The 57,671-nt window shown below is 43.3% G+C and carries 60 protein-coding genes and 1 pseudogene (1 of these 61 running past the window's edge); 42 read left to right on the top strand and 19 right to left on the bottom strand.

All coding sequences use genetic code 11. The features are described from left to right. The 3 genes in view from BW42_RS15020 to BW42_RS15010 are tightly spaced (at most 51 nt apart) and all read left to right on the top strand, a layout consistent with a single transcriptional unit that may run on beyond the window. Positions 1–1,395, top strand: the 3' portion of a protein-coding gene (locus BW42_RS15020) for a hypothetical protein (protein ID WP_035412937.1). The gene continues 129 nt to the left of window position 1, outside the view; 1,395 of the gene's 1,524 nt are visible here — the last part of the coding sequence; the start codon falls outside the window, past its left edge; it ends in the stop codon at positions 1,393–1,395. A gap of 12 nt (positions 1,396–1,407) precedes the next feature. After that, on the top strand, positions 1,408–1,674 hold the full coding sequence (locus BW42_RS15015) for a hypothetical protein (RefSeq protein WP_035412935.1): 267 nt from the start codon (positions 1,408–1,410) through the stop codon (positions 1,672–1,674). 51 nt (positions 1,675–1,725) lie between these two features. Continuing rightward, entirely contained in the window at positions 1,726–2,445 is a 720-nt protein-coding gene (locus BW42_RS15010) for a DUF4145 domain-containing protein (protein WP_052019208.1), read from the top strand. 159 nt (positions 2,446–2,604) lie between these two features. On the opposite strand, the gene BW42_RS15005 is transcribed toward BW42_RS15010, so the two are convergent. Together BW42_RS15005 and BW42_RS15000 are read right to left on the bottom strand one after the other, a co-directional pair. Beyond that, positions 2,605–3,279: a helix-turn-helix domain-containing protein gene (locus tag BW42_RS15005; protein ID WP_052019205.1), complete on the bottom strand. Its 675-nt coding sequence runs from the start codon at positions 3,277–3,279 to the stop codon at positions 2,605–2,607. A 77-nt stretch (positions 3,280–3,356) separates the two neighbouring features. Continuing rightward, positions 3,357–4,046 carry a hypothetical protein gene (locus BW42_RS15000; protein ID WP_035412933.1) on the bottom strand — a complete coding sequence of 230 codons (690 nt, stop codon included), beginning with the start codon at positions 4,044–4,046 and terminating at the stop codon, positions 3,357–3,359. 651 nt (positions 4,047–4,697) lie between these two features. On the opposite strand from BW42_RS15000, the gene BW42_RS16365 reads away from it, so the two are divergent. The 3 genes from BW42_RS16365 to BW42_RS14990 all read left to right on the top strand — a co-directional run bounded on the left by BW42_RS16365 (position 4,698) and on the right by BW42_RS14990 (position 5,748). Continuing rightward, on the top strand, positions 4,698–4,862 hold the full coding sequence (locus BW42_RS16365) for a hypothetical protein (protein WP_155960221.1): 165 nt from the start codon (positions 4,698–4,700) through the stop codon (positions 4,860–4,862). Between the two features lie 5 nt (positions 4,863–4,867). Beyond that, on the top strand, positions 4,868–5,140 hold the full coding sequence (locus tag BW42_RS14995; protein ID WP_035412924.1) for a hypothetical protein: 273 nt from the start codon (positions 4,868–4,870) through the stop codon (positions 5,138–5,140). 80 nt (positions 5,141–5,220) lie between these two features. Continuing rightward, complete coding sequence (locus tag BW42_RS14990) at positions 5,221–5,748, top strand: hypothetical protein (protein ID WP_035412921.1); 528 nt, start codon at positions 5,221–5,223, stop codon at positions 5,746–5,748. A 177-nt stretch (positions 5,749–5,925) separates the two neighbouring features. On the opposite strand, the gene BW42_RS14985 is transcribed toward BW42_RS14990, so the two are convergent. The 3 genes from BW42_RS14985 to BW42_RS14975 all read right to left on the bottom strand — a co-directional run bounded on the left by BW42_RS14985 (position 5,926) and on the right by BW42_RS14975 (position 9,815). Beyond that, positions 5,926–6,825: a DNA adenine methylase gene (locus BW42_RS14985; protein ID WP_035412919.1), complete on the bottom strand. Its 900-nt coding sequence runs from the start codon at positions 6,823–6,825 to the stop codon at positions 5,926–5,928. Between the two features lie 30 nt (positions 6,826–6,855). Continuing rightward, on the bottom strand, positions 6,856–8,628 hold the full coding sequence (locus BW42_RS14980; protein WP_035412917.1) for an ATP-binding protein: 1,773 nt from the start codon (positions 8,626–8,628) through the stop codon (positions 6,856–6,858). Between the two features lie 167 nt (positions 8,629–8,795). Continuing rightward, positions 8,796–9,815, bottom strand: coding sequence for a tyrosine-type recombinase/integrase (locus BW42_RS14975; protein WP_035412914.1), 1,020 nt, complete (start codon positions 9,813–9,815; stop codon positions 8,796–8,798). Positions 9,816–10,279: 464 nt separating this feature from the next. On the opposite strand from BW42_RS14975, the gene BW42_RS14970 reads away from it, so the two are divergent. Both BW42_RS14970 and BW42_RS14965 read left to right on the top strand, forming a co-directional pair. Next, positions 10,280–12,511: a hypothetical protein gene (locus tag BW42_RS14970; RefSeq protein WP_035412912.1), complete on the top strand. Its 2,232-nt coding sequence runs from the start codon at positions 10,280–10,282 to the stop codon at positions 12,509–12,511. 13 nt (positions 12,512–12,524) lie between these two features. Next, the gene (locus BW42_RS14965; RefSeq protein ID WP_035412909.1) at positions 12,525–12,836 is read left to right on the top strand and encodes a hypothetical protein; all 312 of its coding nucleotides are present in this window, start codon (positions 12,525–12,527) and stop codon (positions 12,834–12,836) included. A 152-nt stretch (positions 12,837–12,988) separates the two neighbouring features. Here BW42_RS14965 and BW42_RS14960 read toward each other — a convergent pair whose 3' ends face one another. Next, complete coding sequence (locus BW42_RS14960) at positions 12,989–14,440, bottom strand: MutH/Sau3AI family endonuclease (RefSeq protein ID WP_035412906.1); 1,452 nt, start codon at positions 14,438–14,440, stop codon at positions 12,989–12,991. Between the two features lie 425 nt (positions 14,441–14,865). Between BW42_RS14960 and BW42_RS14955 the strand changes: the two genes are divergently transcribed. Together BW42_RS14955 and BW42_RS14950 are read left to right on the top strand one after the other, a co-directional pair. Then, on the top strand, positions 14,866–15,705 hold the full coding sequence (locus BW42_RS14955) for a hypothetical protein (protein WP_035412902.1): 840 nt from the start codon (positions 14,866–14,868) through the stop codon (positions 15,703–15,705). Next, a complete protein-coding gene (locus BW42_RS14950) occupies positions 15,698–17,347 on the top strand; it encodes a hypothetical protein (RefSeq protein WP_035412899.1) in 1,650 nt (549 codons plus the stop codon). The genes BW42_RS14955 and BW42_RS14950 overlap by 8 nt, the downstream gene beginning before the upstream one ends. Positions 17,348–17,863: 516 nt before the next feature. On the opposite strand, the gene BW42_RS14945 is transcribed toward BW42_RS14950, so the two are convergent. The 5 genes from BW42_RS14945 to BW42_RS14925 all read right to left on the bottom strand — a co-directional run bounded on the left by BW42_RS14945 (position 17,864) and on the right by BW42_RS14925 (position 22,955). Then, on the bottom strand, positions 17,864–18,847 hold the full coding sequence (locus tag BW42_RS14945; RefSeq protein WP_035412895.1) for a hypothetical protein: 984 nt from the start codon (positions 18,845–18,847) through the stop codon (positions 17,864–17,866). A gap of 318 nt (positions 18,848–19,165) precedes the next feature. Further along, positions 19,166–20,782, bottom strand: coding sequence for a hypothetical protein (locus BW42_RS14940; protein ID WP_035412892.1), 1,617 nt, complete (start codon positions 20,780–20,782; stop codon positions 19,166–19,168). A 295-nt stretch (positions 20,783–21,077) separates the two neighbouring features. Next, a complete protein-coding gene (locus BW42_RS16360; RefSeq protein ID WP_155960217.1) occupies positions 21,078–21,590 on the bottom strand; it encodes a type II toxin-antitoxin system HicB family antitoxin in 513 nt (170 codons plus the stop codon). 255 nt (positions 21,591–21,845) lie between these two features. After that, complete coding sequence (locus BW42_RS14930; protein WP_052019199.1) at positions 21,846–22,466, bottom strand: GGDEF domain-containing protein; 621 nt, start codon at positions 22,464–22,466, stop codon at positions 21,846–21,848. A 216-nt stretch (positions 22,467–22,682) separates the two neighbouring features. Beyond that, complete coding sequence (locus tag BW42_RS14925; protein WP_035412890.1) at positions 22,683–22,955, bottom strand: hypothetical protein; 273 nt, start codon at positions 22,953–22,955, stop codon at positions 22,683–22,685. Positions 22,956–23,261: 306 nt separating this feature from the next. On the opposite strand from BW42_RS14925, the gene BW42_RS14920 reads away from it, so the two are divergent. The 9 genes from BW42_RS14920 (at position 23,262) to BW42_RS14880 (ending at position 30,794) form a co-directional block, all read left to right on the top strand. Then, positions 23,262–24,236 carry a YafY family protein gene (locus BW42_RS14920; protein ID WP_035412887.1) on the top strand — a complete coding sequence of 325 codons (975 nt, stop codon included), beginning with the start codon at positions 23,262–23,264 and terminating at the stop codon, positions 24,234–24,236. Positions 24,237–24,307: 71 nt separating this feature from the next. Continuing rightward, positions 24,308–24,955, top strand: a complete 648-nt coding sequence (locus BW42_RS14915; protein WP_035412885.1) for a DJ-1/PfpI family protein — start codon at positions 24,308–24,310, stop codon at positions 24,953–24,955. A gap of 113 nt (positions 24,956–25,068) precedes the next feature. After that, complete coding sequence (locus tag BW42_RS14910) at positions 25,069–25,491, top strand: MepB family protein (protein WP_369792040.1); 423 nt, start codon at positions 25,069–25,071, stop codon at positions 25,489–25,491. 722 nt (positions 25,492–26,213) lie between these two features. Then, complete coding sequence (locus BW42_RS14905; RefSeq protein WP_035412882.1) at positions 26,214–26,906, top strand: response regulator transcription factor; 693 nt, start codon at positions 26,214–26,216, stop codon at positions 26,904–26,906. A 1,169-nt stretch (positions 26,907–28,075) separates the two neighbouring features. After that, positions 28,076–28,432 carry a hypothetical protein gene (locus tag BW42_RS14900; protein WP_155960216.1) on the top strand — a complete coding sequence of 119 codons (357 nt, stop codon included), beginning with the start codon at positions 28,076–28,078 and terminating at the stop codon, positions 28,430–28,432. Between the two features lie 24 nt (positions 28,433–28,456). Further along, positions 28,457–29,083, top strand: coding sequence for a hypothetical protein (locus BW42_RS14895; RefSeq protein WP_035412878.1), 627 nt, complete (start codon positions 28,457–28,459; stop codon positions 29,081–29,083). A gap of 68 nt (positions 29,084–29,151) precedes the next feature. Beyond that, positions 29,152–29,931, top strand: a complete 780-nt coding sequence (locus BW42_RS14890; RefSeq protein ID WP_035412872.1) for a hypothetical protein — start codon at positions 29,152–29,154, stop codon at positions 29,929–29,931. 42 nt (positions 29,932–29,973) lie between these two features. Next, a complete protein-coding gene (locus BW42_RS14885; RefSeq protein WP_035412870.1) occupies positions 29,974–30,537 on the top strand; it encodes a hypothetical protein in 564 nt (187 codons plus the stop codon). Between the two features lie 71 nt (positions 30,538–30,608). Then, positions 30,609–30,794, top strand: a complete 186-nt coding sequence (locus tag BW42_RS14880; RefSeq protein ID WP_035412867.1) for a hypothetical protein — start codon at positions 30,609–30,611, stop codon at positions 30,792–30,794. On the opposite strand, the gene BW42_RS14875 is transcribed toward BW42_RS14880, so the two are convergent. Then, positions 30,784–31,074 (bottom strand): type II toxin-antitoxin system HicB family antitoxin, encoded by a 291-nt coding sequence (locus BW42_RS14875; RefSeq protein WP_035412865.1) that lies wholly within the window; start codon positions 31,072–31,074, stop codon positions 30,784–30,786. The two genes, BW42_RS14880 and BW42_RS14875, sit on opposite strands and share 11 nt — an antisense overlap. A 390-nt stretch (positions 31,075–31,464) precedes the next feature. On the opposite strand from BW42_RS14875, the gene BW42_RS16215 reads away from it, so the two are divergent. The 14 genes from BW42_RS16215 to BW42_RS14805 all read left to right on the top strand — a co-directional run bounded on the left by BW42_RS16215 (position 31,465) and on the right by BW42_RS14805 (position 44,409). Next, complete coding sequence (locus tag BW42_RS16215; protein ID WP_197026253.1) at positions 31,465–31,953, top strand: helix-turn-helix transcriptional regulator; 489 nt, start codon at positions 31,465–31,467, stop codon at positions 31,951–31,953. Between the two features lie 349 nt (positions 31,954–32,302). Next, positions 32,303–32,491 carry a hypothetical protein gene (locus BW42_RS14865; protein ID WP_035412863.1) on the top strand — a complete coding sequence of 63 codons (189 nt, stop codon included), beginning with the start codon at positions 32,303–32,305 and terminating at the stop codon, positions 32,489–32,491. A gap of 14 nt (positions 32,492–32,505) precedes the next feature. Then, positions 32,506–32,730 (top strand): hypothetical protein, encoded by a 225-nt coding sequence (locus BW42_RS14860; protein WP_050678812.1) that lies wholly within the window; start codon positions 32,506–32,508, stop codon positions 32,728–32,730. 92 nt (positions 32,731–32,822) lie between these two features. Beyond that, positions 32,823–33,920, top strand: a complete 1,098-nt coding sequence (locus BW42_RS14855) for a hypothetical protein (protein ID WP_035412860.1) — start codon at positions 32,823–32,825, stop codon at positions 33,918–33,920. A 22-nt stretch (positions 33,921–33,942) separates the two neighbouring features. Continuing rightward, positions 33,943–36,312 carry a VirD4-like conjugal transfer protein, CD1115 family gene (locus BW42_RS14850; RefSeq protein ID WP_197026252.1) on the top strand — a complete coding sequence of 790 codons (2,370 nt, stop codon included), beginning with the start codon at positions 33,943–33,945 and terminating at the stop codon, positions 36,310–36,312. A gap of 12 nt (positions 36,313–36,324) precedes the next feature. Beyond that, positions 36,325–36,576, top strand: a complete 252-nt coding sequence (locus BW42_RS14845) for a hypothetical protein (protein WP_035412857.1) — start codon at positions 36,325–36,327, stop codon at positions 36,574–36,576. Between the two features lie 19 nt (positions 36,577–36,595). Continuing rightward, entirely contained in the window at positions 36,596–37,012 is a 417-nt protein-coding gene (locus tag BW42_RS14840; protein WP_035412853.1) for a hypothetical protein, read from the top strand. 26 nt (positions 37,013–37,038) lie between these two features. Then, entirely contained in the window at positions 37,039–38,985 is a 1,947-nt protein-coding gene (locus BW42_RS16075) for a pLS20_p028 family conjugation system transmembrane protein (RefSeq protein ID WP_052019195.1), read from the top strand. 4 nt (positions 38,986–38,989) lie between these two features. After that, positions 38,990–39,301 (top strand): DUF5592 family protein, encoded by a 312-nt coding sequence (locus tag BW42_RS14830; RefSeq protein WP_035412850.1) that lies wholly within the window; start codon positions 38,990–38,992, stop codon positions 39,299–39,301. 4 nt (positions 39,302–39,305) lie between these two features. Beyond that, on the top strand, positions 39,306–39,941 hold the full coding sequence (locus tag BW42_RS14825; RefSeq protein ID WP_052019193.1) for a hypothetical protein: 636 nt from the start codon (positions 39,306–39,308) through the stop codon (positions 39,939–39,941). Positions 39,942–39,948: 7 nt separating this feature from the next. Next, positions 39,949–41,892, top strand: a complete 1,944-nt coding sequence (locus tag BW42_RS14820; RefSeq protein WP_035412847.1) for a VirB4 family type IV secretion system protein — start codon at positions 39,949–39,951, stop codon at positions 41,890–41,892. Further along, positions 41,892–42,998 (top strand): lysozyme family protein, encoded by a 1,107-nt coding sequence (locus BW42_RS14815; protein ID WP_052019191.1) that lies wholly within the window; start codon positions 41,892–41,894, stop codon positions 42,996–42,998. The genes BW42_RS14820 and BW42_RS14815 overlap by 1 nt, the downstream gene beginning before the upstream one ends. 13 nt (positions 42,999–43,011) lie before the next feature. Then, positions 43,012–43,569 carry a hypothetical protein gene (locus tag BW42_RS14810; RefSeq protein ID WP_035412844.1) on the top strand — a complete coding sequence of 186 codons (558 nt, stop codon included), beginning with the start codon at positions 43,012–43,014 and terminating at the stop codon, positions 43,567–43,569. Beyond that, positions 43,570–44,409: a hypothetical protein gene (locus BW42_RS14805; RefSeq protein WP_035412841.1), complete on the top strand. Its 840-nt coding sequence runs from the start codon at positions 43,570–43,572 to the stop codon at positions 44,407–44,409. A gap of 422 nt (positions 44,410–44,831) precedes the next feature. On the opposite strand, the gene BW42_RS16355 is transcribed toward BW42_RS14805, so the two are convergent. Further along, positions 44,832–44,999: a hypothetical protein gene (locus tag BW42_RS16355; RefSeq protein ID WP_155960212.1), complete on the bottom strand. Its 168-nt coding sequence runs from the start codon at positions 44,997–44,999 to the stop codon at positions 44,832–44,834. Positions 45,000–45,136: 137 nt separating this feature from the next. Here BW42_RS16355 and BW42_RS14800 point away from each other — a divergent pair, with 137 nt between their 5' ends. Both BW42_RS14800 and mobP2 read left to right on the top strand, forming a co-directional pair. Beyond that, entirely contained in the window at positions 45,137–45,388 is a 252-nt protein-coding gene (locus BW42_RS14800) for a hypothetical protein (protein ID WP_052019183.1), read from the top strand. Further along, positions 45,381–46,541 carry a MobP2 family relaxase gene (mobP2, locus tag BW42_RS14795; RefSeq protein WP_035412834.1) on the top strand — a complete coding sequence of 387 codons (1,161 nt, stop codon included), beginning with the start codon at positions 45,381–45,383 and terminating at the stop codon, positions 46,539–46,541. The genes BW42_RS14800 and mobP2 overlap by 8 nt, the downstream gene beginning before the upstream one ends. 49 nt (positions 46,542–46,590) lie before the next feature. Here the strand turns inward: mobP2 and BW42_RS14790 are convergent, their stop codons facing one another. Then, positions 46,591–47,055, bottom strand: coding sequence for an SRPBCC family protein (locus tag BW42_RS14790; protein ID WP_035412831.1), 465 nt, complete (start codon positions 47,053–47,055; stop codon positions 46,591–46,593). A 114-nt stretch (positions 47,056–47,169) separates the two neighbouring features. On the opposite strand from BW42_RS14790, the gene BW42_RS14785 reads away from it, so the two are divergent. The 3 genes from BW42_RS14785 to BW42_RS14775 are packed head-to-tail and all read left to right on the top strand — an operon-like array spanning position 47,170 to position 49,369. After that, on the top strand, positions 47,170–47,625 hold the full coding sequence (locus tag BW42_RS14785; RefSeq protein WP_035412828.1) for a hypothetical protein: 456 nt from the start codon (positions 47,170–47,172) through the stop codon (positions 47,623–47,625). Further along, positions 47,622–47,900 carry a hypothetical protein gene (locus BW42_RS14780; protein WP_035412825.1) on the top strand — a complete coding sequence of 93 codons (279 nt, stop codon included), beginning with the start codon at positions 47,622–47,624 and terminating at the stop codon, positions 47,898–47,900. The genes BW42_RS14785 and BW42_RS14780 overlap by 4 nt, the downstream gene beginning before the upstream one ends. A 5-nt stretch (positions 47,901–47,905) precedes the next feature. After that, positions 47,906–49,369 carry an ArdC-like ssDNA-binding domain-containing protein gene (locus BW42_RS14775; RefSeq protein ID WP_052019181.1) on the top strand — a complete coding sequence of 488 codons (1,464 nt, stop codon included), beginning with the start codon at positions 47,906–47,908 and terminating at the stop codon, positions 49,367–49,369. A gap of 461 nt (positions 49,370–49,830) precedes the next feature. Here the strand turns inward: BW42_RS14775 and BW42_RS14770 are convergent. The 4 genes and pseudogenes from BW42_RS14770 to BW42_RS14755 all read right to left on the bottom strand — a co-directional run. Next, positions 49,831–50,250 (bottom strand): annotated as a pseudogene (locus BW42_RS14770) (DUF5067 domain-containing protein); the annotation flags it as partial. Between the two features lie 161 nt (positions 50,251–50,411). Beyond that, positions 50,412–50,636 carry a DUF3006 domain-containing protein gene (locus BW42_RS14765; RefSeq protein WP_035412822.1) on the bottom strand — a complete coding sequence of 75 codons (225 nt, stop codon included), beginning with the start codon at positions 50,634–50,636 and terminating at the stop codon, positions 50,412–50,414. Further along, entirely contained in the window at positions 50,633–51,481 is an 849-nt protein-coding gene (locus BW42_RS14760) for a ComEC/Rec2 family competence protein (RefSeq protein ID WP_035412819.1), read from the bottom strand. Before BW42_RS14760 ends, BW42_RS14765 begins: the two co-directional genes overlap by 4 nt. A gap of 139 nt (positions 51,482–51,620) precedes the next feature. Further along, positions 51,621–51,821: a hypothetical protein gene (locus tag BW42_RS14755; protein WP_035412816.1), complete on the bottom strand. Its 201-nt coding sequence runs from the start codon at positions 51,819–51,821 to the stop codon at positions 51,621–51,623. Positions 51,822–52,853: 1,032 nt separating this feature from the next. Here BW42_RS14755 and BW42_RS14750 point away from each other — a divergent pair. The 4 genes from BW42_RS14750 to BW42_RS16475 all read left to right on the top strand — a co-directional run bounded on the left by BW42_RS14750 (position 52,854) and on the right by BW42_RS16475 (position 56,083). After that, positions 52,854–53,789 carry a S8 family serine peptidase gene (locus BW42_RS14750; RefSeq protein ID WP_052019179.1) on the top strand — a complete coding sequence of 312 codons (936 nt, stop codon included), beginning with the start codon at positions 52,854–52,856 and terminating at the stop codon, positions 53,787–53,789. Positions 53,790–53,803: 14 nt separating this feature from the next. Then, positions 53,804–54,976, top strand: coding sequence for a hypothetical protein (locus tag BW42_RS14745; protein WP_052019178.1), 1,173 nt, complete (start codon positions 53,804–53,806; stop codon positions 54,974–54,976). A gap of 80 nt (positions 54,977–55,056) precedes the next feature. Then, entirely contained in the window at positions 55,057–55,578 is a 522-nt protein-coding gene (locus BW42_RS14740; protein ID WP_052019176.1) for a hypothetical protein, read from the top strand. 205 nt (positions 55,579–55,783) lie between these two features. Further along, a complete protein-coding gene (locus tag BW42_RS16475; protein WP_197026251.1) occupies positions 55,784–56,083 on the top strand; it encodes a hypothetical protein in 300 nt (99 codons plus the stop codon). Positions 56,084–56,817: 734 nt separating this feature from the next. Here BW42_RS16475 and BW42_RS14735 read toward each other — a convergent pair. Then, positions 56,818–57,270: a RadC family protein gene (locus BW42_RS14735; protein WP_035412810.1), complete on the bottom strand. Its 453-nt coding sequence runs from the start codon at positions 57,268–57,270 to the stop codon at positions 56,818–56,820. Between the last annotated feature and the right edge of the window lie 401 nt (positions 57,271–57,671).

Genomic DNA, 57,671 nt, shown 5'->3' with positions numbered 1-57,671 from the left:
CGTATGGTGGAGTCGGTGAAGGACGAGGTGGAACGTCTCCGGATGGAATCCGGAAAACCAGAGCTCTCCATCCGTACGATCAACCTGACAGAGAAGGGACGACCGAAGGAGCTGATGTCCCTGGACACTATCGACTTCCTGGAATGGGTCGAGAAGCCTTGGGAGGAGAGTCAGGTATATCGTCGATTCAAGGAGACGGTGTTCGTCCTGTTGACGTTCCGGACGGACAAGCAAGGACGGACGATCTTCATCGGGGATAAGTTGTGGTCGATGTCGGAGAAGGAGTTGGAAGGTTCCGTCAAGCGATTCTGGAGACAGGTGAAGGAGACGACCGAGGAAGGCATCGTCATCACGCCGGTCCAGCAGAAGACCAAGGTGGTCGTGAAGAACAACCTTCCGAAGCAGGATGAGAACCGGATCCTCCATGCGAAGACGAAGGCATCGAACGCTGCGGACCTGTGCTCGCTACCGGACGGACGCGCCATCACGAAGCAAGGATACTGGTTCAACGCCAGCTATATCTCGGACTTGGTGAAGGACCTCCATGGACGGAAGACGATCATCCGGACGAAGAAGGAGGGGAGTCGGACGGAGCTAGAAGCGGGGCAGGTGGCAGCAATCCAGTCCGACCTGACCGAGGACGGCTATGCCATCGAAGATTTCGTGGACATCATCCGTCGGACGGTACCGTCGTATGACAAGCGACGGCTGACGGCAGCTGATGCGGAGCTGCTCGGTTATCGGGTCGATGATCAACTCGCGGTCCGCCTACGCTACCCGAACTCGACGGCGTACCTTGAGCAGCTCATCTTCGCGAACGACTATGTCCGCACCGAGCAGCATCGGGTCCTCCGCACGGACATTGCCGGACGACTGTTGAAGAACCTAGAGCGACATGCGCGGCTGATCCTCCTCGACAAAGGATTCTATATCACGGACCGCTGTCTCTCCCGCGCCGGTGTCTCGGAGAAGGACATCTCGGATTATCGAGAGACGATCGAATCGTATGTAGCCAAAGATGAGTTCTTCACGCTCGCATCGTTGCGTAAGGACGGCTTCACTCATCCACTCGAAGAGATTGGTTTCGAGGACCTGTTCTATGAGAGTATCCTTCTACGTGTAGGAGTACTCAAGAGTCTACGCATCGGGAAGTCGAATGTGTTCGTCAAGTCACTCAAGAAGCCAGATGCAGATTCGTTCATGGAATGGTTGATGGGGGAGGAAGGCATATTGTCGATAGAAGAACTTCAATCGAAAGCATCAGTGCTTCTAGCGAGCGAGATAGCAGAAGATGATTTGATTACCATCGTGAATCGCAGCAACCGTCATTATTCTAGAGAGTTCGAGAAGGTCTACAGTAGTCACGATGCATACCTGGATAGTATCTATGAGTAAGGGGGATTGGTCATGAAACAAATGATGACTTATGTTTTGTCGAGTGACGGGAATGAATTCGAGCGCGGAGAGATTGAAGCAATCGGAGAATCTGTTTATGAGATGACGGAATATGTAGTCGAAAAACTAGCTCCACGTTTTGAACAAGAGTTAGAGTTCGATTTCATTGATGTATCGAATGAGTGGACATTTGTTGCAGAAAACTTAAAGGGTAGTAAGTACGAAATCATATTTGCTCCTAAAGGAACACAAGCTGATAAATTTGGTGTTGATGAATAAGAAAACATATTTCATAAATATACTCGAACATTTAATTTAGGAGGTTTTTTTATGGATTTATATGGTGAAAGAGCATTTATTTGTCCTCACTGTTCAATTCATGCGCAACAAGTTTGGCATCAAGTTTTATTTAAAAGAGAAAATTTTGTTGATGATTTTGGTTACAATAAACTCCATGAATATTACCAAGTTGAAGAAGGTTCAGGTGTGTTTTTCCAAGATGGAGATTATTTAAGACAGAGAAATACTTTAGCGTTTTGTATGTGTCAGTCTTGTAAAAAACCTTCATTGTGGTATGATCACGAATTGGTTTATCCTTTTGAAAGTATAATTGATGACCCTAATCCTCTTATGCCTTTAGAAGTAATGGAGATATACAACGAAGCAAGATCTGTGTTGAATCTTTCTCCTCGTTCTTCTGCTGCGCTTTTACGTTTAGGTCTTGAAATTTTATTGCCTTACTTAGGTGCCGAAAAAGCTAAAATTAACACCATGATTCAACAACTTGTTGAGGAAAGAAAAGCAATAGGTAGAGTTCAAAAAGCGATGGATGCACTTCGTGTTATTGGAAACGATGCCGTACATCCAGGAGTGATTGATCTGGAAGGTCGAGACGATAAAGAAGTGAGTCTGGCATTATTTAAAATTACAAATTACATTGTGGCAGAGACTTTAGGTAGTGACGATATGATTGAAGACCTCTATTCTTTGTTACCTGGAAAAGTAAAAGAAGGGATAGAAAATCGAAAAAATCCTAATAATACAAAGTGATTTTTACCAAAGCGATTTTTACCAAAGCGATAAAATACATTTTTAAAAAAATAATGAAGATGACAAGGTGAAACTGCTATCATTCGGCGTTCTAGCTTAGTCGGAGCCTAATGTTTCCCTGATATCATCAAAATCGCGAAAAGGTCACACTTCGTGCCACTAAAAACGGCGTTTTGGCACAGTGTGTGCCATGTAAAAATCGTTCTCCATGCGTAGACGCTCATTTTCTTTCTCGAGTCGTTTCAGATCCAACGCCAAACGGTCTGTATCCGTCAATTCTTCTACTGGCTTCTGACGTCCGCGACGGTCCATCAGTGCGTCGATTCCGTCCTTCTCGAACTTTCTTACCCAGCTATAGATTTGTTGGTACGAGACCCGATGGGTCTTCATGATGCTTTGATAGTCTTTTCTGTTCTGTATACAGTCCATGACTGCCTGGACACGCTCTTCGAATGTAGTGGTTCTACCTTTAGTCATAGTGGATTGCTCCTTCAATGGTTTCCCTTGAGTACTATGACTAGTATACTTCTCTATCCACTTCGCAAGTAGGCTTTTATCCGAGATATCAAACCGTGCCGTAGCGCTAATAAGCGATTCCTTTTGGTCGAGTACTGCACGTATAGCCTTCATCTTCAGTTCTTCCGGATAACGCGTCCACTCCGTTCGATTACGAAGTGCCATGGAGCCGCCCGTACGATATTTTGTCCTCCATCTATTTAAGGTGCTGACTGAAAGCTCGAAGAGCGAGGCAATCGATTTGATTGAGTCGATTCCGTCCTCACACATCTTAATGATTCGTAGTTTTTCATCTGACGAAAACTTAGATTTAGTCATAGAAAAAGCTCCCTTCAAAAAAGTAGACAGTTTTTGTTATTTCAACTGTCTACTTTTTGGGGAGCATATCACAGCGTTTAGAATGGTTGATCTGCTACGTAATAGTTCTTTTTCTTATAGTCGTATTCAAGATAAATTGTATATCCTTTTTTGGCGTTATAATTTTTAATAACATAACTGATTGTAGATTTCTTAGTGGGAAACATATTCTTGCCTTTATCATTTAAAATTTTAAGGAAAGTTAAGTTCTCATAAGTGATGTCGCGAAACACACCTAATCCGCTTCCATACGTTATCTTATCAAGCTGGTTGATGCTCATTCCTACTTTTGGTTTTTTGTTTTTATGAAGCTTGCTTACGGTAGGTTTTTCGGCACTATAATTTTTGAATCCCACGTACAGAGTCTTTCCTTTGTGTTTCGAAAACAGACCAATACTGATTCGATAAATAAATTCTTTATCGCTTTCACGCTTATCTTCAAAAAAGCCAAATTCATAATTGATTCTGTTTTCATCTCCACCCAAATAGAGAGGATCATGTTTGAAAGTCGTAACACCGTATTCTTTCTTTAAATACTTTTTATACTTCTTGCCATATATCAGTTTGGATACTTGAGTAGCTGTCATACCAGTCTTAATCTGCTTATAAATCTCGTACTCTTTTGATGCTGCGCTTGCTGATTTTGGTAATGTTAATGTTACCGATAACAATAATATTAACGCTAATATCATTGTTAATACGTTCTTAGTAATAACATTAGTATACATAAATGTTTTTCTCCCTTACTAAAGTGTGATATAGATATGTTACCAAAAAACTATAAGTGAAATCCATATTTTGGTTGTATTTATTTAATAAGGATGTTGCTTTCAAAAGCGTTGATTATTGATTTTGTTAGATGCATTTATGCAAAATTAGTCTCCACAATATTGTGCATGTTCTCTAATACATATATAGCAGCAGGGAAACTTCGAGCAACTCATCTTCTCGAACGACTATGTACGCACCGAGCAATATTGAGTCTTCCGCGCGGACATGGCCGGACGATTCTTGAAGAACATGGAACGAAAAGCACGACTAATCCCTCTCGACAAAGGGTTCTACATCCAAAGAGTTTTACATCATCGATTACTGTCTTTCACGCGCTGGGGTCTCGAAGAGGGATTTCGGATTACCCGGAAGAGGTCGAATCATATGTATTTGATGGGGACTTCTTAAAGCTCGTTTATTTGCGTAAGGAGGGCCACACTTATCCACTCGAAGATATCGGTTTCGAGGACTTGTTCTATGAGAGCATCCTTCTACGTGTCGGCGTACTCAAGAGTCTACGCATCGGGAAGTCGAACGTATTCATCAAGGCACTCAAGAAGCCAGATGCGGACTCGTTCATGGAATAGTCGATGGGGGAGGACGGCATCTTGTCGATAGAAGGACTTCAATCGAAAGGATCAGCGCTGCTGGCCATCGAGACGACGGAGGATGATTTGATCACCATCGTGAATCGCAGTAATCATCATTATTCTAGAGAGTTCGGGAAGGTCTATTGCAGTCACGATGCATACCTGGATAGTATCTATGAGTAAGGGGGATGGTCATAAAACAAATGATGAATTATGTCTTGTCGAGTGACGGGAATAAATTCGAGCGCGGAGAGATTGAAGCAATCGTAGAGTCTGTCTATGAGATGACGGAATATGTATTCGAAAAACTAGCTCCACGTTTTGAACAAGAGTTAGAGTTCGATTTCATTGATGTATCGAATGAATGGACATTTGCTACTGAGGATTCTAGAGATAACAGATATGAAATTATTTTTACACCAGTAGATCAATACGCAGATAAATTTGGAATAGGTATTTAAATAGGAGAATAAATTTATATGTTAATTTATTCTTTTATCAATTTAAAGATGACATTAAGAGAAGGTAGGAGAAGAGTTGTATGAAAAGAAAACCTAATAAAAAGAAAGAAAAAGAATTTGATGAAATAATTAGTAATAGAATATTAATTTTTAACAAATTTAAGTACAATGTACAAAATATTAAATTAATGACTAAACAACTAGAGAATAAAGACTATAAAGAATATGTGGTTACAAAATTACCTTTAGAAATAAACTCACCGATGGAAGACGCTATCAGATATAAATTTTTTATCATCACAGAAATATTTAAAAAATTTTCAACAGCACTTTGCTATAAATATTTTAAGTTTAAGAATCCTCAGAATATGATTGTAAGATATCGAATGATGAATATGTTTATCTTTAATAATGAAAATAATAAAGTGGAGTTAATTAATTTAATATTAGATTATCGAAATATATTAGCACATACATCAGACGATGATTTTACAGACTTTTTTGATGAAGATGTTTATCATATTGATAAATATAGTGAATTTCTTCTAGATATTTTTGAGGAATATTTAAAATACATTAAAAAATCTAATAAAGTACAAGAGTTGTAAGACCTCCTCACATCATTAGTATTCTTAATCCACAATGCTACAATAATTAATTTTAGATGAAAGACAATAATTTAACTTAAGAAAATTGTCAAAACCTGCGTATACAAAAGGCCTTTAAATCAAAATAGAAATAAAGGCTTCTTGTATACTTAACTAATTAAAATAATGAATGTCCCATCAATCATAAACGGTAACGTCTAGATTCACATACTTTTTGCACGTTCTCAAGTTTTTACTGAAGTATATTAATTCTTTTGCTCTTTTTTTAGTGGCTAAACTGTAATTGAGCTTATATTCAAGACCGTATGAGTTAGAATATATTCGTTTAATCTCATCACAACAATCATAAGTAGTAATCCAACTGCATGTTAGTTTATTTGATTGAACCTTTTTCCCGAGAGATTGGTGATCTCTTGGGTTATAAAAATCAGAATACAGATTAGGACCTTTTTTATAATATGGCGGATCAAAAAAAACAAAAGTATTTTTTGGATTTTCTGACATGATTACTTTTTTTATAAAAATTTCTGCATCAAGATTATATAAGCGTATTGAATTAGAATAAGATGATATCTTTTTTATTTTAGATATTAATTTTTTTTTATTAAATCTACAATCAATTTTATCTTTAGAATTTTGTTCAATTCCTCCAATCATTCCACCTTTAATTATTCCGGATCTATTTGTTCTATTCAAGAAAAATGTTGCAAATGCTAAAGTTAACACTTGTATCTTTACTCTCTTATCAATTCTACCTTGTTTCATCTGGGTATAAATTTGTTTTTGTTTTTTCCATTCTTCTACTGTGATTTCAGTAGAGTCAATTAATCTTATGAAATCTTTAGGATAGAAAAGTATTGATTTCCATACGGACCAAATTGCTATGTCATAATCATTTATTATAATGTTGTTCACATTGCCGGAATATAATAACGAAAGCGCCAATCCCCCTCCACCAGCGAAAGGTTCAATATATGTCATCTCATTCAAATCATTATACTCAAATAATTCTACTATAAATTTTTTTAATTGCGATTTTCCTCCAGGATATCGAAATGGAGAATCAGTTGTGGGCAATTTAATTTTCACCTCTTTAAAAAATGTTTCTTAGAACTTATTTGCAATTATAGAGTGATGTAAAGCCATAAATTTTTTTTGAAACTCAGAATAGAAATCAGACAATATTTCTTTGTCTACACATGTTTCTAAGTAATATTCAATAAGATCAGTCTCATCTATAATTTTTAAGTTGTCATTATACCATTTTTTTAATCCATCACGTTTCAATTCATTATTCGATATCAATGTATCTATTTGATTAATCGCAATACTTGGATAGTAGTTAAAGTTATCAGAGTCTATACCATCCCAAAAAGTTGTATGCTTAATTTCATTCTTGGCAATCTCATTATAGATAGCCCAAATTATTGATTGTTCAGGTGAAAAATGACTAGGCAAAAACATTACGTTTTTATTTTTGGGTTCTCTTTTAGTATATTCTTTAATTATTTCTAAAGGTGTATTTATAAAATCTTCTTTTATTTGTCTTTTTTTAGAATATGAAGCATCGCCATCAAGTATAATGAGAACTTTTTTTGCAAAATAGGCGTCTTTTTCAGGTAATTTTTCTAAAGTATCGCAATTAATTTCTGATGCAATTAGTTCTGAGTTTGCATCATATTTTTTTTGAAATTCCATATCTAAAAAGTTATTGGCAAAGCCATATTTAATTACTTTCCCAAAGAAATGAGTAGCTTCATTGTCTTCAAAATATATTTTTACTTTCGGTAGAGAAAAATGAACATTTTGAAATAAATCCGACTTAATTTTTTCATAAGAATTATCTGTAGAAAATCTAGGATTAGTTTTATTTGTAAAATAGATTGTCCTGTAAAGCTCTTGGTCTTTGTTTTTCAATCTGATCATTTCTTTTACAATTGTTAGTGAATGAGAAGTAAATATGACTTGAATTTTATATTCTCTAGACTTTTTTCTGAGCAAATTTAATACCCTGAGTTGAGCATCTGGATGAAGTGATAGATCTAATTCATCGATGATTAGTATTCCTCCAGGATAGTTTTCTGAATTATGATTTATTGCAAAAGATAATAATGCATTAACAATTTTACTGATACTATCTTGTCCCACTGATAAATTTGTTATTTCGTAGTTTTTTGGTCTGACATAAAATTCTGGCTGAGATATTTCTGGTTTTTTTACTTCATAAAGTTCGTATTCATAATCTTCACTGGGATTTGGAAAAGTTCCTGGTAAAACTTCATTATATAAATTGACATAAAGATTAGCGATTTCTTGTGGATTTTTTAAGTTTTTTCTGAAATTGACTTTTTTGATATCTTCATTTGTGATTTTAGTCTCACCAAAAGGAAGAATTCTAGAAGGAGTTAGAAATATAGTTGGAATAGGGATCATTGCATCTGGGGTTACACCTGTACTTCTTTTTACTGCAGCTTGGACATCTTTTTTTTGTACACCATCTTCATCAGTTGTTCTTGGAACAATTTTTAATCTGGGAGCTTTAGGATGTGACGTTGAAAGTAATTTATAGATCTCAACATTTTTATTGCTTGAATCCTTTAACGAATGCCTAGAGATTACTTTATATTTCTTTGAATGTTCCGATGGGATAGTTATATGTTCATCCTTAGATAGAATAAAGTATTTATGAAATTCTGCATATAATCGGTTTCCATTCATTCCCACAAAGTTTTTTGTACCACTTGCTGAGGCTATCAAGCCTAATAAAGTAGTTTTTCCTAATCCATTCCCCCCAGAAATTAATGTTAATTCGCTCCCAAATGGAATGGGAGGTAAATCTTCAAAGTTTCTAAACTTGTCTATTTTCAAGCTTTTTATCATTTTTTAGTTCCCTTCATTAATTAAATAATATCTATTATATCAAAATATTTCCTAATATTTATCAAAAAATAATAATTAATGAACAAATATGCAGGTATTTGATAAACTTCATAGGAGATGTATAAGAAATTTTTTGAACGCGTCTGAAGTGATGGTTAAATACTAAGTTAATTATAAGGTAAATTAATTGTTCTTTCATTTTTTAAATCCTGTAGGTATTTATTAGTAGTGGTTATTGATTCATGTCCTGAAAGCTTCATTACCTCTATTAAAGGCGAATTGTTTGTAAGCATTTTTGTAATGAACGATCGACGGAACCAATGAGGTGTATTTCCTTCTGAACCCATTACTTTTGCAGCTTCGTGTGTTATTAATCTAAGAGTCTCATAAGTAATTGAAGAGAAAGTAGAATTAATATTGAAGCAGACATAAGGATTTAAGATGTTTTCAGAAATCAACTTTTCGTTTAAATACTTTAACAAATAATAAGTTTTTTCACTTAGAGGAATACGACGCCATTTTTCTCTTTTACCCTTTATCTCAATATAATTAAATTCTTTTGATTGATAAATCTGGTTGAATTGTAAAGACAATAGTTCAGAAGCACGCATTCCAGTCGTCAACAACAGATAGCCCATCGTCTCGTTCCGCAGCTGCAACAGCTCGCGGTTCTTTTTTTGCTTCACCGTGTGGCGGAAGGCGAGGGCGATCGCCTCCATCTCGTCGAAGTCGATCTCGCGACGGAGCGGCTCCGGCTTCATCTGGTCCTTCACCTGCAGCGACAGGTCGCGCGCATGATAATCGTTGACGTGGAGGAAGCGCAGGAAGCGCCGCAGCATGGCGTTGCGTCGCTTGACGGTCCGCGGGGCGTACTGGTCGTGGACGTCCTTCAGGTACTCGTGCAGGTTGAGGATCGTCAGCTGCTTGACGCCCTGGGTCTTCGTCACGAAGAAGCGCAGGATGTAGTCGAGGTCCTGCTTGTAGGCCCGCTTCGTGTGCGGGCTCTTCTGGCTGTAGATCGGGAACAGCTCCGTCGCCCAGAACAGCTCGAAGATCTCGAGGTCGCTCAGCGCCTCCATGTTCAGGTGGTCGTCCTCGAGCACCGCGAGCAGCCTCTCCCGGCTGTCGGCGAACGCGAGCGCCGCCGCCTCCCTGATCTCGACCTCGTTCCTCATTTCTTCCTCCATCGTCCCGTCCTCCTCCTTGTCTTGGCGTCCGACGCTTCCTCTTTCGGCCACCTTTTTTCATGATTTCCGCATAATCGGGTGTGTGTGAGTGTATTATGTCAGATTACGTCTGTTATATGTACGTAATCAACGATTATGAATCGGATATATAATGTATTACAGATAATCCATGAATACATTATAACATTCAACTACTTGTGATAACAGCTAATTATCACAAGTAGTTGGATGTATTTGATATTGGTTTACATATCACGATTATTGATTTTTTGTACTAAATGGTTACGTGGGCCAATCGTCAAGTCCTTTACGCAAAAGTCGACTCCTGAAACTCTGTGGACTGGTTTCGTTCACAAAAAAATGGTTTTCTGGAAAAACATTGACTAGATTTCCTAATTCCATATTATGTAATGGGTCGTTGTTAGGTAAGATATCACCATTACAAGGTTGGTAAGGAGACTAAAATGGAGAGAACTATAATAGGTAAGGGCATGATCACAAATGCCTCGAAGATTGGCGAGCACACCCTCATATTTAGAAAGGATAAGGTGATGATGACCGACATGGGCGGACTTTTCGTCGACGCATCTGCCACCGAACTGTCCTACAAGAAAGAATTACATCAAATCTCGATTTCACGACTGTTTACGGACAGGCTGTCCGCTACTGGCAGGACGGCTGAGGGAGAAAAACTGTTCTCATTCTCTAGTGGTATGGAATTCATGTTCAAACTTTTATCCGTGTGTGATTATTATCACGACTTCATGATGTTTTCGGACATCAGCGACGATGAAGGAGGACCGTACACCCTGATGAAGGTCGGGGAAGAGGTCTCTTTCGTGGAAGTAAGTCACGACAATGCGTCTATTCATCTTGTATCGGATCCTCATAATCGACTGGAGATTCGCCTGTCCGATGTCCAAGAGATACTAAATAACGGGAATTGTCTCAGTTATATACGAACGTCGACTAGGACTTACGAGCTCATGTGTTCTTCACAAATCAGGCAACTATTGGACCATGTACAGGAAATCATCGGACGGCTACACGAGCTCGGAAAAATGTCCGATCAAATCACCTTGAAAGGCAAAGTCGGTGAATTCTTTGCATACGTTAAAGACGAGAATCTCAGGATTTACGAGCTGAAGAGTCTTAATTTAAAGCACGCGTTCTCACTCAGGAAGCTGAAGATTTATTTGGGGTCGCATCATGTGGTCTTGAAGCATGGAGATGATATCGTGTGTGCGAGCAATCAGCATGCCAAATTACTCTGTATGCAGACTGGCGTCATTCCTACCAGGTTGTATGCACTATCTAACGCCAGGCTCATCACACATAAAAAACAGACGAAGTATAGGGAACTATTGTTATGGCGTGAAGATGATGAATGGACGATGTTCAACCCGACCAAGGAAAAATTGGTTAAAAGGGCTGGAAACCAAAAGATTCGTATGAGCAAAGAAAACCCCCGGGTCGTCATTTTGGAGGATGGGTTACTGTCTTCAGGTTCCGCTGCCGATTTTCTAGAAGCGGCAGAGACACTTAAGATTTTGATGACGACCACTGGTTATCCACTGTTTTTCGAGCGCTTGTACCCAAGTGCGATTCGTATATCGATTCCAGGAAAGATTCTGTGGGAAAGTCCTGTGAAAGCCTTCTATGATGCGAAGACTCATCAGGTTGGCGATGACGTCATAGTCCAGCTGGATGAGATGGAGGTGGAAATGCCTCTCCAGATGTACAAAGGTACCTACACGCAAAGCCTTCTTGATTTAAAGACCCCCTCACTCTCGGGTGCTTCTGTCACTGCATTGATGACATCGAGGGCACGGAACCTGAGCGATGTGCTGATGTATGAATTCTTCGGTCAATGGCAGATACTATTGGATTACATGTCGTCCTTTATGGATCAAGATGAATTTTCAGAAGAAGAAATCAAGAACTATGGTCTATTCATGTATCAAGCCATATATCAACAAAGAAAAAGAATGGAAGAAATATCGAGTAGGTTCCCTCAGTTCATGTTGATGTTATCGAATGAGATTGGAACCGGCGATAATAGTATTCATATTTACCAGAAGCAACAACGACAGTTGTTCCAATTATCTGCACAGTTGAAGTCACAGTTCATCGAACTGGAGAACTTACTCTCTCAGATAACGTACGTTCATTTTCATAACGGAGAATATCAAAAAAGAATTGAACAGGCCTATAGAGAAGGTAGTTTGAAGAAGGCGGGAGGAGCAATCGTTGCTGGAATCGGCGTCACAGTTTTGACTGGAGGAGTCGGATTGATACTCCCTGCGATGACTTTGTTCTCGGAATGGGCAAATACGAAACAAAGAAATGAACTCAATGAAATTCAAAAAGAAAAAGAGTTCCAAAAAAATGAATTCTTGTTCAAGAAAGCGTTAGATCTCATCAGACATATGGACTCCTTTACCATCAACTATCATGTCGATGTTCTTAATCAGTTCACATTCGAGAATCTACAGCTCGAAGCCCGTGAAATCATGAACCTAAATCCGGATCATGTGCAAAAACAAATCATGCTGCGACAGTCTGTCCATTTATACACTAAAACTAGCTTACCGGCCGATTTCAATCAGAAGTTGATGCCTCAGCAAATCATCACATCGATACTCGAAAAACCGTCAATGCAGAATGGAAGCATTGAATCCCTGTTCTTAAATTAAGGAGGAAAAGTAAATGTTTAAAGACCCACTCAGACCACTAGGCGCGACAATCAAAGATCCATTTCTAGATTTGGATCAAGATCATGTTCCTGATATGAATGATTCGATGTTAGACTCGAACCAAAATGGTATCGATGACAGAACGGATGCGTTCCTGGACTTAGACCACGACCATGTACCTGATGTGAACGATAACTTCATAGACATGAACCACAACGGAATCGTCGATGCGATGGACATGTCTCTCGATATCGACCATGATGGCATCTCGGATCAAATCGATTCCTTCATCGATACGAACCACAATGGCATATCAGACATCTGATGGGAGGCAACCATACGAAAACTTGCGATGAGAGCGACTGAATATAATCGGGACAGGGGAGCGGACATCGCGTCGCTCCCCTTTAGTCTTTCATCATGAGAAGTTAATCATGTAGCGATAATCTTTTTGCGTCATGCACAGAAAGATGCTAATCAGACATACTGTTCTTCGTTCAAAAGACGCGAGATTAACGTCCCCTTGATCCAGAGGTCCTGTCGATAGAGTGACAATCCATTGATGGACAAGACCTTGTCCTTGGCATCACGACCGCTCCCGCGTAGGAAGAACGGGTATTGGCGAGACTTGGGTAGGTTAGTTCGGGTACGTGGAACGTTCGTCTGCTTCGTATACCTCACCGCCCCGTTCTTGTCGAGATCAATCGTCACGAGGAGACGACCCTCTGCCATGAGATCATGTACCTCCTGCCATGTCCGGCGCATCTCGACTTCAAGCAGTTCTTCCGACAACATCAGGTGCTTGAACCCGATAAACACGTCGTCAGTCCGGCTGGCCCCAATCCGCGTCTCGAAGATGGCGAACAGAAAGTGTATCTCGCTCATCTCGGCATGAATCGCGGATTCCTCGAAACACGTCTCCTCGCCCGTTTGGACGAGGTCGATCGGGAATAGCTTCGTGTCCTCGACGTTCGCCCCTTGCTCTGTCAGACGGGTAGACTTCACGACGAGGTTGAGCTTGGAGAACAGGTCGACGTTACCGACGCGTCGCCCTTTCGCTCCGAACATGCGGACGACTATCGACTCCGTCAAGGACTTTGAGCCACTACCGCCCGTCAAGCCGAGGTCGGTCATCAGCTGGCGGACGGTCCTTCCTTTGTAATTACGTGTGAGGCGTCTGAGCTCGTCGTTGAACTCGGCCATGGTCGTGATGCTACTTGGAATCGACTCGTATTGTCGTCCCATCGACTTGTTGACGATGTTCGTGAGTACCGCTCGCTTGATCCGGAAGCGTGGTTTATGAGGCCACTTCGGGGAGGTGTCGAGGAACATCAGTCTTTCCCTGAGTGCGGAGGACAGAGTGTGATAGTACTCCTCTGGATTGTCGTGTGTGTTCTTCAATTGCTGGATGTAATCGCGGATGATCTCCCAGTCGGCCTGTAGCGTCTCGACCTCCTCTTCGTTGAAGTGATGGAAATCATATCCGACCAGCGGGAAATCCCGATAGGCGGAGGCTGGCACCGTGGTCGGTGATACATACTCATAATAGACGAGGAGCAGATGCTCCACCTTCCTCCAGAAATGAGAAGCCAGGAAAGTCTCATCCGTTATGGTAGCTGGACTGACGGCCGTGATTGTCAAAGGTTCCTTTGCCTCATAATGTACATCCGTACGTCGCTTTGGCCGACGAAGACCCGTCGTCTTGAGCTCGACCTCCACCCCGTCGACGATGATATCGGGGTCACGACTTGGATTTGAGGGGAACCCGAGCAACGACTGCTCGATGACGTCGCCTGCTATCCCTGTAATTTTTTTCGCGACCTCCGTCCGACGGAAAACATCTGCGGTGTCAATCTCACCGAGTGTCTTGCCTCTCGCAGTGTTCAGAAGTTCTTCGAGAATCGTTCTCTCAAATTCGATTCGTTGCATCTTCCTGACCTCTTTCTTTTCAAAAATGATTTTTTTGCATACCTCAAAGATTCACCCATTAGTGCTCGAAAGAGTATGGCTATCTAAATTCTGATTCCTTCACTCCAATCATGTTGCCCTGAATCGAACGAAGAAATCAAGTCAGTCCGAGCAAGAATGACGGTACTAGGAATAGTATCCTTTGACGTCACTATTGAGCCGCAGATAGATACGCCGCTTCAAATCAATCGGAAAGTTCTATCCATAGTTTCTACCCCGTAGTAGAAAAGAAAGATGATACTTAGAAAGGATTAATCGAAGGCAGGATTTTTTGTTAATAAGTTGTATATAAGTAAATTATATTAAATAATACTAGTTATAAGTAATCATTTTTGGGACCAAATGTATTTTCGTGAAAATATCTGTTTTCTAGGGAGGATAAATTGATGACGGAACATAACATGTTCATAAATCTCATCGAGCTGTCTCCCGGCGATAGACGGTGTGCTCTGGATTCAATCAGGTACATCATCGAGGAAGGATCGGGAGGAAGACATCTGGATGAGATACAAAAGAAGAGCTTTAGGATGTCTATGGATGAATACTTCAATCGTCTAGTCAATCTCATCGAAGAAACCCCCTCTCTTTGGGCACGTGTCTACGATGCGCTCGAAGAATGGTACGGGACGTTCGTCGAAGACTATCGTTCATCTTCGACAGTCGAGAAGCTTCGAGCTCGCGATGCGGAGCGACCAATACACACATGGGTACATTGCCTGATTACGGGAGGTCTACACCTCCTTAGGGAAATCCGTGGCGAGGAGAGAATCCTAGTGGACGAGAAGGAATGGGAAGAACTTAAAAAGCGGAGCAAAAAGACAGATTATACAATCATCACCTCTACGAGTCAGCCGGAAGAAGAACGACTTTCGGACAGTCTATCACGATTGTTGGAGGTGGATGAAGAGACCCGTATGAAGGCATGGTTCCTCGGTAAAAGAATAGCGATATTCTTGGCAGAAGAATTCGAGGAGAAAGATCTCGAAAGGTACATGAAGAAATACCATCTCGATAGGATCACACAGTATTCCACTCTCTCTGCAAGTCCGTTCAGTGCCAATCATGATCTCTTCATCTATATGGGTAAACGAGCGAAGCATGAATCCTTGCATAAACTGGATAGCAAGGTGTCTAGGGAGAAAATCGTACAAGTGAGCGGTCAGAACATCGATATCGTATTCGATGAAGTCATCAATCAAATGAAGGGACGGATCAACCATGAATAACATCGATGAACAGTCGGAACTCGTCAGACGAGTCGGCGGCAAGGTGATGGATATGTCAGACAGACTGGAAGGTAAGGAGAAGAAACGTTTCCTGTACCGTAAAATCAATGAGATGCTCCTTGGAGGGCCGGAATTCGTCGACGACCTCATGACGTTGAGATACATCTCGAGAAACCGGATGGCCGATCAGGAAGAGACGCTGCAGCGTAAGCTGGCAGAACATGAGAGAAATCTCTTGAGGTTGATCCGAGAAAGTCTTGACGAGCGCATCACATACAACAAGCAATTGATGGATGGCATCCAGGACACGTTGGTCCCCTACTATCACGGACGATTTCGTATGGAGCTATCCCGAGAAATCAGCTTCCTTCCACTAGGAGTGCGACTTCTCGCGTATGGTGGACTCCTGGAGAGGGAGGCCCATCCTGTCGCGAAGTATCATATTCTCGATCGTATCTCGATGACACTATATAAGAGTGGCGAAGAACGACTCGGCGAGTATTCGTTGTTCCTGCAATGCATGCTCGGTGAAAAAATCGCCCCACTCCTGTTCGGGAACAAGGACTTCGAGGCGTTGTTCCCTTATCAAATAAAGGCGAACAAAAAAGTCAGGGTATTGCGAGAGGACATCCTCGGGGCTGCGGAGCTTTCGCCGGAAATCGCCGGTCGCGAGTTCTGGTACGGGTTCAAAGGATTCAGCGACCTGAAGAACGTGAACGACATCGGTGCAGCGAAAATCTGTCTTAGGTTGTTCACGCTCTACTTCGAGAAGAACTTCTCCATCGCGAGAGACGTCGAGACACATCTCTTGAATTACTACAGAACCAAAAATCCTAACGTGGTCAGAAGGCTCTTGCAGGAAGAGCAACTCGACGAATTGACGATCAAATCTAGATATTCGGAGGGCAGAATCGGATCAGCCGACGGGCCGGAAGAGTTGGATGAGCTGGGCACACAGCGATATGAACAAAACGTGGGGCGAAGAGCGGAAGTCCAAGCTACGCTTCATCAAGAACGTATGCGAATCAATAGCCAAAGGGCACGTCTCGATGAGTCGCGCCTCGTCCTGCCTGCAACGATCAGCTCTTCCGAAGTCGGTCATTCCCTGCATGTCCTCGCGAATGTCATGACCAAGAATTCCTATACCCTCGATCAAACCGATGAGTTCATCGGGAACCTCTTGAAGGGTGTGTTGAAGTCGGGAGGATGGGAGCCTACTAGGTTGAACATCCTCTTGGGGACGATGAAGGAAGTCCGGACGATGTTATGGATGGGGAACGAGAAGGATGCGGTTAAGACGCTTCGTGTGCTGAATGAAATCATGGAGAAACCAGAGATTGATTGTGAAGGTTGGCCGGTCTGCCTAGTGATCAACGATGCTGTGAAATCTTCTTCAGAATATATGTTGATTCCTGATAGCACGACTGAGCGAAACTTGTTCGCTGGAGCTGTATTCGTACCCGTTCCGGGAACACTTCGCAACTCCCTACGAGGTCAGTCGAATACGGTCGAGATGCAAATCGTACGTCCTTTACGCATGATGACGTCTGATTGGGACAAGACCGCTCGAAATATAGGTTTCTCTGAAAAAGAAGTTAAAACATTGCATAAAGAGTTATGGAAACTTCGGGAAAACACATGATTTAAAAACAACATCTTGATTCGAATTGATGACTTCATCCCGATGAGGAGCATCTCCTGATGTTCGTCATCGGTCATGAACGTCCATCATGTCGATGTTCTTTGTTCTTTATTTTTTGGATGCGTCATCTTTTGTGTTGATGATGTGAATGAATCGTGCAGTTTATTAAAAATCAAACTTGTCATGACTAGAAGAAAAATTTCGGGATACGAAAACGATTCTGAAACAATTGGATAAATGGGTCCTGCAAGATGATTCACAACATCTCGGATTGGAATGTTCTACATGGAAGATTGCTAGCACCTATCCATTTAAATCAGAGTAAAGCAAAAAGGAGAGGGCAATCTCTCCTTTTTTATATCGTATCTTATGTGCTACTGAACAGTACTCAGCTGTTTGATCGTGATATGACTTCCTTGCCCCGACTCCACCTATGTTGCCGAAAAACCACTTCGACTTGATATCGATGATGGATTTTCGATTTAAACGTTTGTTGAAAATTAACAGTTAAACTCATCAGAACTTCTTGGTGACCAGGTGTGTACCTTTCACGAAGACGATTTCACGTTTGACTATGTCGACGCGAAGGAACCTGATGATGTAAGGGAAATCCATATTCTCCGTCTCCTTGAGTGTGAGGACGGTTTTCAATGTCCGTCCCCCGGGTGAGAAGAGTTCAATCCCACTGATACCCTCTTCGATGAATTCTGAATTAACAGGATTTAGGTCGTAAAGTTGAGATAATATGTTACTCTTTTCCTTGTTGTACAGAGTAGTGCTAGATGCGATTACATGTTGAGTGATTTTCTTGGTCTTAAAAGAGTAGAAATCGAAAACGTAGTTATCCTTTTTTGTTTTCCTCACGATGTACATGATTCCATTGTTTGATATTCGATAATTATTATACGTCCTTGACGGTATTTTATAATAACTAGGTGAATACAATTTTCTGCTACCCAAATCTAGTGATATCTTCTTCGAGGAGTTAGGATTGAACGAATAACCGTGATGCTTCTTGACGTAATACACCTGGTTGTTCGCATACCAAAAATCTTCGACATCGCTCTCGATGACCTTTCTTTGTTTTCCCTCGGATGATAAACGAATCAAATCACCTTTTTTCGTATCATTTACAGAAATGAAGTAAAGGTATTTGCCGTCAGTGGCAATCCGCGACATGCTGGAATGCATTGTATCTTTTAAATCGATTACTTTATTTTTACCTATCTTCATCTTTAAACCGTAGGTGGATGATCTGAAATCTTTACATTCTGTAAAAAAAATTGTGTCCTTGACTTTCTTGACATCAAGTATCAGCTCTTGATCTTCACCTTTATCCCTCTTTTTATCAACTGCAGATATGATTAGCTTACCATCCTTATATATACCCGCTTTGATCCCTTTTGAAGGTTCCACTTTGTAATATTCTGATGCTTGAGCCGTGGAAGTTGAGGCTAGCAGAAAAACAGCCAAGACGATGCTAGTAATTGTTTTCATCATAGTTACAATCCTCTCTTTGATAAGTGAAGAAACAGATAACTTCTAGTATGTTCATGAGTTTTGGAAACTCAACAAGTGATGGCACTATGAAGGTCGACGATATGATTTTTTATCCGGACTTATGACGAAAGAGATTAATCCCGTTTGACATTAAGTGGTTACAAAAGTAATAAAAAATTACGTAGTTCTTCATATAATGTCCATGTTCGAGTCGCTGTCTTTCTGAGATTAAAAATAAGATGAAATATCAACATTCGGATGACTTCGAGCATCATGGGTGCTCTAGGTAACAGTCATTTTCGAACAATCTGATGGCGATTAGAATAAGTGCATATAACGAGCATGCCCTTTATCGTCATAAGTCACTTGAAGGGTGTGGTTCTTCTTTATGGTGTAGAGGTTGATGCGTTTCACTTTATTTTGATCCAACGTCTTTGTTCCTCGAATAACCTTAGCGGTCAATCCATCCTCATACTTATACACCTTTTTTGGCTTGCCAAAAACGCTCGTGACCTCTTTCTCGGTTACATCGGTTCGTTTTTCCAAACTCAATGGCAATATAATCTCATCGATTGTCTTCTTCTTTCGATAAGTACCGTAGAGCCAGCTATCCTTGAAGACGCCGTTCACATACAATTCGCTATTATAATACAGCTTACCGTTCGTCCCTTTTACTTTGGAGTACGCGTCATAGATTTTAAAGGGCGCGTTCAAGAAGCTTCCCTTCTGGTCAAGTATTTTCTTTTGACTCTTTAGCCATTGCGTATTGGACGGGCGCGGGTCCTTTTTAACGGTCACATTCATGGTCGCGGTGAAATCTTCGAAGGTAGCCTTGATTGTTGCTTTTCCCGGGGACTTTGCGATGAGCTTCCCTTTTGAGAAGTAGACTACCTGTGAGTTATCTGTTCTCCAAGTGACGTTAGAAGTAATCGTGGAAGACGTTTTATCCTTTGACGTCGTGATTACGGACGGGGTCACCTCGTTTCTTTCGATGAATGAGGAGAGCTTAGGATTAATTTTCATATTAATTATTCGCTTACTAAGATTCTTCGTGTTATATACGCGGACAGCACCGTCGATGACTAGGATTTTAGACGTATCTTGGTTGAAAGCGATGCGCGCTTGGGGGAGATTGGTAAAAATCCTTTTAGAGGTTTCCATATCGTATAAACTTCCATCGCGAGTTCCTACAACTGTTCCGCTCTCATTCATGTCTATTACTTCGCTAGTCTTGAAAGGAACTAAAGATGATTCTTCAAGGTTCGTTTTATAGCGATATATGCGACCGCTATAGGTGTTGTAAATCAGTTCGTTCGAGCTTGTTAAATCATAAGAAATCATACGCTCAGTAGGTAAGATTTCGGTGACTGACTGTCCTTTGTGATCCATCACGCGAATGGAGGAGTCGTTTCCGATCGTTATGTACTGACTAGAAACCTTCAGAGTACCGTCCGTATCAATCCCACGGACAAAAGTAACCTTTTCCTTTGCTACATCATAGAAGATAAGATTATCTTCTGAAGCAATAACTAGTGTGGATGTATTAGGAAGAAATTTTGCATCTAAATAGTATTCAAATTCATATTCAACATCGTTATAGCTCAAACGATACAGGTCGACTACCTTATCTCCAAAACGATCGTGGATGGATAACACCTGACCGTATACATCCTTTTGAACCGACCAATTCTCATCTGTACTTACATCCAGTAAGTAATTCTCTGTATCATCTGTTCTCAATAATGTTCCAGTATTTAAATCGTATAGTTTGGTTCCGTCATCATCAGCATAATAAAAAGTATTACCTCGAACGATATAGTTGTAATAGACTCTATCATTGATTTGGCTTATTATCGGAAAACTGACACTTGCTGAGACGGGATGAGTGAAGTTTAGAGTGAAGAGTAGAGCAAGCCCAGCTACAACTTTTTTCATGGTCCTCATTCCTTTCGTTTTATGATATTCAGGATAAATATCCCAATCCATCTATTTTAGTCGATTAATACCATGAAGATGGTGGTTTTTAGGTTATATGGGGAACGGTTTTTCGAGAATTCGTAGTCTTTAGTTAATAAAATGACGACTTCAGCTGAACGAGAGCGAGGTCACGAGTTTGGAATAGTCCTAAAAAAACAAAGAGGCCAGTCCACCACCCTTCGTCAGAGAAAGTGGTAGGCTGGCATCTTATCAAAAACAGTTAGATTCTGAGGAATTCAATGATGAGGGGTTGTCAGACTTCGTCTTCAATATGGAGTTCATTTACAAGCTCTCTATTGAAATCACCTTTTGTCCCCTTCGGCGTCACGCTCACCTCGACGGCAACAAGGCTTTCGCCTTCTACAATCGTAATCTCTGAGACGGGGCTAGGCGAATTGAACTTGTCATTGTAGTCGATCATCACCTCTAGCATGCTCTCGAGTACTTCTTCAGCATGTTTGAAAGATCCTAATAGTGTCTCTCCTTCTCTATAAACATCCTCTAAATCAGGAAATCGGACTAAATAACCTCCATCCTCCAAGTCAGGAGTGATGACCGCGTAATATTTAAATTTTTGCATTGAAGAACTCGAAAAAAAAAGGTGTCGTCGTTCCAGCCACAGAAGATGACATGGAAGCGCAACCTCACGCCTATGAGTTTTGGGATTGCTCAGAAGGCACAGCATCCAAAGGAGGACATCGGGCACAAGGAGCAGCACAGGATAAAAACAGGTGAATTCGTCCACCTTGAAAATCCAGATCAACAAGGACAAGTTCCTAATCCTACAGTTCCGCTATTTAATATTCATCATGATCATTTGAAAATGCAGATAAACCAACATCTTAACAACCTCTAGGAATAGAATGAGAAAGGTCGTAAACGCCTTCGTATATTTGACCATAAAAAATACCCCATAAAAGTTGGATTTTTATTTCCGACTTTTATGGGGCAGTTCACCACTCGGTAGAGGGTTCTTGTATGGAAAGCTTCTTGTGTCACGTCTTTTAAGATGTAGATCCGATCAATGAGCGGAAGGATGAAGTCGCGCAGCTTGAAAGACCTGATTTCGTCCGCGACGCTTCGCCTCGTAGAGAGCGGCATCGGCACTTTTCGTCACTTCCATGAAGCTGATGGATGCCTGTGATTCGCACGAAGAGATACCGATTGATAGCGTCACATGGATGTACTCTTCATGATGGATAAGAAAGCGAGTCGTCGCACAAGATACGCGGATGTCTTCTGCCAGTCGTTCAACGTAGGATACATTTGTTTCCGGAATGAGGAGCATGAATTCCTCTCCTCCATATCGACCGATGACAGCATTGTGTGGGGTATGTTCTCCAAGCAAGTTACTAATCTGCGATAGAATAACATCTCCTTGATCGTGTCCATACTTATCGTTGACGAACTTAAAGTGATCAATGTCAATCATCATGACCGTAAACGAAGGATGAGCAATCATGAAGTAGTCTCCTTGATCCTCAAGGGCGCGACGATTATGAAGCCCAGTCAAGGAGTCCGTCAGTGCGAGTTCTTGATGAAGTCTGACTTGCCCGTAGTGTTGTTTGACGTAATAAAGGAACGAATGAATAAGGACGGCTACTAAAGCAATATAAAAACTGAATAAAAGCGCATTTTCCATGAAAGACTTCATGTCATTTTCACTAATATAGACAAGTGGCAGATGGATGAGTAAACAGCAGGTGATGATAAGGGGAAGTGTTTTGAACTCGTCTCTCAATAAGTGCTTCAGCAGTAAGACGATACTTAAAATGAACGTATAAGTAATTAAGATCCAGGGGAAGAGGAAAAACTCATCATTGGTTAATGTAATCGCTTGCCACATCAATAAGATGAATCAAGTGATGATGCCGTAACTCGTACCACTATAGTAAAGAGCGATGATCAATAGGACGATCGAGAAATCGAATGTGAAACCACGAAACGATATGTCGTTAATGGTCACCCAGTAACAGGCAATCAAGGCTAGGATAATTACGAATAAGTATTTCTTTATGATACTCGTAGAAGGAGACTCAATCGTAAGACGTTTATAGCTAAAAAGAGAGATAAGTACAAACAATGTAATAAGGGCTAAATTAACCACTAAATCGTTTAGCAGATGAATCATAATAAAGTCTCCCCTCTCCCTAAAACCTCCCTATCCCTGTCATCGATTTTCGAAAATGATTCATATTAAGTAATAAATACCCATCTATTTCTTTTTTACGCCTAGTTCTAAAGTACTTCTAAGCTAGATCATGAAAACCTTCTTTAGTTCAAAAATAGTCGAGGTAAATCGATTGAAGTAGGATCTAATAAACAATAAAGTAATTCAAAATTACATATTTACGGGATCGATAAAAAACATAACATACCCTACGTAATGAAATACAAATGTAGGCAAAGATAACACAACAGAAAAGAGGCGAGGTTTTTGGCGAAAAGTGATAACCTACTAGCTATCTTGTGGTTACTACGAGAAGGGAATAAAATCACGGCGAAGCAAATCGCTGAACAGCTCGAAATGAATGTACGGACCGTCTATCGCTATATGGAGACGCTCTCCATGAGTGGAGTACCTATCGTGGCTGAAACCGGTGTGAAAGGCGGGTACACCCTCTTGAACCATTTCGTTGACGCTCCTCTATACTTTGATCAGCAGGAACGGAGTGCACTATACCATGCAGCGGTCTTTGCTGAAAAAGCGGGCTATTATGGAAGTACAAGCTTAGAGAATGCCATTTTAAAAATCAATCGGCATTCAAAAGTAGAGGAGACGGATGTATTGCAGCTTCCGATTAACGCACTTGAAGTGGCGCATGAACACATGCCGCTAACTGTTTCGGCAGCGCGTAACCTCTCCCTAATCGAGAGTGCGATTTTAAAGCGCTTCATCATAGAGATTACCTATAGACGCCCTAACGCTGAAAAAGCTGAGAAGCGCAAGGTGGATCCCTACAAGATTGTGTATTGGAAAAGTGCCTGGTATGTGACAGGACATTGTCATCTAAGAAACGCCATACGTAACTTTCGAGTAAACCGAATCGAACAACTAACTGTGACTGAGGATCTCTTCCTCCAACCCGAATCATCCAAAGAATCAGACCTCTTCCTGACCGAACTCTTACCTAGCAGTGAAACGAAGGAATCGAAGAAAATGGATCTCGTCATCAGAGGTAGCGAGACAGCCATTGAAGAGCTGAGCCGTCACTGGTACTTAAAGAACTGTATCAAGCAACACGAATGGCAAGAGATTGTCTTTCTCATTGAACCCTCGGTCTTAGAGACATACATACCTGGTCTACTCATTACGTATGGAACGGCAGTACAGGTCATCTCCCCTCCGGATGCAAAACAACTGATTGTCGAGCGTCTTCTAGAACTAGCAGCATTTCATTCCCAAACTTGATCTTTACTGACAGTAGTTGTCAGGGAGACCACTCTAAAATAAGCCTATGACATACTTAGGAGAGTGGCAAAATGATAAGGCAAGTATATCTTTATGTATTCGATTCGGTTTCGGATTGGGAATATGGTTACTTAATGGCTGAATTGAAGTCCGGTCGATATTTTAAAACGAATGAGTCCTCTCTACCCGTCACTACTGTCGGTGTAAGTCGAGCAACGATAACGACGATGGGCGGGCTTCGCGTCAAGCCTGATATTACTGTTGCAGAAATGAATGTGGATGGACGGGACCTCTTAGTACTACCCGGTGGAGAAAGCTGGGGGCAGCCAATACACGAACCTATGCTTGAAAAAGTTGAAGGTGTCTTCGAACGAGGAGCATACGTCGCAGCGATTTGTGGCGCAGTCCAGGGTCTTGCGAATAGTGGCTATTTGGATCACCTTCGTCATACGAGTAATGATCAGTCCTACCTTGAAATGATCTGCCCAGCGTATAAGGGAAGTCCTTTCCATCAAAATGGTCCTGTCATCAGGGACGGTCGATTGATCACAGCTTCCGGTATGGCTCCGCTCGAGTTTGCGAAAGAAACAATCGGCGCAATGGATGTCTTCCACGCAGATACGCTTGAAGCTTGGTACCAGTTGAATAAAACATGTGATGCTACCTATTTTTTTCAACTGATGTCATCGCTCGAAACAAATGAAGGTTTTTCATTTTAAGAATGAATTCCGTCAACGCCCTTGAGCTCTCATCGATAAATTTGTTACTAACAGTTGCTCGAGACTTGATATAGGTCATTCATTAATTAAAAGGGATAAAGGATGGTAAGAGAATGAATGATTTCTGGACAGCCTTCGCATACATCAATGAACAACTCTATATGCCGTGTCGATTGACGCCACATGATATTCGAGAAGAAACTCAGAATGGAGCATATGGAGCGGGTCGATTTTGTTCTGGAGAAACGTCCATTCGCTTTCGGGTTGCTAAAGCGACTCCCACTAAACTCGGTCAATTCGTAGTGATTTGGGATAAGGATGAACAGAATAAAAATCAGCCATTTTCAGAAGATACAGCGACGGATCTGGTAGTCGTGAATACGTTTAATGATTCGAATCGATTTGGTCAATTTGTTTTTCCGAAGGGAGTCCTAAAGCAACATAAAATCCTTAAGACAGGGACGATTAAAGGAAAGGTGGCAATGCGTATTTATCCGAGCTGGGCTGGGATAAACCGACGAGTAGACAAGCAATAGCAATGCGAATATGGCAATTAAATTATTTTGTTGAATTTAATAAGTTCAGGAAACTGCCAGTAGATGACTTAAAACGACTATATTTGAAAGAAGACTGAATGATTTTTAATACTAGAACCACATAGAGTGAATAAATTTAAATTATGAAGATATATCGATGAATTAGAATAGATTTAAATAATCTATTTTAATTCATCAACTTTAATGGCATGAAAAGGGAGGTCATTTCCTCCCTTTTTTCTATTTATACGTACATTAATGGCAAGCAAACTAACTTAAAAAATAATAAAGAATTTCGAACAGAAATAGCATGCTCGGTAGAAAAATAAATTAGAGCCAAGTTACGTTTTTAGTTGAAATCGTGTAACATATTGTCCTTACATCGAGTTTTAATCAATTTTTAATTCTAAGTGTAAGACTGTTTACGTATATAACTGAAGCGACTATTAACAAAATAAACATATGCATACTTCCCTCGCTTGAAAGTCAATGAAAGTTAACAAGTCAAAATGAAGAAAACCATATTGTCCATAAAAATCAAATTATTTCAACACTATTTTTATATTACCAATAGTATTACTATTGAAATGTTGTTCAAATAATAACAGGTATTGAACTATTATCAATTTTTAGAAAACATTGGTTTTAAAAATGAGAGTTTTAAAAATGAGAACGGGCTATAGTTTCAACATTATAGAGCACACATTGAAAGGGAGAAAACTGTGAATAATCCGAAAGTGAAGATTCTCATCATTGATGATCATCCATTGTTCAGAGAAGGTGTTAAACGTATACTTGCATTTGAAGAAGAGTTTGTTGTCGTAGCAGAGGGACGAACTAAATCAGAAATTTCTTATCTTGTGGAAAAATATCGACCAGATATCGTTTTGATGGACATTGATTTAACCGATGAAGATAGCATGGTGGCGATAAAAAATATAAGTGAAACGTATCCGGGTGTTCAAATGGTCATTCTATCGTTTTACGAAGATGAAAGGCGTGTAATGCGTGCATTTGAAATCGGAGCAGTTGGCTATCTTCTTAAAGAAATGGCAACGGACGAGCTCGTGAATGCCATTCGATCCGTTTACCAAGAAGGTGGATATATTCACCCGAAAGTTACTTTGAATTTAATACAAAAATATCGAAGTTTAATGAAACAAAAGCAAGCGTTAGAAACTCAAGTGAAAGAAGCAGAAAGATTAAAAAATTCTAAACAAACGTTAACATCTAGGGAATACGAAGTTTTGCAACTAATAGCCTCAGGCTGTTCAAATAAAACGCTCGGCAATGAATTATGCATTAGTGAGAAAACAGTGAAAAACCATGTCTCAGCCATTCTGCGTAAGATGAGCGTTTCTGATCGGACCGCAGCAGTTGTAGAATCTATACGCCTCGGATGGATTAGTGTCTAATATAGTCTACTTCAGCTAAACAAGAGCGGTGCTACGAGTTTGAAGTACCTAAAATACAAGACGCCAGTCTACCATCTTCTAAGAACGAGAATGGCAGACTGGCGTCTTATCAGACCTGATGAGATTCTAGGAAATTCAATGGTAGAAAGACCGTCATGATTCATCTTCAGTATAGATTTCATCTACTCATCCTTTTCTGATATCTTCTTTTCCCTTCAGCATAATCACCTTAACAGCAATAAGACTCTTGCTTTCTTCGACCATGATTTATGAAACAAGGTTAGACGGATTAAACTTGTCATTGTAGTCGAACATCACCTCTGACATGCTCTTGAATACTTCTTTAGCATGCTTGATGCTTCTGGAAGGGTCTCTCCTTCAGTGTAAACATTTTCTAAATCAGGAATGATGTCCGCACATTATTTCAACCTTTGCTTATATTTTACTCGTCGATGAAATGTATGAGTCGCCCCTTAATTTTAAAAACATGTAGACAAATTTAAGTTGAAAATAATTATTTTATTTGTAAATTGTAAAATATAGAATTGCTAGTATACAAAAAATCAATTATATGGCTAAAATTTAAACTAATTTCCTTCAAAATCTTCTTAATATATACGATAAAAGGGCTGACGAAATGATTGCTGCCATCCCGAAATCTGACCGGATTGTCCGCGTGACGAATACCGGAGCGATTCTCAAACGTGCCGATTTAAAACTTTAAAGTGGGACGATCATCAAAAATGTTCCTTTCGTTTACAATAAAAGGATTGCTGGGGGCGAGTTACCAACTCAAAAACCGGGTACGTTTTATATTGAATCCGCTTTAATCCTTGAGGTATTTCCGTATCGCGAGGTCTTGATTTGTGTCAACACGTCGAACGAGAAGCTCGGTGTCTTAAGACTGGAAGGGACGATCATTGGTAGCCAATCATTACGTCCTTCCCCGCGTGGACTATAAGCGCTGTTGGCGGTGTAGCATGGGACTTTACCTGTTCTCCTCACAACTCGTCGTCACCAATCCGTTTCGTCCGCCTGATTGGCAGCATTAAGGAATTATCAATCAAGTGAAGACGGGGGAATGGTCATTCTTCACGAAACGAGAGCCCGGACCGTTCAGGAACATCGTCGTGAGTCTCGTCCTCATGCATACTGAGGCGGCCGTCACCATGAAACGATTCGACGGCAATCTCCTTGCCTTGAACGAGATTTATGGAGTCGGCTTCAATCCGGAAGGGTTCGACGCGACGATAGACCGCCGTCTTGTCGGGTTCTTCGACTTCGCTTCCTATGTCGTCGAACAGGAACAACGCCTGACGAACGACTATCTCATTAAGGTCCTCCGTACCTATGAGCAAGCCGTCGTATTCAAGGGTGCCAATGGCACCGATACGAAGCCCCACTTCCCAGCAGGACGCTTGGTCAACACCATGCACGACCCTAGCGCCTCCAGCGTCTCGACACTTCGGGATGAGGATGGAAAAGCCGTCGCGGTCTTCATGCCGAAGTGTCGCGAACCCGAATAAAAAGATTTTAAAGGAGATTCACAAATGGCTAAAAAGATTTTAATTCCTCTGTTCATCCTCGCCATCCTCTTGATTGGTGGCGGGGCGTATCTAATCTACACTGGCACAAATCAAAGCAATTCCAAAAAAGAAACAAAATCTGGCTATATCCGTGATTCCGAACTCGGAGAACAGACAGATTTCGAAAAAGAAAACTTTGATAAGCAAACGCCTGAAGTCCAAGAAAAAATGACCTTCATCAAGGCAGCTTATAAAAGTTACATTCCGAATGATGAATCTTTCAATAGCCGTATCGACGTCCTTAAACAATGTACCGTCAATTATCTCGATTTAAGCAAAGAATCGCGTAGCATGATGATGGAGAGCCTTGGTGAAGATAACATCATGGTTCCTGATTGCGACGTTGACGGTATGCTGCAAGGCGTCGAGTTAAATTCTAGCCAAAAAGAATATGTCGACATGCTTCGTGATCACTTTGCATCATATTCTGAGCAACAAACCGTATACGAAGAGCAAGCAAAAGAATGGGGTGCTGCTGACATGGCAGCTCGTCCTGACATTCAAGATGAACTGGATAATGTCGAATATCGTCTGTCATACATCGAAGACGGTATGGCCGAATTATTCAATAAATTCTTCCCTATGCTTTAACTGAACTTTTGACATTTTGACAACTTCATAGTCCGCCGCTCCCCTCGACAAAAAAGGAGACTATCATCATGAGCAAACCACTGAAATGGATTTTAGGTATCATCAGTGTTGGTCTGGTCATCAATCTCGCTGTCGTCACTGCCTTGTTGTTGAACAACTCGTCGCAAAAGGCCAAACAAGAAGTCGCATCAACTAAGGTCGAGGCAGGAGCGGAGAAGGACGTGAAGAAAGAAGAAATCCCTCAAGAAGACCCTCCAATCTTCGAAGATTCCTATACGGACGAAGAAGTCGTCCCAACCGATGAAACGACCACCGATGAAGACACCGAGACGACTGACGAGAGCACTACCGACGAAGGACTCGCCGTCATTCCGGATCCTGAAGATTACTCAGACATCGACCGCGTACGCCAAGAAGCGGCCGATTACTTGAACGAAGGCGCTCTTGAAGAGGCGGGTGCTGCCGGGACCGATTACTATCTGCTCGTTGAAGTCCTCAAGCAAGCGGTCGATTCGTATCTGTATTTTAACGAGGAGAACGTCGACGTCCGCATCCAGTCAGAAAGTACAATTGAAATCAACATCCCAGACATCTATATCTACGCAATCATGGAATATGCGGACGCAAACGACGACCGCATGTACTACCTCAACGAACTCGACGAATCTCTTGAGAACTATGCTGCCAACCAACAATTCTATCTCAAGAACATCGACACCTATTTTGCCGCTAAACAAAATAACGGTGACCTCGAAGAAGCGAAGTTGAACGTCAAGGACGGGGAATACGCCGTCGACGTCGCAAAACAGTTCGTTGTCGAGGCGATGGGCACTTTGCTTACACTTTAAACAATTTGGCAATCGTTCTCATGACGCAAAGGAGAAAAGAACATGAACTCAAAACAAAAGTGGTTTCTCGCAATCGCTTCGCTATTTCTCGTCTTTTTCGTGACGTTTCTAATCGTTTATAAACAACCTAGTATCCAAGCGACACCACCACTCCAATTGAAACTACAAATAACCCCGATTGATAAGGGTGATGCGGATAGCGCAATAGAATATCAAACTAACGGCTTTAAGGAAGAAATAATCGGCGAAAGTGACCCGAATGTCCGCATCGATTTGTTCAGGGAATATTTAATCGCTGTCGTGAAAGCGAACGAATTCAATGCTCAAGAAATCTATGAAGGGCGCCAACCAATTGATAACGTCGGCATAAACATCACGAATATTATGGGCGCTGTAATGACTGCAAAAATTGAACATGACACAACTTCTGTATTCGAACGCCATGATGATTATGAAGGTATAAGCTATAAGTACTTTAATCTCTTAGAGGCGTCACACGAGGATGGTTTCACGAAAGAACAACAACAAGAAGCCGAAAAAGCTCAATTGAAATTTGAGGCTAAAGGTCAGGAATTAATCGATGTTGTTGACCAATTGTATCCTTAATTACAAGTTCTTCATTAGCGAACGAACTTCCCTCGTACAATTAAGAAAAGGACCGAGGGGAAGTATGTGCGATGCAGAAGAAAAGTCAGAACGAATGGTATCTCGAAGAATGTGCTAGTTGGATTAAAGCGCATCACAAGCCGTATCTCGATAAATATTTTCCGGGTTCCGTGCCACGTTCGACGCGTAAATCGTTGCTCGACCTGAAATTACCATTCTGCTCGATTGACCACGCGACGATTCATCTCATCTTCTGAAGTCACCTGTAGTCCCCTTTGGCGTTACGTTCACCTCGACGGCAACAAGGCTTTCGCCTTCTGCGATCGTGATTTCTGAGACGGGGCTAGGCGGACTGAACTCGTCATTGTAGTCAATCATCACTTCCAGCATGCTCTCGAGTACTTCCTCAGCATGTTTGACGGATTCTAATAGTGTCTCTCCTTCGGTATAAACATTCTCTAAATCAGGAAATCGGACTAAAAAGCCTCCATCCTCCAAGTCAGGAGTGATGACCGCATAATATTTAAATTTTTGCATGGACGTTCCTCCTCGATGAAAAAGTTTGAGTCGTCTATCAGTCATGGAAAATGCAGACAGACCTATGACAGAAATTAATTATGTTAATATACAAAATGTAACATATGGATTTCGTCATATGCAAAAAATCAATTTTATGACTCATCTTGAAACTAAATCCTTTCAAGACCTTCTGGATGAGATAGTTTACAGTTTGAAGACACAATTCCTCTCCGTCGATATACTTAATACAAGAAGCCGTTGCTATCACCTGTATCGTCAAAATTCGACACTCGTAACATGTTTGACACATCAAAATAGCGATTGAATTGACAGAATAATCTGCTATATTCTAACTATCACCAGGAAGACATTGTCATAATGAAGTTCTCGAAGGAAAGGAGCATGTACATGTACCGATTCGGAGAGTGGTTACGACGTGAACGTCTGGAACATGGTTGGAGTCAGGTAGAGTTAGCAGAGAAAACATACGGAGAAATCTCGCAGGCGGCCATCAGTGCCTACGAGCGGAACCGTTCACTTCCTTCCATCCTTGATGTCCAGATTTTGGCGACTGCCTGCGAACAGACACTGGGATCCATCCCTTGGGATGAGTTCGACCTGAGGATGGAGAAGAAACGGAACTGGTCGCATCTGAAGCAGGAACGTTTCAATCTAGCAGAACTCCCGCTAGCGGATTCCATCCGTACGTTCGATGGCAAGACATACCAACTGCACGGGCGAATCGCAATCGAACAAGAAAGCAATGAGACTCAAGAAATCGCACAACTCTATTATCGGATCCGGACCGTCGTCGGGGAGAATCGAGTCATCGCAAAACGGAAACATCCGGATGACGAACTGATTCACGTCTCACGTCGCAGACTGGTCCATCACTGAGACATCCATGTGCATCTATCTACTTATGAAACCTACCAACAATTAAGAAGAGGAATTGATGACCGTAGCAGCATATCGCTAAGGACAGTCCTTCCAATCATATATCGGCGTGTCCCTCACGTGTGACCGGGTGAGCGGGATATACGCAGAAATGGTTCGGCGAGAGTCGCCTAAAACTCGCCCGCAGGTCACATGTTCGTTGAGGGTCAGCGAAAAACCCTAGACAGATGCCCGGTACCGGACATCAGAGTTCGTGGGAGAACGTGCTCCAAACCCACCGCCCTGCTCGACTCCGACTGTCCTTAAGGATGTGCTGCTGCGCATCGACCTCAAGGAAGGAGTGTATGTTATGCCGACACGTGAACAGAAGCAGAACAAGACCTTTGCTGAGAAATTGCTCCGAATCCAAGGGAAAGACTATGAGGAGTGGCTCGACGCCCAACATCAAGTCGTCATCCAGGAGAACCAGGAACTGATTTTAGAAGCGCTCGACTCGAAACTGAACTTCACATCGCCTACATCTGCGTCACGGGATTGAGAGGAGGAAAACAGATGGGATTGAATGAGACAGGACTCAGCTTACTCCAGTTCTTTCAAGGACTCGCCGTCATCGCGGCAGCAATCGCCTTCGCAGTTGGTGGCTTCTATTTCATCTTCGGGGGAGATCGCGGACGCTCGAAAGCGGTCGGTTGGCTCGTCGGTGGTGCCGTCGGTCTGATCATCGTCATGGGTGCCTTCACGCTGGCGGAGATGGTTAACGACAACATCAAATTCTAACTGAACAAGTGATCTCACAGACCGTCATTCCAAAATGGATGGTTTTTTTTATTGTCTTCGTTAAGATGTCTTGCTTCAAAGGAGGAGAATACATGCTCTTTGTTCGTTTCACGGATGTACCAAAAGAAGTAGTATTGCCGAACTACGAGCGTCTCCCGTATGAGGAGGCGCTTTTATTATCGACACGAATCCATCAAGAGGCACAACAAACGAACGAACGATTCGCGAGTGAGTTCCGGATTTTCGATGATGACGACCAGCTCGTCTATAAGGGAACATTCCAGTTCGGTGACACGACCTATCAGAATCTCTATTTGCAGCTGAAAGACCGGATTCCACGCATACGGATACGGAAGGAGGATGCGACGAAAAAAATCCTGTTACTCGAGAACTTGGAACGGTTGACGCCAGAGACTTACAAGACGATGGTGACCGAAGCAGCGACTCGAAATAACACGGATGCGACACACATATCCCGCTTACGTCGTGGACAACGTCACATCGTCTATAGTGCCAGTGGTGTGAGCCTGCTGCTCCTCGGCGCGCTGACCGTGGTCCGGATCGTGCAGCCGGACCCTCCGAGCGGCGTCCGAGCTGAAGCGTCAGGTTGGCAATCTCTTTATGAAGCAGCACTGACCGGTGAGACGGGTCCACTCGTCGAGAATCTTGAAAAACGACAGTCGTTGAACGATGAACAACAGCAATTCCTGATCACGCACTATGTCGAAGAACAGGACTACGACCAAGCGGTCTCCGTGACGAAGGATCCAATCGATGTGGAGACGATCATCATGCAGTCGAAGCGATTCGCGACCAATCGTCAGGATACGTTGCATGCCTTCCAAGCCGTCCATCCGACGGACGAAGGGACGTTCGACCTTGCCATCCTACAGAAAGACTATAGACGTGCCGTCTCGCTCACGGACGTCGAGATGACGACCGTACGTCAGGAATCCAGAACACGTGCCTACATCGCACTGAAGGATGTGACGAAGGCGAAGGAGAGCGTCCGGACGGTCCAGGACGAGAAGCTGAAGGAACAAGTGGCGACATTCGTCCGATTGGATGAAGAAATCAAAGCGCTCGAGGATCAAAAGCGACAGTTATCGGAGAAGGAGGACAAAGAAGCACTCGAAAAGCTGAACGAGTCGCTCGAAGCGAAGCAAAGACAATTGGATATGATTATTTAATGAAAGTATGGTGATTGAAATAATGAAGATAATCTCTCATCGATCTGCCATTTCATCCCCTTGGTTGTGGCGTTGTGTCGTCTTCTTAGTCGTGCTCCCCACTCTATTGTTCCTGATACTCAATGTCGCGTTCCAGTTCTTGAGACGGACAGTCGAGAACCTCTTCCGTGACGGGAAGTTGACGACCGGGTCACCGTTGCAGTACGAGTCCGATTGGTGGACGACGCTCGCCTGGTCATCTTCCCTCTCACTCGTACTATTCAGCGGCTGCCTCCTGCTTGGTGGATTTCTCTTGTTGAAATATTGGCTCAACTTCCGTGACCTCAAGGAGGCCCAGAAAGGGAGCGCCCGCTTCACGACGTTCCAGGAGTTGAGACGACAGTATCGTGACGTGCCGGACCGTAAGGAGACGTACCCCGGACTCGGCGGTGTCCCTGTCGGTCGCCATCGTGATCGTCTCTACATCGACGATAGCGCGGTCAACAACCTCGTCATCGGGACGACCCGGTCAGGGAAGGGTGAGACGTTCGTCTTCTCGACGATCGACCTCTACAGTCGTGCGGAAGTACAGGCAAGCCTGATCATCAATGATCCGAAGGGAGAGTTGTTCGCGGCCTCCAAGAGAACGCTCGAGGCCCGTGGGTATCAAGTCGAGGTACTGAACCTGATGAATCCGTCCCAGTCGATGTCCTACAACCTGCTGCAACTGACGATTGACGCCTATCTGGACGAGAACTATTCGCTCGCTCAGCAATATGCGCGCTCGGTCGCCTACATGCTCTATCATGACCCGAAGGCGAAGGACCCGTTCTGGAGCAACTCCTCGACGGACCTCTGTACGGCCCTAATCCTCGGGTTATGTGAACAATCCAGACATGAACCGGAGAAAATCACGATGTATAACGTCGCCCTGATGCTATCCGACCTCGGCTCACGGACGGTCACCGACGGGATGGGACGGGAACAATCGGCGCTCGACGCCTTCTTCGCCGTCTTCCCGGAGAATCATCCGGCACGCATGCAATACGCGACGCTTCACTTCTCCGGTGGTCAGACGCGCGCGAGCATACTCGCCAACACCAACGCCAAGCTCGGCATCTTCACGCTCGATGCGACGGCCCGCTTGACGGCACAGAACTCACTTGATATGAAACTGATTGGTTTCAATCGCTGGATCCGCGGGCGTGCCCTCCCCCTGTCACGGCTGACGTTCCACTTCCCGAGCGGAAGGCAGCTCGCCTTGACGACGGACGACGACGGGAGTTTCGGACTCCATCATGAGGAACCCCTCGTCATCGGTGATGACATCATCGTCGAAAGCGAAGGACAACAGTACACCGTGTCACTATCGGGTTGGAGAGACGAGACGGACGGTCTCTTCGAATGGACGACGGATGCACCTATCGACATACGGGAGATTCGTCAGCATCCGCGTCCGGTCGCCGTCTTCCTGATCGTCCCGGATTATGATCCGACGCTTAACGTCATCGCCTCGCTGTACGTCAAACAGGTCTATACCTCCCTCGCACGCGTCGCCTCACAAGCGACGAGCGGACGATGTGGACGGCAGGTCATCTTCCTCCTCGACGAGTTCGGGAACATGCCAGCGATCGAAGGGATGGCGAACATCATCACCGTCTGTCTCGGCCGGAACATCCGCTTCAACCTCGTCATCCAGTCCTACGCCCAACTCGAGAACCTCTACGGGGAGGATTGGAAGACGATCGACGGGAACTGTGGGAATACGCACTACTTGTTGACGGCGGACGAGTCGACGGCAGAACTGATTTCGAAGAAGCTCGGCGAGCAGACGATCGTCACGAAGTCGCGTTCCGGACAGACGTTCTCTCTCTCGAAGTCGAAGACGGAGAGTGTCGATGGTCGGCGCTTGCTGACGGCAACCGAGGTGATGGGACTGAAGGAAGGCGAGATGCTGATCATCCGCGTCATCAAGCGGCAAGACAAACAGCAGAGACGGATCCAGTCCTATCCGCTCTTCCTGACGGGGCGGACGGCGATGAAATATCGTTATGAATACCTGGCGGATGACTTCGATACGGATTACTCCATCAATGACCTCGTCATCCCTTGCGCGCACGCACATCTTGACTTGAATACGCTCCGTGTCCCCTTCCATCTCGGTGCCTCAGTTGCATCGAAGAGCGATGAGAAGGATGAGGAGACGATGGATGCGACAGATTGGCGCGTCTGCGATGTCCTGCAGCCGAAAATCCTACGCTCAATCTTCGAGACGACAGAATACGATACGTTACCGATTGATTTGTTCGAGCAAGGCATCCTTGACAAGACGATTCCAGTGACGGACAACCAGCGTCACTTTTTGAAGACGATCATCAGCAAACGACTCGAGAAACTTCGTCATGGCGTCTAAGGAGGGCATCATATGACAGAACTGACACGCACGGAACGCGTCCAGCGCGAACTCCGCGTCATCGCGACCATCATCAAGGAGAACAAGAAACGCCTCCGTCGTGGAGAAGTCTTGAACATCCAGACCCGGGACGGATTCCTCGTTATATTTGAGGAAGAAGACCCAGACTCAGGCGACCGAAAAACTGTTACGCTTATAGACACATTCGATTTCCGGGTCCATGTCAGTAATGGCGATCTGACGGACCCGGAACAGGTGTCATAAACGGAAAAGGGGTGGAGGCATGCAAGCGAAACGAGTACTCTCCGGACTATTGATTTCCTCTGCGTTACTTTTAGTTGGTTGTAGTGAAAATAGTGAAGCAAAGTCTCTTAAACAAGTTTCTGTAAAAGAAATTGATCAACTAAAAGATAGTGATCAAAGCAATTTCTTACTTGTTGATAGCGACAGTAAAGCAGAATTTGAGCCTTATGTAGATAAAGTGAAGGATATCGCTGAGAAAGAAGACGTACAAGTAAACTTGTTTAATCCTTTTCAACCTAACGGAAAAGATTTAGAAAATCGTGCTACAGATGAACATGGAGAATTAAAGGGTGGTCGTCTGTACAAACTAGAGAATGGTAAATTAGTTCGTTCTCTCGACCTTACTTCGTTAGATGACAAGGCAATCGAAGATGAAGTAACCTCTTTTATTAATTAAAAGCAGACATAGAAGGGAGGACCATCATGGCTAATGGAGATCTAGCATCCAAACTGGAGGAATTTCAAGACTTATTGAGCATCAGTGATTTAGTGAGAGATGCGCTTCGTTCTATTGGTTGGCTTCTCGTTAGAGGTCTCTCCTTCATCATCGATGGTCTTGAACAGATTACAACTGAAATCCTCCTCATAAAATCATTCTTTAATAATCCTCAAGTGGTTGAATTCGTTCAGACGATTCAACCTTTTTTATATGTCATTTTAGCTGGGAGCTTTTTATTTACCGGTTACTTGATGATTTTTCAGAAAAAATTTGATAGAGAAGGATTTCTCATCAATCTGTTTATCACTTTGTTAGTTTTAGGGTTGTTATCTCCGACAATGATAAAGACAAGTGAGTTCACGGACAAAGCCATTACAAACATCAATCAAGATGGAGTATATGAAAATCGGGATCATACTCTATCACAATCAGTGCTCCAAAAAAATGTACATGATTTAGTCGAATACGATAAAACTGCTTTCAAAGATACAAAAATTAAAATTCCAAACTCTATTCCAGCAAGCCAAATCAAGAATATAGACATCAATGATGTATTTGATAGCGATGAGTATCGATTGAGTAAAGAAGGTGAAGATATTTCTCAGAACAAACTTGCTTGGAATGGGAAAGAAATGACCGAAACCGAGTTAGACCAGAGCGGTGTTGAATGGAACAACCAGTACTACTATCGCTATCACCCGAACTGGCTTACCATTCTTGTCACCCTTGGCGTGATGGGCTTCACTCTTTTCTCGATTGCCTACAAGCTGGCTCGACTTTCGTTCGAGTTGGCTTTTAATTATGTTCTAGCGATTTTAGTCGCCCCCGCCGACCTGCATAGCGGACAAAAGACGAAGAAGGTCATTCAAAGCATCCTGAACACGTTCCTCGTTATCATCCTGATTTTCGTCTCGATCAAGCTCTATACAATCGGAACGGCTTATCTTGCTGATACACTCGATGGTCTCGCCTATTTGATTGCGTTGATTGCTTTCTCCGCTGCCTTGATTGATGGACCGAACATGGTCGAGCGTCTATTCGGGATTGATGCGGGTCTGAAACGCGGTTGGGGTGTCGCACTTGGTGCGTATGCTGTCGGGAAAGGTACGGCAAAAGTCGGGGCTCGCATTGCTGGACAGACGATGAAGAGGACATCACGTCCTTCTACTCCATCCGCCTCGGAAGCTGCCAGTACGAAGTTACCACCGAATCCTCCATCAGGTGGTGGCACACCAACGGGTCGCCCTGATCGCTCGTCAGAAAGTGTTCCGATCCGTTCGCAAACACAAGAGCAAGAGTCGACATCACGCCCAGTGGGACGAGAGCAGCAACATGTCGAGTCGAATGACATGGCAACCAATCATACAGCACAAAAGGACCATACTGCAGCAACAACAAGTGCATCCGCCACTATGAATCGCGCAGATCCTGTCGCACGATCAACACCTGTGTCATCAACTTCGCAATCGACGATACCGGTCACACAATCGAAGATGTCCAATGCGTCATCGAATGCTCAACCGATCACCTTACCTGATGAGCTCGACGCGTCCGAAACATCAACGACATCACAACCGGTCACACCGTCTCCGCAGACTTCCGGAGTACATCGCGACCCTGTTACTTCTTCAACAGATTCGACACGATTCGACAAATCGACTAATACATCATCTCATTCTGTGGAAACGACAGAGAATATGTCGCCGAACGTCACGTCGTCTAGCTCTTCCAATGGCTCACCGTCCATCAGTGAGTCGTCGCCTGAGACGTCATCCGGAACACGGAGGCAACGAAAATCAATCTATCAGACACTGGAGACGACGACACAAAAAGAACTCAAGCATGTCGAACAAGCACAGACACGTGCGACGTCAGAGTCGTCCCGGATGTACTCGACGGATGTCCCGCGCCTAGACCCGAAAAAGGAGTGAGAACATGCAACAGCGCCAGTACCGGATTCCGAACGAAGTCACGACCGAGCTGAAGATCAATAAGATGCTCTATCTCTATGACTTACTGTTTCTCGTCGCTTTGATCATCGTCCGGTTGATTGCTCTTCCGTTCATCCCGGACGCCTTACATCTGCCGTTCACGTTCTTCCTCGTCGGGTTTGGTCTTTTCCTCGTCATCCGACCGACGACGAATCCAGAGAAACGGATGATTCATGTGCTCTATTACGCCCTCATCAAGAAGAAGGACACCTATATTGCCTTGACCGACCAAAAAGATGACACGAAAGGAGCGTGATGGGATGAGTTTATCGGAAGACACACGATTAAAGACTGACCCCACTTCTGAAATCACTTGGCTCGACGAGGTTCAGTTGACGACACCACCAACGCGCAAGGAAAAACGCGTCCGGATCCCACCATCCGTCGCCTCGCTATTACCGATCGTCGATTCGACAGTATTCGACGTATTCGAGATGCAGGACGGGACGTTCTGCGACATCATTCAGCTGACTTCAAAGGATATCTACGGGTTGTCCGAGACGGAGAAGGATCATGACATCTTCTCCCTCGCCTATCTGTTGCAGGCGTACATTCATCCGTTGAAGGTGATTCCGCTCAACACACCGCTTAATTTGGAGAAACAGAAACAGCGAATCGAACGACAACTTCGACAAAATCAAAACGCCGCCTATCGTCCGTTCCTGCAAAAGAAGAAACAAGAACTGAACTATCTTGAGGAGCATCGCACAAATCGCGATTATCTTCTCTTTTTTTATGCACCGGATGAAGCAATGCTGCGGGAACGAAAGCATCAATTGACGAAACTGCTTCGACGCAGCAACCCGATGGTCGAACTGACACTCGAACAGAAAATCCATGTGTTGTTCCAACTGCACAACCCGAATACGAAACCGACTCAGGACGGAAAGGAGTGATGGTGTCATGTGGCGCACGCGTTTTCTACGGAAGCAGGACCCGGAGACGATCAAACGACAGAATGGCTACAATCCGACATTCGTCCAAACCATCCAACCGCAAGGCGGACTCCGCTTCGAACCGAACTATGTCCGGACCGGTGACGGGTATCTTGCCTGCCTCCATGTCTACAAATATCAATCGACCGTCTACGACTTCTGGCTCGAACCGATCCTTAACCTCCCCGGTGTCCTGACGACACTCGACATCGGGACGGCGGACAAACGGGAGATGATCCGGACAATCAATAAATCGATGGCCGAGCAGAATACGCGCTTCGAGAATGCGAAGGATAACGTCGACCGGATTGATGCGCGCGAGACGTATAAGGAATTGAATGAACTCTACGAACAGATTACGCAAGGGGAGACGATGAAGTACCTGCATCTCCGTCTCTACGTTAAAGCGAAGACACTCGACGTACTCGAACGTCAGGTACAGGACGTAATGGAAGAACTCGAAGCACGAAACTTTCGTGCAACCGTCTTCCTGAACGAACAGGAATGGGAATGGCAGAGTCTCTTCCTCAGCTACGAACAACAACAAAAACTACCGAATAGGCGTCGCGGGAAAGAGATTCCGTCGCTCTCCATCGCAGGTGGTTACCCGTTCCACTTCACGTCGCTACAGGATTCGACTGGAACCTACTACGGGACGACCGACACGAACGGGAGCGTCATCTTCGACTTGTTCCATAAGGACAAGCAACGGAAGTTCTACAACGCCTTGATGATTGGAAAGATGGGCTCCGGGAAGTCAACGCTGCTCAAGAAGACGGTCCTCGATCAAGCCATCAAAGGCAATCATGTTCGCATCTTGGATGTAACGGGTGAATTCTCCGACCTCGTGCGACAACTCGGCGGGAAAGAGATTGCGCTCGATGGTTCAGCTGGTCGCATCAATCCGCTCCATGTTTATAAGACGGTGACGCACGCCGACGGTTCGGCGGACGAGGCGCTCTCGTTCATGCAACACCTGTCGAAGATTGCGGTTTTCTATCACTACATCAATCCTGCAGCGACGCAGGAAGAAGCGAACGAGTTCGAAATCCTACTCCGACAGCTCTATCTTGAGAAGGGACTGTGGAACGAGGACGGTGACGCGCCGATCACGACGCACCCAGCGAACACCTATCCCGTCTTCTCCGACTTCTTAGCGCTCGTCCGTTCCGAATTGTATGCGGACATTACGCGGACAACGATTTGTGAGACCATCAGTACAAATCGTGTCCGTCGACTCGAGAACATAGAGCTCGCGATCACGAACCTTGTCCACAACTACGGCAATATCTTCGACGGGCATTCTTCCATCGAGCGATTTGACGAGGAAGCAATCGTCTCGTTTCCACTACGCAACCTGACCAATCTGAAAGACGAAATCTTTCAGGCACAGGTCTTCAATCTGATGAACATGCTCTGGGACGGGATGATCCTCAACGGTGCCGGACAACTCCGTAGCTACAACCAGGGCGAGCTGTTGATCGAAGATGCCTTCAAGTATCTGATTGTTATCGATGAGGCGCATCATCTAATCAATACGCGGGATATCGCCCAACCGGCAATCCTGTACCTACAACAATTCATGCGCGAAGCACGGAAATACTTCGGTGGCATCTTCTTCGCTTCCCACTTGATTACGGACTTCGTCCCGACCGGTTCGAAGTCGGAGAACGCAGAGAACGTCAAGACGTTGTTCCAGCTGACGCAGTATAAGTTCATCGGCGAACAGGATGCCGAGAGCATCCCGACAATCCAGACCGTCTTCGACGGACAGTTGACGGAGAGTGAGACGCGGTTGATCCCGTCGCTTGAGACGGGACGGATTGTCCTCAGTATCTCCGGTGTGAAGACGCTGATTTTCGATGTCGATGTCTCACCCGAGGAGCTGACCTTGTTCGGAGGTGGTGCCTGATGTGGAGTACGGTCCGGCAGTCGGCACGTGTCGCCGTCCGGATGAAATGGCGACTCCTGACCTTGAAGTACCGTTTTATTGCCCTTGGGATTGCGCTCCTACTCCTCCTGTTGATCATCATCGTCGCAGGGATTCTCGATACGTTGACCGGAATCGAGAACGAACAAGCAACGGAGACGCCGATCGCTTACTCGGACGCGAGCCTGCAAGTCAGTGATGATGTCCTACAATACCGCGAAGCGATTGCACGTGAATTAAAGAAAGAACAGCTTGAGGGACAGACGAACGTCGTCCTTGCGTTGATGATGCAGGAAAGCGGCGGACGCGGGAACGATCCGATGCAAGCGAGTGAATCGAAGTGTGGACGGATTGGTTGCATCACCTCTCCTGACGAGAGCATTCGTTACGGCGTGAAACACTTCGCGTCGGTCTTCCGGGAAGCGAACGAGGATGTTAAGCTGACGCTCCAAAGTTACAACTTCGGAGGTGGCTTCATCGATTACGTCCAGGAAAATGGAGGACGCTATACGAAACAACTCGCGATCTCCTTTTCCCAGATGATGTACCAACGCGTCAAGAAGAGCGGCATCTATCAGTGCCATCGTCCGAGTGCGATCGAGCATCAAGCCTGTTACGGTGACATCGAGTATGTCGATGCTGTCCTCCGTTATCTGACACCGACCGTACTAGCGGAAGGCAAGACAGGACCGATCAAAGGAAAACTCCATGCCCCGCTCGACATCCCGCTGCAGATGACGTCGGGGTTCGGATCACGGATTGTTTTCGGAAAGACGGACATTCATACGGGCATCGATTTCAGTTGTCACGATACCGATACCGTCCACGCCGTCCGTTCCGGTACCGTCACCTATAGTGGTCTACGCGGACCGTATGGGCAGTTGATTCAAATCAAACAGGGCGACTGGATTACCGCTTACGCCCACCTTTCCGCACGTCAGGTTAAGACGGGGCAAAAGATCGAAGCTGGGCAGGCGATCGGAATGTGCGGTTCGACTGGACGTTCGACCGGGAATCATCTGCACATCGAATTCAAGACGAGTGATTGGTCCGGACACATTGATCCGGCACCACTGTTTTCACTATAAGGAGGGATGAATTATGACATTGACGAGTCGTCATTTCCTGTGGCTCGTGTTGTTCTGTCTGCTGCTATCGATCAGTGCCAATGTCTATCAATATCGCTCCATGGCAACAGATGAATCGCATCGAATCGAAGAGAAAAACGAGAAGCATGTGTTACCAAAAACAACGGTGTCAGATCCGCCCATCTCAATTAATGAACAAGATCAAGAACAAAATTCAATCATTTCGAAGAACGCAGAACGCTTCATCACGTTCGCCTTTACATGGGAGGATGGGACCTATACAACACGCAAACGACAAGCCGATCAGTATATGTCGAAGTCCATCAAACGGACGTTATTCGCGAGTGGCGGAAGCGATAGCAAGTTCACCGCTTCCGTCTTTGACATCGAAGTCTTTCCAAACCGGGACAATACGGAGCATTGTCTCGTCCGCTTCCAACGGACGTTGACAATCGATGCCAATGGTTACGAAGAGACGTCCGATGAGTTAGTAGAACTGACCTTTACACATCACGATGGACATTACATCGTCAATCAGATGAAGAGTCTTCAAACGTCAGGAGGTGTCTAAATGCATCCAGGAAAGCGAAAGACGCTGACCCGTGACTGGTCGCGACTGTACCTCGGAACAGGTCTGTTCTTCTTGATTGGCTTTCTGTTTTTCGGCTTCTCTTCCCTCTTCTTTGCTGAGGAACAACCAATCAATGCGACACCCATCGGTGAAGAACAACGGTTGACGAATGGACAGACCGCCACGCTTCTCGACTGGTCTCACGATGAGGCGCGGAAGCAAATGCGGGTCCGTCTCCAGTTCAATCAACCTCAAGACTACGCGTCAAAGCTTGTGGCACGAATCGCATATAAGGAACGACCGACGGATGAGCAGCGCGTCCGCGTCGTCTATCACCAGGACGAGCACTACGTCTTCGAAATCGAAGATGTACCGCGTGACTTTGATCAGCTAGCACTCCGCTTGTATGTCGTTAACTCCGAACAGTCACTCGAGAAGCTGAGTGCTGCGAAGCGAGAAGACGCGCTCGTCGAATCACTCTACATGGATCAACGACGTGTACTACAGACGTCACTTTCTATTCAACAAGCGGACGATTATGCACAACTTTTTCTCGCTGACGAGCACCTGCAAAGTCAAAAACGGATCAAGAACATGAAGCGTGAACTAACGGAACAAGCTTCTCTCATCCAACAGATTGAACAAGACATTGAGATAAAAAAAGACACCTTACCCGACCTGACACTCGATGAACAAGTCGAACGTGAGGATGAAATCTTCAATCTGAAGCATGACAAAGAAGACGCACTGTTACGACAAACGGAATTGAAAAAACAACTCACGCAAGAAGAAAAAAGACAAGATCAGCTGTGCATTAAAGCACGTGAACTGAAATGGTAAGGTGGCAAACACCGTGCCAAAATGCGGTTTTTAGTGGCACGCGGTGTGACCTTTTGGCGATTTTGATGATATCAGGGAAATACTAGGCTCCGCCTAAGCTAGCACGCTGAGTGATAGCAGTTTCCCCTTATGCTCTTTTTCACGATTTTAAATCCATTTTGCTTTTTACTGCTTCTGATTTTTGGCTGGAGAACTTGATCGTTCTTCTATCGAGTCCAATAAAAAAACGAGCATCGCGGCTCGTTGAATGTGTTCTAGGATTATCTTTTTAACGACTCAAATACTTTCAACATGACATAAAACGAACCAAAACTAAAAGCTAATCCGAACAACGCGAGCACCCAAACCGACATCTTTCATCCCCTCCTCTCATCCTTATACAGCATTCGGAAGCGTGCGGTTTCAGCAAATGGAAAAATTTATTAATTCATACCGATTGATTCTTTCTTTGCACTAGAAGCGTCACTCATATCAACTGAGAGAGATTCACGTGTGCGTGCCTTCGTATACAGGACTTTTAAAAGTTCCACGATCAAGGAGACGCTCACGGCTTCTCCAAGTGCGTAACCGTGTTCGATGATTGATTGCATGTGTTTCCTCCGTTCTTTGTCTAATTAGGATTGCCTTTCTCACTTCTAATGACAGGAGGAACGAGTGAATTGTTCGGAAAACTTTTCATTGTTTTAAATCATTAAGACTGACTTTTCTGATGGAAGGAGGAAGACGAATGGATCTCTTGATTCGTGACATCGACCCCATATTCGTCAAACAACTCGACGAACAGGCGGAAAAACAGATGTGTTCCCGACAAGAATTGTTGAAAGGATTGTTGACGACCTGGTGCACGGACGGCATCCAGTCGACACAGGTCGCACGCCTCGAACGACAGCTTGAAGCGAATACCTTGCATCTGAAGCGAAGTGCAACCGAACTCGAACTCTTGACTACACTCTTCCGTGAGGTGATGCAGGATGAGTAACATTCCAGGCGTCATCATCAAGTCGAAGTTCAAGTTGCCGCAAGCAACCCGACGTTCGCATCGTTACACGACCTACCTCAGCTACATCGATCGTCCGGAGACGAAAGCGCGGTCGTTTCAATTTGAAAACTATCACGACTATATGGAAGATGAACTGAAATCAAGCGGTCTGTTCACGGCAACGCAAGACCGATTGAATGCGAATGAACGAGAGCAGTTACGCGATATCTTCCGACGGGCACAAGAGAACGGTAGCATCCTCTGGCAAGACGTCATCTCGTTCGATGAAGCCTGGTTACAGGAAGTCGGCGTCAAAGAAAATCGCTACATCGATGAACAGCGGTTGATGCAGGCGACAAGGAACGCGACCGCGCTGATGATCGAAAAGGAACAGATGCTGCATGCGACATGGACCGCTGCGATCCATTACAACACGGATAACATCCACGTCCATGTCGCGACAGTCGAGACGATGCATCCACGCAAACGTGGCAAACGGAAACCGAAAACAATCGAGAAGATGAAGGCGCAAGTCGTTCATACGCTTACCAACCGAACACGTGAACAAGAAAAACTGAATACCTTCATCCGTGATGAAGTTCTGGCTCACAAACGAAATCACGCAACACTATCCGTTTCGAATCGCGTGCTACATCCGGAACTCGTTCGGCAGTACAAAGCGATTCAGAAACAATTACCGGACGACAAGCGGCAATGGTATTACAACATGAACAGCATGCACGAACTGCGTCCTTCACTCAATCAGTTCACTGACACATACCTTGCGACACACTTCGAGAAAGAACACGCCGCGTTCAAGCAACGACTGGATAACGAGGTCGCATTCTACGAGCGAAGTTACGGATCTTCATCTCAAGCATCGGCATATCGGAAGACGAAAGAACAGGATCTCTATACACGAATGGGAAACGCCATCCTATTCGAGATGCGTGAATCGTCTAAATCACCTCAGGAGCTTGCGAAGATGAAGACATCCTCACCTAAACAAAAAATCCGATCAGCGTTTCGACGTGAACGGATCATGCAAGAGACGCTCTATCGAATCGGACGACATATGAACGATGAGTGGGAACACATACAAAATCAAAAAGCGTATGAGTTGCTTCAATCTGAAATCGAGCCTGATCGGTAAATAAAAAAGGTCACCCTTTCAACAAAAGGATGACAGACAACGCATAGTGTTATCGATGACTCATTTTAATAGCGTAGTCATTTAATTGACGAAACTCTTTATTGTAGAGCCTTTTCAAACTTGGTTTAGCGAGTCTATAAAGGAACGAATGATACCAGTGGAATATTTCTGCTGATACAGTAATTCGTATCTCTGTTTGGTTCTGCCTCGCATGCAATTCATATTGACCAATCGATATACCTAATTCGTCTTTATTTCGGACATCGATGAAAAAAGGTGGACGAATCTCTTCCACCCAAGCATCAGCAGAAAATGTTTTATTTTTGTGTTTTTGCACGGCACGAAACGCTTGACCAGCGTAACTATATTCAGCAGGATCTCCTTCAGCAAATGTATAATTTTCAATCGTATTACTCCAATTACGCATATGCTCCATCTTAGAAAGATAATCAAATACTTTATCGATAGGTGCATCTATCACTTTTACTCTTTTATAAATATGTAATGTTGACATGGATATCACCTCACTCAATCTTTTTTTAGATGTTCATTGTATCACTCATGATTTATGTTATCAGGAAGTATTTACTATTGTAAGAGTTGAATAGTAAATGAAAGGAGAATACAGATGGAGGAAACGAAGCAAGTCCGGATCAAGATGAGTGCCGTGACCGTTGAATTTTTAGAGGAATATCGGGAGAGAGAACGGTTGTCCGGGATTGGTCCGGCCATCGATCGCATCATCCGCGACTATCAGGAGATGATCAAAAAGCAATGGGACTTGAACTATGTCAGTCGTTCCATCTCGAAACAGATCGAGCAAGAGTTGACGACGTTCTGGGAAGAACAGATTTCAAAAAGTCTCTCTCCGTTACGAAAGAGCGTCCAACAAACAGACCTTCAAACACAGGTATTGATCGAATTGCTACAAGCCCTGATGCAGACGGAGAGCATCGAAGACATCATCCCGACGACCGAATACCGTCCCTCGTTTCTTGAAACGGCAGAGACGGCTGTAAGAAAGCGAATCGACCAACGAAAGCAATATAAGCATTCAGACGAAGAAAGGATGATCCACAAATGAGACGACTCGAAGCCTTCACACTCGCCACACTTCTCGAACTGCATCAGACTCATGTCGCCGTCATGATTCATCAAACGCGCTATGACATTCCCCTTTCACAGGAGGAACACGCGCTACTGCAACTCTTGCAGGAAGAACCCTTGGTATTACTCCCGGTATCACGTGATCACCGTCATCTACTACTCGATCGACTGGCTACCGACCCGATGGTATTAGAAGAGTTGAACGATTTTGAAGGTGCTGCTGATTCGTCCGTTTCGTCGGAAGGAGCGTGAGTGGTATGGCATATAAGAAGAAAACGCGTGAGGATTACCAGAAGGAAGTGCAAGCGTTGACAGATAAGATGGAGACGCAGCTCGCCTCCCACTTCGTCAGTCAGGAGAGCATCAAGGAACACCTCGACTTCATGAGCCGGTTCCATCGCTACTCGACGCGGAACATGCTGTTGATTGAGGAGCAGTTCCAAGGTGCCCGTGCCGTCGGCTCCTATGCCTACTGGGAGAAGCAAGGTGTCCAGGTCCAAAAGGGTGAGAAAGGGATTAAAATCTTCGTTCCCTCCCCCGTTACGTTCATCAAACGAGAGACGGAGTGGGTGGCGTGGAAGGACGCCATGAAGACGGAGCAAAAACGTGCAAAGGAAGGGTCTCTTCCGACGCGTAAAGCGATGTACTACAAGATTGGTCATGTCTTCGAGTACACACAGACCGATGCACGGGAAAAGGGACTTGAAGTCTCCGAGCTGTTTGCTTCCTATCATCGAAATGGATCGCTTCGCGAGGCGGAATCGTTTCGCCGAGCGTTGAACGGGATTGCTGAGACACAAGACGTGAAAATACTCGATCAGCCATTAAGCGAGCTTGGTACCGCGAAAGGATGCTTCTATCCGGAACTGAACGCGATCGCCCTCAATCCGCGCAACTCGGACATCGAGAACGTGACCGTCCTGATCCATGAACTCGCGCATGCCAATCTGCATAACTTAGAACGAAATGAAGAACGCGGAATCGAGTTGAATCCGCACGAGAAGGAATTCCAAGCGGAGATGGTCGCTTACACGGTCGCGGCGCACTTTGGTTTTTCGACGGACGAGTTTTCATTGTCGTATCTCGCCAACTGGACGCAAGGCAGAGACTTGCGTGATAAGGAAGACCTGTTGCACGAAGTCCATCAAACATACGGACATTTCATCCGTGAAATCCATTCTGCGCTCGAGCAGGAGCAAATCTTGGAACGCGAAGCATCACCTATTAAAATGATTGAGTACATCGAACAGACTGCACAGGTCACAGAACACGGACTACCGTTAGCTGAACGGCTAGATCGAATCATGCAACATTCACCAGAGGACGTCGGTGCTTACCTGACGAGCATCGCTAAGCAGGACACGCAACAAGACCTTTCAACGTTCGAACAACCAATGATGCTGGTCCATGGAGCGACAGATTTTTTCGAACCGTTCGCAAAAGCCAACGATCGGGACTTCGACGAACATGAGACCGTCGCCTACACGCTCGTCATCCCGGGCGAAGAACCAATCAGCCAACACTTCCGCATCCTCGATGATGCGATGGGACCGTACCATCACATCCTGAATACAGAAGTCGTCAGTAAGGAGACCGAACAAGTACTCGAAAAAGCATGGTACGACGAGATGATTTCTACGGAAGATCGTGATTTAGAAAAAGTCCGACAGATCGTAACGCATCACTTCAACGTACCAGAACAAGATTTCCGGAGCCGTTAAAAACAAATACTATTCTCTTTCAAAATCAAGACTGCAAATCAAAAAGTATGTCTCATTCCACACAAAAAAGAGGAACGAATTCGATACTTCGCTCCTCTTCTTTTATACTACTCTCACTTACATTCTGAATTTCTTAAGCAAGTCAGAGACTACTCGTAGATAATTTATTTAGAATGATTTTTTTTATCCTTTTTCATCTTAATAGCTACCATGATACAAACAAATGCCCCCATAAAACTAGAGAAAATCGCAATGAACGCTCCATTGATCAATTAAAAAACATCCCATCGATTAGATTTTTATTGTTAATTGTATTCCACTTAAATATTGCTCAGAAAACTATTAGACAAAAAATCAAAGTTTAAATCAAGACTTTTTCTAATATGTGCTAAAATCATTACCTTTTCATTCAAGAATTGTTTCTAGAGTCCTATTATTTTACTAGTTCATCTTGAAGTAGTTTATTGTAGTTCAATCTTCTTTTCACCAAGCTCTTTTCCTGCTAATCCTTGAGTAGCTTTCAAGGTGACGACTGCCTTGGGATCCTCAATGTCATAAGCCATAATCCCTTTTGCAGTACCACCCGGTTTGATATCATCCAGCTGATGCTCTAAATAAGAGGCATACTTCTCTTCTTGTGGCGTCATCCCTACCTCTAGCTTGTTAATTGTATCGGTTCCTTCTTGTGTCGCTTCAAAGCATGCAATCCAGACATTCGTTCCATTAAGCGGCTTCTTGCTGTCATTCGTCGTCTCATATGTGAAGACGAGTTGGGGCTTTTCGCGGAAGTATTCTTTACTCGGCTCAAGTACTTCTGTCGAAAGAATCTTGACGGTCGCCATGTCGATCTTTAGCGTGTCGTCTTTGAAATAGACATCTTCCTTTTTCGGCTCTGCTACCTTGACCTTTTCAGTCGGATTCGCTGTTTTTTAGGTGGATTTTCTATCGTTTCTTGTGTGCCGCATCCAACGAGTGATAACCCTAGTCCGATAATGACGACCGCTTTTCCTAACTTATTCATCTGCTTCAGCTCATTTCTTTTTTAGTCTTCCCATAGTTCTTCCATCAACTCATCGATTTCGTCTGACAGTCGTTGCCGTTCGCGATCGTCCTTCTCGATATGACCGTATTCATCAATCCAGATGACATCGCCGGATTCTACCGTCATCGGGAAGTAAGAAATCAAGATGTCGCGCATCCCATCATCGAACTCGACGACGACCCACTTTCCTTCAATTCGGTCGATGATCCCTTTTCGCTTCGTCATTTCGACTTCTTGATCGTGTAGGACGATCCGTTCCCTTCGAAAACGATTGTGCCACTCTTATCGGTTCGAAGCATCGTCGCCTTCGCGCGCTTCAGGTTCGTCACGACTTCCTTCGTTGGATGTCCATAGGCATTCTTCCCAACACTGATGACGGCATACTTCGGTTTGACGTATTTGAGGAACGTCGCGCTCGTCGACGTCTTCGCCCCATGATGCCCGACCTTGAGGACATCTGCCCGTAGCGTCTTCTTCTTCGCGATCATGTCCTGTTCCGACTTCAGTTCCGCATCTCCCGTGAACAGGAACGTATTCTTCTTATAAGCGACGTGTAAGACCGCGCTCCAGTTGTTCAGATCACTCTTCGCATAGTCTTTGACCGGTCCGACGAACTGCGCCTTTACGCCTCCTTTGACCGGAAGCGAGACGCCAGCCTTTGCTGTCTTGATTGTCAGCTTCTCGCGTTTGACCGCCAACAAGAAGTCCTTGTAAGCTTGCGTCGTGTGCTTGATCTTTGGTGCATAGACACTCTTGACCTTGAACGAATCAAGGACTTCATCAAGACCACCGATATGATCGGCATCCGGATGCGTCGAAATCAACATTTCGATGTCACCGACCTTCTGTTTCTTCAAATAAGTGACGAGTTCATCGCCTTTCCCTTTGTTCCCACCATCGATGACGATGTCTTCACCGCTCGGCATCTTGATGTAGATTGCGTCGCCCTGACCGACATCAATATAGTGAACTTTGATTTTTGGTGTCGCTGCCTCTGCACTTTGCTGTGGTCCAACGAGTAATCCAATGCTTGCGAGCGCTAAGCTCGCACCCATCCATTTTCGTTTCATCTTCCATCACTCCATTCCTGATTTGTAAGTTATCTCTAGTATACAGTGAATACCAGTAGATAGTTGGTCATATTTTCCACCTACTCATTTTTCTTAATAGGTCAAACGATGTATAGATTGATACACAAAAAAACAGACCTCATTGGGTCTGTTTTATAAAGTGTTTCTGCATGAAATTTGTTAGTCGATCGACATCGATAAACCATGTCACGTGCTCGATTGATCCGTCTACTTCTCGTACGAAACGAATCTGGGCATCAATTAGTGTCACCGTACCCAACTTCGCCTCTTTTTGCCCTTTGTTTTGATCAAGCATTTCAAACATCTCTAATACATTCATATACTCCGCTCCTCGCTATTTTCTTGACCACAGCATAGGATGGATTGAGAGTGTTTACGAATTACCTTAAATAGGATAAGTGAAGTGATATGTAAGATAACCGAGTTGTTACGAAGCGACATACAGTTGTTTTCCACGCAAATCAAAAAAAGAAACGACCTTTTCTAATATCGTTTCAGACATGAAAATGGATATGATCCTGTCGCACACCGAATCAATAGAGATAAATAAGTATACCTACGATCATAATAATTGGAATCAATAATACCTTAACGGTACGACTTTAAAAGCTTTTCTTTTGTAAATAAAAAATCAATCAATAGGAACAGTCAGAATGCAGTCGGGACGAGATAGAGTAAATTGTCGTTCGTAAGTGCTGCACCGAATACATTGGTCGATCCACCATAGTTTATATGTAATTTCTCCTTTTTTAGATATCCTCGCATGAAATACATCATTTACTACCGAAGCGCTAATGACGATCTAATACGTGGACAAAAATTTTCCTTTAGTATGCCATTCCTCCCACTAAATCCTAACTTTTTATTTTTCTTTTTTTAGCATTATATGGAACTATCCGTGTCCTCCGTCGCAAGGAACAGTAACGTAAGATACAGGTAGCTGTACACGGAAGGAATTGTTGTATGAAGGACTACGTATAGGGATGCATAACTTTCATAATATCTAAGGAAAATGAGATGTTAGTGTCGAAAATTGCATTGATCTCTTCTTCCATGGCCATCACAACTTATTTATGTCCTTCCTCGAACGAAGCATACAGGATCAATATTTTTTCACTTTCGCTTTTCACCCCACTTTTCACGTGTTTTCGAATTGTCCCTCGACAAACAAATAATCATTTATTAAAACAAGACTAAAAATCAGCGTAATCCAAGAGAATATTACCCTTTAATTAACTAAGTTAATATATATAAACCATTTTAAAAAAATTATTCCATTTATAATTATATATTGAAATAAAACCCAATATGTTGTTGAATAAAATTGTATCGTATGTTTAGGGAGGCGATTATGAAGAAATTAGTTATTTTTTTAACAAGTTTAATGATATTGATTTCAATTACTATTTTTCTTGATGATAATTCTCAAATATCAGTGGAAGAGTGGGAAATTAATAGAAAAGTTCCTAAAACTGATTTAAAACAAGTTGAGGGGTGGGGTTGGAAAGCAGTACATAACCCCTCAAAAAACAATATTAAAAGAAAAGTTAAGGTAGCAATAATCGATTCCGGAATTGACACTCAACACAATGATTTGACTGGATTAGTTACTAAAGAGTACAACGCTATTGAGGAAGGAAAAAAAATAATTGATGATAGTGGTCATGGAACATCTGTTGCCGGAATCATTGGAGCAATAGACAACGATTATGGTATTAAAGGGATAGCTCCGTCAAAAGTAGTAGACATTTATTCAGTTAAAGCTTTTGAAAACAATACAAGCACTGCTAAATACTTAGAAAAAGCTTTTGAATGGGCAATTAATCAAAACGTAGATTTAATTAACTTAAGTGCAGGAACAAATGTTCATACAAAAAAATTATCAACTCTTATTGAAAAAGCAACAGATAAAAATATCATTATCATTGCTGCTGCTGGAAATAGCTTTGACGGTAAAGTCAAGTTCCCCGCTAGTTCAAAAAAGGTAATTTCTGTTGGTGCAGTTAACTATAATTTAAAGCAAGTATCGGGAACATCCAAAGGAAAGATAGATTTTGTAGGACCTGGAACGAATATACTTACTACGTTACCTAAAAACTCATATGGCTTTTTTGGGTATACTTCGTCAGCTACTGCATTTGTAACAGCTGTTTACCTAAATAAGATAAGTTCTTATCCAGACAAGTCGAATTACAATTATAAAACTTTATATGATGAGTTTAAGAAAAAAGCAATTTACATAGACAAAGATGAAAAAGTTTATGGACAAGGCTTTATTCAAAATTAGGAGGAAAAGAATATATGAAGAAGATGAAAAAAGTATTAATAAACCTGATAATTTGTTGCATGCTTTTCATTACAGTAACTTCTTCTGCAAAAGCAGAAACTCTACCTACTGACGATATTACACTTTTTGAAGAAAATCTAAAAAGTGACCTCTTAGATTCAGGAATTTCAAATCCCGAAGTTAAGGTTATGCTTCCTATGGAGAGTCAAAGTTCAAAAGTTGAAGATGAAGTTGAAGAATTATATGAAGAAAAATTTGCTGACGTAATTGAAAAGCCTTTAGAAGAAGTTAAGTCTGATGATATTGATCAAGTATACGAAGATGTCATTAATGATGAAGTAGAAGGTATTGATAAAGAGGATGTGAAAGAATTTAATGAGCTTTTCTATACTAAACAAGAAGAAGTAGAAGATTCCGAATTAGTAGAAGAAATTAAGGAAGAGTTAGCAATTGAGTCAACTAGTGACAACTTTGTTGAAGAAAATGATGTTCTTATTGAGGTTTCAGGCATTAACGATTTAGGAGAGGAGTTCACTACAGCAATCGGCTTCAAAATTGGTGGAAACTCTTTTGATATCATCACTGAAGCTGATACAGAAGATAACCAAGTTTTTGAGTTAGAAACGGAAAAGCTGTCAGCAGAACAATTAACAGGTACTCTTACAAATCTTGATTCAAATGAATCTGTAGAAATAGATACTGATTCTAATGAGTTTCAAGCTTCAGCTTTTTGGGTTCCAGCTTTAGGCGTTTATGTAGGATATACAATGTTACAAGCATTAGCAATTAGTGTAGGAGCCGCTACCTTAATATATCTTGCATCTCAAGGTTTGATTAATATCATTAGCGGATCCCTTTGGGTTGCTGGAAAAGTTGCAAATAGTAATACAAAAAACAAAAAATACGTTCATTATAAAGCTTCACGTGCTTTCAATTCTAAAGGGTTATGGGTAGGACCAGGGCAAAGTAAAACTAAAGCGATTAATAGAATAGCCTCTAATTTAGATTGTTGGAGTGTTGGATCGGTCAATGCTCGCTTATTAGCAACTGGAGCCTCTCGGACTGGAAGATATAATTACCATAAGGCGCACAAATCATATACTAAAGGAATAAGAACTTTTAGTCATTATCATCGCTATGAACACGGAGGAGGACACTCCTTTTATGGAGGAGGTACTCTATGGTAAAATCCTTATCTGAACTACCAAAAAATATTCATTATAATTAACTATACTTTTCGAGTTTCCAAGAAAGGATGAATATAATTTTGGATAAATATAACTCAGAAAAATTTGTTCCAAAAAAAATTGATTTTATAGATAAGATGATAATGAATCGTTTCCATGCAATTAGACTAAAAAAAAGCGATACAAGAATTGGACATTTAATGGATGATCCTTTTTTACCGCCTTATAATACGATTTGCGGTATTTACTGCATCTATCGAAAATCAATATTAGAGGTCTTAAGTGGAAAAATTACATCATTTAATAGCTATAAATTTAAAACAAATTTCTCTTCAGATAAATTAATTGAAGAAGAAGACTTTGAAGACGTTTTAGATTTTGCAATCTTTGTTGTAATTTCTTCAGAAGACAGTGAATATATTTCTCATTACTTTATTGGTGGCGATTCAGAAAGACTTAATAGCATATTAAACATTTGTTTAGGATATCCTCAAGCAGAAAATCAAAAAATTCTTAATAATACTCTTAAACATTTTAATAAAGATATTGTTGCAGTGGAGAATATGGAGTATCTAGATAACATATTGAATGAACACCCATGAAAATCAGATAAACTAAAAGTTAATAAGGCACTCAAGTATACTATCGTCTAGCATGTAAATTGGGTTACATTACTATAATCAAAAAGGATGAAAGATACAATAATCTATACCTTATGTAAAAAACTTATGCTTCTTCAAAAAGATGATTCTTGTATTTTACAGGAATCATCTTTTTCATGTTCATTAGTAACGATGACGGTAAAATATGGTCAGCATTCCTGATCAAATAATGTTTTCGTACACATTTATAAATCAACCAAGTGAACTTTCAAATCGCGTTGCAAGAGACACCCTAACCATTCTTTCAATCGAAGCGATGTTCACTATTACACTTAATGATGAGATTTATTTTGAAACTTCCTTACCTATTTTAGAGTTTTATAGATCATTTTATCGCTGGAAAGAAAAATCAAATGCAATACCAGTCCCTGCATTTCATTGTTATTCAGTAGAATTCGATGATTATGAAGAAGGTGCTATCATTTCAATGATCCCTTTTTTCTAATCAAGTTCGAATTAAATCGATTTGGGGTGAAAAGGATATCTATAATGTTTTCCCTTTAGACGTATTAGTTTCATCTTTACTAGATCTTGATTACACCTTAAAGAAAGAAATTGAAGCATATTTTGATATTCAGTTAGAAAATTTATACCGCATATCCCTTACAAATCGCTAGATAATTAACGTTTTTGATTGAATTAGAGATGTTTAGTTTATCTATAGATAATATTTAATATATTTCGCTCCGTGTCCTCCGACGTAAGGAACAGGAACGTAGAGATGCCTCGCGTATGCGAATCGCAGCTCTCGTTATCGGTCTGGCAGGAGGGCAGCGGTGCGATGAGGATGTTGCTGCGTGCAGCTTACAGCCTCACGCATGAGCCCGAAAAATCTTCTCCTGTTGTACAACATCAAGTAGAAAAAAGATTGCTACTTATCTATAAAAAGATCATTTCACTTCAATCAGCTATCTCTCCTCGAACCTTCATGCACTCCACTACTTGTCTCACTACTGCATCCTCCATAACACCCTTCTATCTATATAGAAAAGAATAGATGTACTTTCTCACCCGCAGTGGATCCGTCCACTGCGGGTCTCTCATTGCCCTTGGATTCGGGGCGAATCCATTCCTTACTCGCTTGCGCTCTCTCAAAAGAAAAACGTCGTCGTTTTTCGTCCATGCTCTCGCGCGCAGATAGGACGGGGTTGTCCCGTCCGTCTACGCTATATTCCCCCTTTAAAGAACACCCTGCGCTTTCAGGCTGACGTATTCTTCTCCGGCACCGACGATGATGTGGTCAAGTAACAGAATACCGACGATACGCCCGACCTCAACGAGCCGTTCTGTCACCTCGATGTCTTCCCGTGATGGATGCGGGTCACCGCTCGGATGCTGATGACTGACAATGAGCGACGTCGCATTGTTGAGGATGGCGGACTTGAAAATTTCGCGAGGATGGACGACGCTCGAGTTGATGCTCCCGACGTGCGCCCGATGGACAGCGATGACCCGGTTCTTCGTATTGAGTAAGATGACGAGGAATACCTCACGGTCATCGTCCTGGATGAAGCGTTTGGCGACACAGAACGCGTCCTCGGGGGATGTGATATGCGTCGTCTCGAGCACGACGTCCGGTTCTCGGACCTCTTGGCGGATACGGATGATTTCAACGAGTGTAGTCAGTTTCATGGAAAAGCTCCTTTCGCGAGTGGGATGCAGTCCGACACGGTGCCGTCCTGTTGACGGGAACGCAGCGAGCGTCGCGAGGCGGCGCAAGGGTGACCGCAGGGAAAGATCAAAAAAAGCGGACAGCGCACCGGGACGAAGGCTTCCGGAGCCCGCGAGCGAAAAGCTTTGCTTTGAGCCAAAACGCGGAGGAAGACGAGGAACGGCAGCGGCTTTTTTTGATGGCCCTTGCGCCGACGAGGAGCGAGCTAGAGTACGGAAACAGGACGGCTTGCGGTCCCTTCCCATCAGACAGAGCGGTACCGCTCTGTTCCATGCCTTTGAAAGGATCATTCACCGCACCACCAATTCCAAATAAGACAGCAAGAACTGATAAGTAGCGTTATAATGAAGGACGCAATGAC

Origin of the sequence: Exiguobacterium sp. RIT341 (genome assembly GCF_000632205.1) — a bacterium.
Lineage (GTDB): Bacteria > Bacillota > Bacilli > Exiguobacteriales > Exiguobacteriaceae > Exiguobacterium_A.
The sequence above is the reverse complement of the archived record's forward strand: the minus strand, read 5'-3'. Positions and strand labels throughout refer to the sequence as shown.

What these genes read in the sequence shown, in the direction of transcription:
- BW42_RS15005 (WP_052019205.1), bottom strand. Translation starts at nt 3,279, where the DNA reads ATGACTAAATCTAAGTTTTCGTCAGATGAAAAACTACGAATCATTAAG.
- BW42_RS15010 (WP_052019208.1), top strand. Translation starts at nt 1,726, where the DNA reads ATGGATTTATATGGTGAAAGAGCATTTATTTGTCCTCACTGTTCAATT.
- BW42_RS14820 (WP_035412847.1), top strand. Translation starts at nt 39,949, where the DNA reads ATGTGGCGCACGCGTTTTCTACGGAAGCAGGACCCGGAGACGATCAAA.
- BW42_RS14900 (WP_155960216.1), top strand. Translation starts at nt 28,076, where the DNA reads ATGAAACGATTCGACGGCAATCTCCTTGCCTTGAACGAGATTTATGGA.
- BW42_RS14785 (WP_035412828.1), top strand. Translation starts at nt 47,170, where the DNA reads ATGGAGGAAACGAAGCAAGTCCGGATCAAGATGAGTGCCGTGACCGTT.
- BW42_RS14850 (WP_197026252.1), top strand. Translation starts at nt 33,943, where the DNA reads ATGAAGATAATCTCTCATCGATCTGCCATTTCATCCCCTTGGTTGTGG.
- mobP2 (WP_035412834.1), top strand. Translation starts at nt 45,381, where the DNA reads ATGAGTAACATTCCAGGCGTCATCATCAAGTCGAAGTTCAAGTTGCCG.
- BW42_RS14990 (WP_035412921.1), top strand. Translation starts at nt 5,221, where the DNA reads ATGAAAAGAAAACCTAATAAAAAGAAAGAAAAAGAATTTGATGAAATA.
- BW42_RS14910 (WP_369792040.1), top strand. Translation starts at nt 25,069, where the DNA reads ATGAATGATTTCTGGACAGCCTTCGCATACATCAATGAACAACTCTAT.
- BW42_RS14735 (WP_035412810.1), bottom strand. Translation starts at nt 57,270, where the DNA reads ATGAAACTGACTACACTCGTTGAAATCATCCGTATCCGCCAAGAGGTC.
- BW42_RS16475 (WP_197026251.1), top strand. Translation starts at nt 55,784, where the DNA reads ATGGTCAGCATTCCTGATCAAATAATGTTTTCGTACACATTTATAAAT.
- BW42_RS14800 (WP_052019183.1), top strand. Translation starts at nt 45,137, where the DNA reads ATGGATCTCTTGATTCGTGACATCGACCCCATATTCGTCAAACAACTC.
- BW42_RS14965 (WP_035412909.1), top strand. Translation starts at nt 12,525, where the DNA reads ATGTTTAAAGACCCACTCAGACCACTAGGCGCGACAATCAAAGATCCA.
- BW42_RS14845 (WP_035412857.1), top strand. Translation starts at nt 36,325, where the DNA reads ATGACAGAACTGACACGCACGGAACGCGTCCAGCGCGAACTCCGCGTC.
- BW42_RS15015 (WP_035412935.1), top strand. Translation starts at nt 1,408, where the DNA reads ATGAAACAAATGATGACTTATGTTTTGTCGAGTGACGGGAATGAATTC.
- BW42_RS14980 (WP_035412917.1), bottom strand. Translation starts at nt 8,628, where the DNA reads ATGATAAAAAGCTTGAAAATAGACAAGTTTAGAAACTTTGAAGATTTA.
- BW42_RS14915 (WP_035412885.1), top strand. Translation starts at nt 24,308, where the DNA reads ATGATAAGGCAAGTATATCTTTATGTATTCGATTCGGTTTCGGATTGG.
- BW42_RS14755 (WP_035412816.1), bottom strand. Translation starts at nt 51,821, where the DNA reads ATGAATGTATTAGAGATGTTTGAAATGCTTGATCAAAACAAAGGGCAA.
- BW42_RS14940 (WP_035412892.1), bottom strand. Translation starts at nt 20,782, where the DNA reads ATGAAAAAAGTTGTAGCTGGGCTTGCTCTACTCTTCACTCTAAACTTC.
- BW42_RS14955 (WP_035412902.1), top strand. Translation starts at nt 14,866, where the DNA reads ATGACGGAACATAACATGTTCATAAATCTCATCGAGCTGTCTCCCGGC.
- BW42_RS14960 (WP_035412906.1), bottom strand. Translation starts at nt 14,440, where the DNA reads ATGCAACGAATCGAATTTGAGAGAACGATTCTCGAAGAACTTCTGAAC.
- BW42_RS16075 (WP_052019195.1), top strand. Translation starts at nt 37,039, where the DNA reads ATGGCTAATGGAGATCTAGCATCCAAACTGGAGGAATTTCAAGACTTA.
- BW42_RS14895 (WP_035412878.1), top strand. Translation starts at nt 28,457, where the DNA reads ATGGCTAAAAAGATTTTAATTCCTCTGTTCATCCTCGCCATCCTCTTG.
- BW42_RS14765 (WP_035412822.1), bottom strand. Translation starts at nt 50,636, where the DNA reads ATGACGAAGCGAAAAGGGATCATCGACCGAATTGAAGGAAAGTGGGTC.
- BW42_RS14970 (WP_035412912.1), top strand. Translation starts at nt 10,280, where the DNA reads ATGGAGAGAACTATAATAGGTAAGGGCATGATCACAAATGCCTCGAAG.
- BW42_RS14805 (WP_035412841.1), top strand. Translation starts at nt 43,570, where the DNA reads ATGCATCCAGGAAAGCGAAAGACGCTGACCCGTGACTGGTCGCGACTG.
- BW42_RS14875 (WP_035412865.1), bottom strand. Translation starts at nt 31,074, where the DNA reads ATGCAAAAATTTAAATATTATGCGGTCATCACTCCTGACTTGGAGGAT.
- BW42_RS14780 (WP_035412825.1), top strand. Translation starts at nt 47,622, where the DNA reads ATGAGACGACTCGAAGCCTTCACACTCGCCACACTTCTCGAACTGCAT.
- BW42_RS14890 (WP_035412872.1), top strand. Translation starts at nt 29,152, where the DNA reads ATGAGCAAACCACTGAAATGGATTTTAGGTATCATCAGTGTTGGTCTG.
- BW42_RS14945 (WP_035412895.1), bottom strand. Translation starts at nt 18,847, where the DNA reads ATGATGAAAACAATTACTAGCATCGTCTTGGCTGTTTTTCTGCTAGCC.
- BW42_RS14865 (WP_035412863.1), top strand. Translation starts at nt 32,303, where the DNA reads ATGCCGACACGTGAACAGAAGCAGAACAAGACCTTTGCTGAGAAATTG.
- BW42_RS14760 (WP_035412819.1), bottom strand. Translation starts at nt 51,481, where the DNA reads ATGAAACGAAAATGGATGGGTGCGAGCTTAGCGCTCGCAAGCATTGGA.
- BW42_RS14830 (WP_035412850.1), top strand. Translation starts at nt 38,990, where the DNA reads ATGCAACAGCGCCAGTACCGGATTCCGAACGAAGTCACGACCGAGCTG.
- BW42_RS14975 (WP_035412914.1), bottom strand. Translation starts at nt 9,815, where the DNA reads ATGGAGGAAGAAATGAGGAACGAGGTCGAGATCAGGGAGGCGGCGGCG.
- BW42_RS14775 (WP_052019181.1), top strand. Translation starts at nt 47,906, where the DNA reads ATGGCATATAAGAAGAAAACGCGTGAGGATTACCAGAAGGAAGTGCAA.
- BW42_RS14950 (WP_035412899.1), top strand. Translation starts at nt 15,698, where the DNA reads ATGAATAACATCGATGAACAGTCGGAACTCGTCAGACGAGTCGGCGGC.
- BW42_RS14810 (WP_035412844.1), top strand. Translation starts at nt 43,012, where the DNA reads ATGACATTGACGAGTCGTCATTTCCTGTGGCTCGTGTTGTTCTGTCTG.
- BW42_RS14840 (WP_035412853.1), top strand. Translation starts at nt 36,596, where the DNA reads ATGCAAGCGAAACGAGTACTCTCCGGACTATTGATTTCCTCTGCGTTA.
- BW42_RS14930 (WP_052019199.1), bottom strand. Translation starts at nt 22,466, where the DNA reads ATGGAAAATGCGCTTTTATTCAGTTTTTATATTGCTTTAGTAGCCGTC.
- BW42_RS14995 (WP_035412924.1), top strand. Translation starts at nt 4,868, where the DNA reads ATGGTCATAAAACAAATGATGAATTATGTCTTGTCGAGTGACGGGAAT.
- BW42_RS15000 (WP_035412933.1), bottom strand. Translation starts at nt 4,046, where the DNA reads ATGTATACTAATGTTATTACTAAGAACGTATTAACAATGATATTAGCG.
- BW42_RS14745 (WP_052019178.1), top strand. Translation starts at nt 53,804, where the DNA reads ATGAAGAAGATGAAAAAAGTATTAATAAACCTGATAATTTGTTGCATG.
- BW42_RS14790 (WP_035412831.1), bottom strand. Translation starts at nt 47,055, where the DNA reads ATGTCAACATTACATATTTATAAAAGAGTAAAAGTGATAGATGCACCT.
- BW42_RS14885 (WP_035412870.1), top strand. Translation starts at nt 29,974, where the DNA reads ATGAACTCAAAACAAAAGTGGTTTCTCGCAATCGCTTCGCTATTTCTC.
- BW42_RS14815 (WP_052019191.1), top strand. Translation starts at nt 41,892, where the DNA reads ATGTGGAGTACGGTCCGGCAGTCGGCACGTGTCGCCGTCCGGATGAAA.
- BW42_RS14860 (WP_050678812.1), top strand. Translation starts at nt 32,506, where the DNA reads ATGGGATTGAATGAGACAGGACTCAGCTTACTCCAGTTCTTTCAAGGA.
- BW42_RS16215 (WP_197026253.1), top strand. Translation starts at nt 31,465, where the DNA reads ATGTACCGATTCGGAGAGTGGTTACGACGTGAACGTCTGGAACATGGT.
- BW42_RS14925 (WP_035412890.1), bottom strand. Translation starts at nt 22,955, where the DNA reads ATGATTCATCTGCTAAACGATTTAGTGGTTAATTTAGCCCTTATTACA.
- BW42_RS16355 (WP_155960212.1), bottom strand. Translation starts at nt 44,999, where the DNA reads ATGCAATCAATCATCGAACACGGTTACGCACTTGGAGAAGCCGTGAGC.
- BW42_RS14825 (WP_052019193.1), top strand. Translation starts at nt 39,306, where the DNA reads ATGAGTTTATCGGAAGACACACGATTAAAGACTGACCCCACTTCTGAA.
- BW42_RS14855 (WP_035412860.1), top strand. Translation starts at nt 32,823, where the DNA reads ATGCTCTTTGTTCGTTTCACGGATGTACCAAAAGAAGTAGTATTGCCG.
- BW42_RS14880 (WP_035412867.1), top strand. Translation starts at nt 30,609, where the DNA reads ATGCAGAAGAAAAGTCAGAACGAATGGTATCTCGAAGAATGTGCTAGT.
- BW42_RS14750 (WP_052019179.1), top strand. Translation starts at nt 52,854, where the DNA reads ATGAAGAAATTAGTTATTTTTTTAACAAGTTTAATGATATTGATTTCA.